Origin of the sequence: Salinarchaeum laminariae, assembly GCF_023204835.1 — an archaeon.
In the GTDB taxonomy this organism is placed as follows: domain Archaea; phylum Halobacteriota; class Halobacteria; order Halobacteriales; family Salinarchaeaceae; genus Salinarchaeum; species Salinarchaeum laminariae.
In genome coordinates this window covers 1,256,461-1,312,048 of the sequence record NZ_CP096270.1, presented here as the reverse complement: position 1 = coordinate 1,312,048, position 55,588 = coordinate 1,256,461, and the positions used below count along the sequence as shown (strand labels likewise).

At 66.6% G+C, this 55,588-nt stretch carries 55 protein-coding genes, 1 tRNA gene and 1 pseudogene (2 of these 57 running past the window's edge); 24 read left to right on the top strand and 33 right to left on the bottom strand.

Annotated features, from left to right (window positions below; genetic code table 11):
* Window positions 1-3, top strand: the 3' portion of a protein-coding gene (locus tag MXF70_RS05955) for a diacylglycerol/polyprenol kinase family protein (RefSeq protein ID WP_248518085.1). 633 nt of this gene lie to the left of the window's left edge; 3 of the gene's 636 nt are visible here — the last part of the coding sequence; its start codon lies off the left edge, out of view; it ends in the stop codon at window positions 1-3.
* 114 nt (window positions 4-117) lie between these two features.
* Window positions 118-1,323 carry an inorganic phosphate transporter gene (locus MXF70_RS05950; protein WP_248518084.1) on the top strand — a complete coding sequence of 402 codons (1,206 nt, stop codon included), beginning with the start codon at window positions 118-120 and terminating at the stop codon, window positions 1,321-1,323.
* 26 nt (window positions 1,324-1,349) lie between these two features.
* On the opposite strand, the gene MXF70_RS05945 is transcribed toward MXF70_RS05950, so the two are convergent.
* Entirely contained in the window at window positions 1,350-1,772 is a 423-nt protein-coding gene (locus MXF70_RS05945; protein WP_248518083.1) for a universal stress protein, read from the bottom strand.
* A gap of 176 nt (window positions 1,773-1,948) precedes the next feature.
* Between MXF70_RS05945 and MXF70_RS05940 the strand changes: the two genes are divergently transcribed.
* The 3 genes from MXF70_RS05940 to MXF70_RS05930 all read left to right on the top strand — a co-directional run bounded on the left by MXF70_RS05940 (window position 1,949) and on the right by MXF70_RS05930 (window position 5,643).
* Window positions 1,949-2,137, top strand: coding sequence for a hypothetical protein (locus MXF70_RS05940; RefSeq protein ID WP_248518082.1), 189 nt, complete (start codon window positions 1,949-1,951; stop codon window positions 2,135-2,137).
* A 122-nt stretch (window positions 2,138-2,259) separates the two neighbouring features.
* Window positions 2,260-4,956: an ERCC4 domain-containing protein gene (locus MXF70_RS05935; protein WP_248518081.1), complete on the top strand. Its 2,697-nt coding sequence runs from the start codon at window positions 2,260-2,262 to the stop codon at window positions 4,954-4,956.
* 111 nt (window positions 4,957-5,067) lie between these two features.
* Window positions 5,068-5,643 carry a hypothetical protein gene (locus MXF70_RS05930; RefSeq protein ID WP_248518080.1) on the top strand — a complete coding sequence of 192 codons (576 nt, stop codon included), beginning with the start codon at window positions 5,068-5,070 and terminating at the stop codon, window positions 5,641-5,643.
* A 42-nt stretch (window positions 5,644-5,685) separates the two neighbouring features.
* Here MXF70_RS05930 and MXF70_RS05925 read toward each other — a convergent pair whose 3' ends face one another.
* On the bottom strand, window positions 5,686-6,426 hold the full coding sequence (locus tag MXF70_RS05925; RefSeq protein ID WP_248518079.1) for an Sjogren's syndrome/scleroderma autoantigen 1 family protein: 741 nt from the start codon (window positions 6,424-6,426) through the stop codon (window positions 5,686-5,688).
* A gap of 176 nt (window positions 6,427-6,602) precedes the next feature.
* Between MXF70_RS05925 and mdh the strand changes: the two genes are divergently transcribed.
* The 3 genes from mdh (at window position 6,603) to MXF70_RS05910 (ending at window position 8,438) form a co-directional block, all read left to right on the top strand.
* Window positions 6,603-7,517, top strand: a complete 915-nt coding sequence (gene mdh / locus MXF70_RS05920) for a malate dehydrogenase (RefSeq protein ID WP_248518078.1) — start codon at window positions 6,603-6,605, stop codon at window positions 7,515-7,517.
* A 331-nt stretch (window positions 7,518-7,848) separates the two neighbouring features.
* On the top strand, window positions 7,849-8,073 hold the full coding sequence (locus MXF70_RS05915; RefSeq protein WP_248518077.1) for an AbrB/MazE/SpoVT family DNA-binding domain-containing protein: 225 nt from the start codon (window positions 7,849-7,851) through the stop codon (window positions 8,071-8,073).
* Window positions 8,073-8,438, top strand: a complete 366-nt coding sequence (locus MXF70_RS05910; RefSeq protein WP_248518076.1) for a type II toxin-antitoxin system VapC family toxin — start codon at window positions 8,073-8,075, stop codon at window positions 8,436-8,438. The genes MXF70_RS05915 and MXF70_RS05910 overlap by 1 nt, the downstream gene beginning before the upstream one ends.
* 14 nt (window positions 8,439-8,452) lie before the next feature.
* Here the strand turns inward: MXF70_RS05910 and MXF70_RS05905 are convergent, their stop codons facing one another.
* The 3 genes from MXF70_RS05905 to MXF70_RS05895 form a co-directional block, all read right to left on the bottom strand.
* Window positions 8,453-9,127, bottom strand: coding sequence for a hypothetical protein (locus MXF70_RS05905; protein WP_248518075.1), 675 nt, complete (start codon window positions 9,125-9,127; stop codon window positions 8,453-8,455).
* A gap of 303 nt (window positions 9,128-9,430) precedes the next feature.
* Window positions 9,431-10,546 carry a DHH family phosphoesterase gene (locus MXF70_RS05900; RefSeq protein WP_248518074.1) on the bottom strand — a complete coding sequence of 372 codons (1,116 nt, stop codon included), beginning with the start codon at window positions 10,544-10,546 and terminating at the stop codon, window positions 9,431-9,433.
* Window positions 10,547-10,602: 56 nt separating this feature from the next.
* Window positions 10,603-14,310, bottom strand: a complete 3,708-nt coding sequence (locus MXF70_RS05895; protein ID WP_248518073.1) for a PAS domain S-box protein — start codon at window positions 14,308-14,310, stop codon at window positions 10,603-10,605.
* Window positions 14,311-14,629: 319 nt separating this feature from the next.
* Here MXF70_RS05895 and MXF70_RS05890 point away from each other — a divergent pair, with 319 nt between their 5' ends.
* Both MXF70_RS05890 and MXF70_RS05885 read left to right on the top strand, forming a co-directional pair.
* Window positions 14,630-14,944, top strand: coding sequence for a HalOD1 output domain-containing protein (locus tag MXF70_RS05890; protein ID WP_248518072.1), 315 nt, complete (start codon window positions 14,630-14,632; stop codon window positions 14,942-14,944).
* Window positions 14,941-15,096, top strand: a complete 156-nt coding sequence (locus MXF70_RS05885; protein WP_248518071.1) for a hypothetical protein — start codon at window positions 14,941-14,943, stop codon at window positions 15,094-15,096. The genes MXF70_RS05890 and MXF70_RS05885 overlap by 4 nt, the downstream gene beginning before the upstream one ends.
* 133 nt (window positions 15,097-15,229) lie before the next feature.
* On the opposite strand, the gene MXF70_RS05880 is transcribed toward MXF70_RS05885, so the two are convergent.
* The 4 genes from MXF70_RS05880 to MXF70_RS05865 form a co-directional block, all read right to left on the bottom strand.
* The gene (locus MXF70_RS05880) at window positions 15,230-15,997 is read right to left on the bottom strand and encodes a PspA/IM30 family protein (protein ID WP_248518070.1); all 768 of its coding nucleotides are present in this window, start codon (window positions 15,995-15,997) and stop codon (window positions 15,230-15,232) included.
* Between the two features lie 190 nt (window positions 15,998-16,187).
* Window positions 16,188-16,856 carry a DUF7114 family protein gene (locus MXF70_RS05875; protein WP_248518069.1) on the bottom strand — a complete coding sequence of 223 codons (669 nt, stop codon included), beginning with the start codon at window positions 16,854-16,856 and terminating at the stop codon, window positions 16,188-16,190.
* Between the two features lie 282 nt (window positions 16,857-17,138).
* Complete coding sequence (locus MXF70_RS05870) at window positions 17,139-18,347, bottom strand: pyridoxal-phosphate-dependent aminotransferase family protein (RefSeq protein WP_248518068.1); 1,209 nt, start codon at window positions 18,345-18,347, stop codon at window positions 17,139-17,141.
* Window positions 18,348-18,426: 79 nt separating this feature from the next.
* Window positions 18,427-18,843 (bottom strand): SRPBCC family protein, encoded by a 417-nt coding sequence (locus tag MXF70_RS05865; RefSeq protein WP_248518067.1) that lies wholly within the window; start codon window positions 18,841-18,843, stop codon window positions 18,427-18,429.
* A gap of 178 nt (window positions 18,844-19,021) precedes the next feature.
* On the opposite strand from MXF70_RS05865, the gene MXF70_RS05860 reads away from it, so the two are divergent.
* A complete protein-coding gene (locus MXF70_RS05860; RefSeq protein WP_259370405.1) occupies window positions 19,022-19,750 on the top strand; it encodes an enoyl-CoA hydratase/isomerase family protein in 729 nt (242 codons plus the stop codon).
* 143 nt (window positions 19,751-19,893) lie between these two features.
* Here the strand turns inward: MXF70_RS05860 and MXF70_RS05855 are convergent, their stop codons facing one another.
* The 6 genes from MXF70_RS05855 to MXF70_RS05830 all read right to left on the bottom strand — a co-directional run bounded on the left by MXF70_RS05855 (window position 19,894) and on the right by MXF70_RS05830 (window position 27,067).
* Complete coding sequence (locus MXF70_RS05855; RefSeq protein ID WP_248518066.1) at window positions 19,894-21,183, bottom strand: AbrB/MazE/SpoVT family DNA-binding domain-containing protein; 1,290 nt, start codon at window positions 21,181-21,183, stop codon at window positions 19,894-19,896.
* Window positions 21,184-21,225: 42 nt separating this feature from the next.
* Complete coding sequence (gene phoU / locus MXF70_RS05850) at window positions 21,226-21,990, bottom strand: phosphate signaling complex protein PhoU (RefSeq protein ID WP_248518065.1); 765 nt, start codon at window positions 21,988-21,990, stop codon at window positions 21,226-21,228.
* A 7-nt stretch (window positions 21,991-21,997) separates the two neighbouring features.
* Complete coding sequence (gene pstB, locus MXF70_RS05845; protein WP_259370404.1) at window positions 21,998-22,942, bottom strand: phosphate ABC transporter ATP-binding protein PstB; 945 nt, start codon at window positions 22,940-22,942, stop codon at window positions 21,998-22,000.
* Window positions 22,943-22,963: 21 nt separating this feature from the next.
* Entirely contained in the window at window positions 22,964-24,655 is a 1,692-nt protein-coding gene (gene pstA, locus MXF70_RS05840; protein WP_248518064.1) for a phosphate ABC transporter permease PstA, read from the bottom strand.
* Complete coding sequence (gene pstC, locus MXF70_RS05835) at window positions 24,652-25,725, bottom strand: phosphate ABC transporter permease subunit PstC (protein WP_248518063.1); 1,074 nt, start codon at window positions 25,723-25,725, stop codon at window positions 24,652-24,654. Before pstC ends, pstA begins: the two co-directional genes overlap by 4 nt.
* Window positions 25,726-25,912: 187 nt before the next feature.
* Window positions 25,913-27,067, bottom strand: coding sequence for a PstS family phosphate ABC transporter substrate-binding protein (locus tag MXF70_RS05830; RefSeq protein ID WP_248518062.1), 1,155 nt, complete (start codon window positions 27,065-27,067; stop codon window positions 25,913-25,915).
* Between the two features lie 230 nt (window positions 27,068-27,297).
* Here MXF70_RS05830 and MXF70_RS05825 point away from each other — a divergent pair, with 230 nt between their 5' ends.
* Window positions 27,298-28,203 carry a YkgJ family cysteine cluster protein gene (locus tag MXF70_RS05825; protein ID WP_248518061.1) on the top strand — a complete coding sequence of 302 codons (906 nt, stop codon included), beginning with the start codon at window positions 27,298-27,300 and terminating at the stop codon, window positions 28,201-28,203.
* A gap of 395 nt (window positions 28,204-28,598) precedes the next feature.
* Here the strand turns inward: MXF70_RS05825 and MXF70_RS05820 are convergent, their stop codons facing one another.
* Together MXF70_RS05820 and MXF70_RS05815 are read right to left on the bottom strand one after the other, a co-directional pair.
* Window positions 28,599-28,925: a DUF7126 family protein gene (locus tag MXF70_RS05820; protein WP_248518060.1), complete on the bottom strand. Its 327-nt coding sequence runs from the start codon at window positions 28,923-28,925 to the stop codon at window positions 28,599-28,601.
* A 64-nt stretch (window positions 28,926-28,989) separates the two neighbouring features.
* Window positions 28,990-29,349, bottom strand: a complete 360-nt coding sequence (locus MXF70_RS05815; RefSeq protein WP_248518059.1) for a hypothetical protein — start codon at window positions 29,347-29,349, stop codon at window positions 28,990-28,992.
* A 134-nt stretch (window positions 29,350-29,483) separates the two neighbouring features.
* On the opposite strand from MXF70_RS05815, the gene MXF70_RS05810 reads away from it, so the two are divergent.
* Window positions 29,484-29,822, top strand: a complete 339-nt coding sequence (locus MXF70_RS05810) for a MarR family transcriptional regulator (protein WP_248518058.1) — start codon at window positions 29,484-29,486, stop codon at window positions 29,820-29,822.
* A 51-nt stretch (window positions 29,823-29,873) separates the two neighbouring features.
* Here MXF70_RS05810 and gcvH read toward each other — a convergent pair whose 3' ends face one another.
* Together gcvH and gcvT are read right to left on the bottom strand one after the other, a co-directional pair.
* Window positions 29,874-30,257, bottom strand: coding sequence for a glycine cleavage system protein GcvH (gene gcvH, locus MXF70_RS05805; protein ID WP_248518057.1), 384 nt, complete (start codon window positions 30,255-30,257; stop codon window positions 29,874-29,876).
* 70 nt (window positions 30,258-30,327) lie between these two features.
* Window positions 30,328-31,416 (bottom strand): glycine cleavage system aminomethyltransferase GcvT, encoded by a 1,089-nt coding sequence (gcvT, locus tag MXF70_RS05800; RefSeq protein WP_248518056.1) that lies wholly within the window; start codon window positions 31,414-31,416, stop codon window positions 30,328-30,330.
* Between the two features lie 165 nt (window positions 31,417-31,581).
* Between gcvT and MXF70_RS05795 the strand changes: the two genes are divergently transcribed.
* From MXF70_RS05795 to MXF70_RS05785, 3 genes are all read left to right on the top strand, one after another.
* Window positions 31,582-32,112, top strand: a complete 531-nt coding sequence (locus MXF70_RS05795; protein WP_248518364.1) for an NYN domain-containing protein — start codon at window positions 31,582-31,584, stop codon at window positions 32,110-32,112.
* Window positions 32,113-32,181: 69 nt separating this feature from the next.
* Entirely contained in the window at window positions 32,182-33,039 is an 858-nt protein-coding gene (locus MXF70_RS05790; protein ID WP_248518055.1) for a TatD family hydrolase, read from the top strand.
* A 93-nt stretch (window positions 33,040-33,132) separates the two neighbouring features.
* Window positions 33,133-33,504: a 30S ribosomal protein S8e gene (locus MXF70_RS05785; protein WP_248518054.1), complete on the top strand. Its 372-nt coding sequence runs from the start codon at window positions 33,133-33,135 to the stop codon at window positions 33,502-33,504.
* A gap of 288 nt (window positions 33,505-33,792) precedes the next feature.
* Here MXF70_RS05785 and lrp read toward each other — a convergent pair whose 3' ends face one another.
* The gene (lrp, locus tag MXF70_RS05780; protein WP_248518053.1) at window positions 33,793-34,248 is read right to left on the bottom strand and encodes an HTH-type transcriptional regulator Lrp; all 456 of its coding nucleotides are present in this window, start codon (window positions 34,246-34,248) and stop codon (window positions 33,793-33,795) included.
* Window positions 34,249-34,372: 124 nt separating this feature from the next.
* On the opposite strand from lrp, the gene glnA (MXF70_RS05775) reads away from it, so the two are divergent.
* Together glnA (MXF70_RS05775) and glnA (MXF70_RS05770) are read left to right on the top strand one after the other, a co-directional pair.
* The gene (gene glnA, locus MXF70_RS05775; RefSeq protein WP_248518052.1) at window positions 34,373-35,725 is read left to right on the top strand and encodes a type I glutamate--ammonia ligase; all 1,353 of its coding nucleotides are present in this window, start codon (window positions 34,373-34,375) and stop codon (window positions 35,723-35,725) included.
* 424 nt (window positions 35,726-36,149) lie between these two features.
* Window positions 36,150-37,502 (top strand): type I glutamate--ammonia ligase, encoded by a 1,353-nt coding sequence (gene glnA / locus MXF70_RS05770; protein ID WP_248518051.1) that lies wholly within the window; start codon window positions 36,150-36,152, stop codon window positions 37,500-37,502.
* Between the two features lie 326 nt (window positions 37,503-37,828).
* Here glnA (MXF70_RS05770) and MXF70_RS05765 read toward each other — a convergent pair whose 3' ends face one another.
* Window positions 37,829-39,169: a YihY/virulence factor BrkB family protein gene (locus tag MXF70_RS05765; RefSeq protein WP_248518050.1), complete on the bottom strand. Its 1,341-nt coding sequence runs from the start codon at window positions 39,167-39,169 to the stop codon at window positions 37,829-37,831.
* 132 nt (window positions 39,170-39,301) lie between these two features.
* A complete protein-coding gene (locus tag MXF70_RS05760; RefSeq protein WP_248518049.1) occupies window positions 39,302-40,426 on the bottom strand; it encodes a tRNA (guanine(26)-N(2))-dimethyltransferase in 1,125 nt (374 codons plus the stop codon).
* Between the two features lie 89 nt (window positions 40,427-40,515).
* Here MXF70_RS05760 and MXF70_RS05755 point away from each other — a divergent pair, with 89 nt between their 5' ends.
* The 3 genes from MXF70_RS05755 (at window position 40,516) to MXF70_RS05745 (ending at window position 42,230) form a co-directional block, all read left to right on the top strand.
* Entirely contained in the window at window positions 40,516-40,719 is a 204-nt protein-coding gene (locus tag MXF70_RS05755) for a hypothetical protein (protein WP_248518048.1), read from the top strand.
* A 65-nt stretch (window positions 40,720-40,784) separates the two neighbouring features.
* Entirely contained in the window at window positions 40,785-41,501 is a 717-nt protein-coding gene (locus MXF70_RS05750) for a type 1 glutamine amidotransferase (protein ID WP_248518047.1), read from the top strand.
* A 195-nt stretch (window positions 41,502-41,696) separates the two neighbouring features.
* Window positions 41,697-42,230 (top strand): SRPBCC family protein, encoded by a 534-nt coding sequence (locus MXF70_RS05745; protein ID WP_248518046.1) that lies wholly within the window; start codon window positions 41,697-41,699, stop codon window positions 42,228-42,230.
* 30 nt (window positions 42,231-42,260) lie between these two features.
* Here the strand turns inward: MXF70_RS05745 and MXF70_RS05740 are convergent, their stop codons facing one another.
* From MXF70_RS05740 to MXF70_RS05730, 4 genes and pseudogenes are all read right to left on the bottom strand, one after another.
* Window positions 42,261-42,803 (bottom strand): cupredoxin domain-containing protein, encoded by a 543-nt coding sequence (locus tag MXF70_RS05740; protein ID WP_248518045.1) that lies wholly within the window; start codon window positions 42,801-42,803, stop codon window positions 42,261-42,263.
* A 153-nt stretch (window positions 42,804-42,956) separates the two neighbouring features.
* Window positions 42,957-44,984, bottom strand: a complete 2,028-nt coding sequence (locus tag MXF70_RS05735) for a BGTF surface domain-containing protein (protein WP_248518044.1) — start codon at window positions 44,982-44,984, stop codon at window positions 42,957-42,959.
* A 207-nt stretch (window positions 44,985-45,191) separates the two neighbouring features.
* Window positions 45,192-45,293: pseudogene (locus MXF70_RS15415) on the bottom strand (surface glycoprotein); the annotation flags it as partial.
* A gap of 368 nt (window positions 45,294-45,661) precedes the next feature.
* Window positions 45,662-46,801, bottom strand: coding sequence for a hypothetical protein (locus tag MXF70_RS05730; protein ID WP_248518043.1), 1,140 nt, complete (start codon window positions 46,799-46,801; stop codon window positions 45,662-45,664).
* Between the two features lie 223 nt (window positions 46,802-47,024).
* Between MXF70_RS05730 and MXF70_RS05725 the strand changes: the two genes are divergently transcribed.
* Together MXF70_RS05725 and MXF70_RS05720 are read left to right on the top strand one after the other, a co-directional pair.
* Entirely contained in the window at window positions 47,025-47,375 is a 351-nt protein-coding gene (locus MXF70_RS05725) for a DUF192 domain-containing protein (RefSeq protein ID WP_248518042.1), read from the top strand.
* Window positions 47,376-48,071: 696 nt separating this feature from the next.
* Entirely contained in the window at window positions 48,072-49,595 is a 1,524-nt protein-coding gene (locus MXF70_RS05720; RefSeq protein WP_248518041.1) for a 2-isopropylmalate synthase, read from the top strand.
* A gap of 36 nt (window positions 49,596-49,631) precedes the next feature.
* Here MXF70_RS05720 and MXF70_RS05715 read toward each other — a convergent pair whose 3' ends face one another.
* The 7 genes from MXF70_RS05715 to MXF70_RS05685 form a co-directional block, all read right to left on the bottom strand.
* Window positions 49,632-49,823: a hypothetical protein gene (locus MXF70_RS05715; protein ID WP_248518040.1), complete on the bottom strand. Its 192-nt coding sequence runs from the start codon at window positions 49,821-49,823 to the stop codon at window positions 49,632-49,634.
* A gap of 94 nt (window positions 49,824-49,917) precedes the next feature.
* Window positions 49,918-50,175: a hypothetical protein gene (locus tag MXF70_RS05710; RefSeq protein WP_248518039.1), complete on the bottom strand. Its 258-nt coding sequence runs from the start codon at window positions 50,173-50,175 to the stop codon at window positions 49,918-49,920.
* A gap of 307 nt (window positions 50,176-50,482) precedes the next feature.
* Window positions 50,483-51,421: an ABC transporter ATP-binding protein gene (locus MXF70_RS05705; RefSeq protein ID WP_248518038.1), complete on the bottom strand. Its 939-nt coding sequence runs from the start codon at window positions 51,419-51,421 to the stop codon at window positions 50,483-50,485.
* A complete protein-coding gene (locus MXF70_RS05700; protein WP_248518037.1) occupies window positions 51,421-52,629 on the bottom strand; it encodes a FecCD family ABC transporter permease in 1,209 nt (402 codons plus the stop codon). The genes MXF70_RS05705 and MXF70_RS05700 overlap by 1 nt, the downstream gene beginning before the upstream one ends.
* Entirely contained in the window at window positions 52,622-53,653 is a 1,032-nt protein-coding gene (locus MXF70_RS05695) for an FAD-dependent oxidoreductase (RefSeq protein ID WP_248518036.1), read from the bottom strand. Before MXF70_RS05695 ends, MXF70_RS05700 begins: the two co-directional genes overlap by 8 nt.
* A gap of 2 nt (window positions 53,654-53,655) precedes the next feature.
* Window positions 53,656-54,774, bottom strand: coding sequence for an ABC transporter substrate-binding protein (locus MXF70_RS05690; protein ID WP_248518035.1), 1,119 nt, complete (start codon window positions 54,772-54,774; stop codon window positions 53,656-53,658).
* A gap of 347 nt (window positions 54,775-55,121) precedes the next feature.
* Window positions 55,122-55,206: transfer RNA gene (locus MXF70_RS05685), tRNA-Ser, on the bottom strand.
* A gap of 95 nt (window positions 55,207-55,301) precedes the next feature.
* Here MXF70_RS05685 and MXF70_RS05680 point away from each other — a divergent pair.
* Window positions 55,302-55,588, top strand: the 5' end (the start) of a protein-coding gene (locus tag MXF70_RS05680) for an AAA family ATPase (protein ID WP_248518034.1). 673 nt of this gene lie beyond the right edge of the window; only the first 287 of its 960 coding nucleotides appear in the window; the start codon lies at window positions 55,302-55,304; the stop codon falls past the right edge of the window.

Sequence of the window (55,588 nt, the reverse complement as noted above, 5' to 3'; positions counted from 1 at the left end):
TGAGCGCGGTCGGCTGGGCGTGCCGACCGGTCGCGGGCTGCGGTAACTTGATTGGTGCGTCCGTTCAACAGGGCAACCACGACGGCGATCCGCGGTTGGATCGCCCGCACGCATCGCATGGCAGTCACCTTCTGGGCCCTGGTCGGGCTCGCGACGGTCGCGGGCCTGTCGATGGCCTGGGCGCTCGGGGCCAACAGCAACTCGCCACCCTTCGCGCCAGCGATCGGCGCGAACGCGGTGTCGACGATGCGCGCAGCCTTTCTCATCGGCATCCTCGCCGCACTCGGGGCCCTGACCCAGGGCGGGAGCATCTCGAAGACAGTCGGCTCCGGGCTGATTCTCGGCGTGGACATCACACCGCTCGCCGCGACGGCCGGCCTGCTGACCGCCGCGGCGTTCATGGCTTTCGGCGTCTACTCGGGCTACCCGGTCCCCGCCGCGTTCGCGACCACCGGCGCGATGGTCGGCGTCGGCCTCTCGCTGGGCGGCGATCCGGCGACGGACACCTACCGCGAGATCGTCACGTTCTGGCTGCTCGTGCCGCCGATGTCCGGCGGTCTCGCGTACGGTACCGCGACGATGCTCCGGCGGGACGACGTGCCAGAGACCGTCGGCGTGCCGCTGCTCGCGGCGGTCGTCGGAGGGATCGTCAGCAGGATTCGTCTCGGGATCATTCCGGCCGGCGCGGGCGAGAGCCAGGGATCGCTTGCGGGGTTCGCCGCGCGTGCGGTCGGCGGCCCTTCGGTTGGCGGCGTCGATCCCGTCGGCGTCCTCGCCACGATCCTGCTTGCGCTGCTTGCCTTCCAGTTCGTGCGCAGGCGGACGCTCGACTCCGCCGAGCAGGGAATCCGAACATTCCTCCTGTTGCTCGGCAGCCTCGTCGCCTTCTCCAGTGGGGGCAGCCAGGTCGGGCTGGCGACCGGGCCACTCGAGTACCTCTACTCGACGGAGCTGGGGCTACCCGGCATCGCTCTGCTGGGACTCGGCGCGCTCGGTATCCTCGCGGGGGCGTGGATGGGTGCTCCACGGCTGCTCCAGGCGACCTCCCGCGAGTACGCGCAGCTCGGCGCCCGGCGGTCGATCGCGGCGCTCGTTCCCGGCTTCATCATCGCCCAGCTCGCCATCACGTTCGGGATCCCGATCTCGTTCAACAACATCATCATTTCCGGCGTGATCGGCGGCGGTCTCGCGGCGGGCAGCGCGGGCGTCTCCCGCCGGAAGATCGGCGTGACGATCGCCTTCTGGCTCATCACGCTCGCCGGCTCGCTCGCGATGGGGTTCGGCCTCTACAGAGCGTTGACGCTGGCACTCGGCGTGGAGTGATTTCCTGACAGACGAGGCGGTAGTGGCTACTCGCGAACGACCGTCACCGGAACGTCGGCGGCCGCCTCGATGTCGGTCGCGACCGTCCCGAGGAGCCGCTCCGCGATCTCGAATCGTGGGCCGCCGTGGCCGCCGAGGACGACCTGATCGACGTCGTGATCGGCGAGATAGTCGACGACGGCGTCGACCGGGGTATCGGAGACGACCGCCGGCTCGACGGTCGGCGCCGTCGCGTCGGCTTCGGCGGCGAGCCGTTCGGCGCGCTCCCGGGCAGCCTGCTCGCGGTCGTCGTCCGGATCGAGGATCGACCCCTCGCTCATTCCCGCGTCGACGGGCGTGATGACGTTGAGCACCGTAATCTTGCAGTCGTACTCGGCGAGAGCGTGCTCCAGGGCGGCCTCGGCCTTCGGCGAGCCGTCGAGGACGACGAGGACGTGCGAAGGTGGCACGTGTTGGCTTCGGCGTGGACCGTCTTGTAGCTGATCCTGACCGAATGCGAGGACCCTGTGCTGGTCCGTGCTGGGGGCCGTCGCTTCCGTCGGGCACAGGTGGGAGACGGCCCCTTGAATAATTCCATCGGAATTCGGCAGATAGTAACGGTTGCGGCCCACAACTCGGGGTATCGATGGGAACGTTCGAGGATCTTGCCGATGCTGATCTGAAGTTTCGCATCGTCATTGTACCGGCAGCTCTCGTGTTCATGCTGTTCCTGCTGGCGGGGTGGGATCTGTTCGGTGCGAACAGTGCGCTCGCATACCTGTTCGCCGCCGTTCCGGGGATTTGCACTTGCGCGCTGATGTACCGTCTCGTGTAGAAGCGATCGCTCCGGCGCGGACGCTGGAGCGGTTCGTGGAACGTGTCCGAAGGCTGTTGCCTCGAGACCACTTCCACCGAGGTACGGGAACCCTTTTGCGCGCCGACGGCGAATCGAACACGATGACAGACGGCGAGACGGTGGCGTCGATCGAGCACCCGATGCTCGTCGACGACGTGCTCGAGCGGCGACGCTACCAGCTCCAGCTCGCGGGCCGCGCGATGGACGGACACACGCTGGTCTGCCTACCGACGGGCCTGGGCAAGACCGCCGTCTCGCTGGTCGTAACGGCACGCCGACTTCACGAGGTCGGCGGGAAGGCCCTCCTGCTAGCACCGACGAAACCCCTCGTGGAGCAGCACGCGGAGTTCTACCGCGAAGCGCTGGAAATTCCCGACGAGGAGATCGTCGTCTTCACTGGCGAAGTCCGGCCGGACGACCGCGCCGCACTCTGGGAGGACGCCACCGTCGTGATCGCGACGCCCCAGGTCGTCGAGAACGACCTTATCGGCAACCGGATCGATCTCGCGGACGTCACCCACCTTACCTTCGACGAGTGCCACCGCGGCACCGGCGAGTACGCCTACGTGTACATCGCCGAGCGCTACCACGAGGACGCCGAACAGCCCCTCGTCACGGGGATGAGCGCCTCGCCGGGCGGCGACGAGGAGGAGATACTGACGGTCTGTGCGAATCTCGGGCTCCGGCAGGTCGAGGTGATGACCGAAGACGACGCCGACGTCGACGCGTTCACGCACGACACCGACGTCGAGTGGGACTCCGTCGAGCTGCCAGAGGAGCTCATCGAGATTCGGGACGCGCTCGCGGACGTGATCGAAGAACGGCTGGAGCAGCTCCGAGAACTCGGCGTGACGAAACTGCGGAGCGCCGACCTCTCACAGCGCGACCTCAACAAACTTCGCGGGAAGCTCACGGACCTGATGGATCAGGACAAGTCGGAGGGGTACCAGGGCATGTCGATCCACGCGGAGATCATGAAGCTTCGGCGCGCCCACGAGGTCGTCGAGACCCAGTCTATCGAGGCCGTCGAGCGTTACTTCGAACGCCAGCGCCAGCAGGCCAGATCCTCGGGCGCCTCGAAGGCCAGCCAGCGGTTCGTCTCCGATCCGACCGTCAAAGAAGCGATGAGACGCGTCGACAAGTTCGACGGGCGGCACCCGAAGTTTTCCGAAGCCCGACTGCGCATCGCGGAGACGCTCGGCATCGAGGACGGCGAGCGCGCGATCGTCTTCACGGAGTCCCGGGACACCGCGGAGGTGCTGACGGAGTTCCTGGGCGACCATTTCGACACGCGCCGGTTCGTCGGCCAGGGCGACAAGGAGGGCTCCGACGGGATGACCCAGAACGAGCAACAGGAGACGCTCGACGCCTTTCGAGACGGCGAGTTCGAGGTGCTCGTCTCCACGTCCGTCGCCGAGGAGGGGCTCGACGTGCCGGAAGTCGACCTCGTTCTGTTCTACGAGCCCGTGCCGACGGCGATCCGTTCGATCCAGCGCAAGGGACGGACCGGGCGGCAGGCGAAGGGGAAGGTCATCGTGTTGCTGGCGGAAGACACCCGCGACGAGGCCTTCTTCTGGATCGCCAAACGTCGCGAGGAGGAGATGGAAGCGGAGCTCACCGATCTCAAGGAGATGACCGACGAGCTCGACGCCCGCCTCGAGCAGTCCGGGCTCGACGCATTCGCGACCGGCGACGCGCCCGGTACGACGCCTGAAACGGGTGCTACTGCCGGGACGAATGATGCGGGCGAACCCCCCGAGACAACCCCTGTTTCGGGTGGACCGGCGTCTGACGCAGGGCAGACGGCCGACGATGCCGACGAATCGGCGACAGAGAGCGTCAGACGCGCGTCTGACGGCGGCAGTAGCGGCGGAGAACCGCACGATGGCGACGGGGAGACAGGCAACGGACAGGCCGCTCTCGGTTCGTTCGATGCGGCAGACAGCTCGGACCGTGGAGGTGTGCCAAATGGTGACAAATCACAAACCACAGGTGAAACAGAGGGGTTGGACGAAGACGGGGGTAGCGGCGCCGATACCGCCGATTCCGACGGGGGAGGAGCCAGCGGCGAGCAGGCAGGTGGCGAGGGGTCGTCGGACGACGCCGAATCGGAGGGCACCGTCGCGGCGCCGGATCCGGAAGCCGACTCCATCGAGGTCGTCATCGACCAGCGCGAGCTCGAATCCACGATCGCGCGGGACCTCTCGCGCAAGGACGAGATCGAGACGCGTCTCGAAACGCTCGCCGTCGGAGACTACGTCTGCTCGGACCGGGTCGCCGTCGAGCGCAAGACCGTCGGGGACTTCCTCGACACGCTGCTCGGGAGCGACCGCTCGCTGTTCGAGCAGGCCGGCGATCTCACCCGCCACTACGAGCGCTCGGTCGTGATACTGGAAGGGGAGGGCGTCTACGAGCGCCGCGACGTCCATCCCAACGCGATCCGTGGCGCGCTCACCTCGCTGGCGGTGGACTACGGCCTCTCGGTCATGCACAGCGACGATCCCGACGAGACCGTCGAACTGCTCGCGACGATCGCCGGCCGCGAGCAGGGCGATCGCGATCGGCAGGTGTCGGTCCACGGCGAGAAGCAGTCGAAGACGCTCGGCGAGCAACAGGAGTACGTCGTGGCCTCGATCGCCGAGATCGGTCCCGTGACGGCGCGATCGCTGCTCGCTCACTTCGGGAGCGTCCGAGCTGTGATGACCGCTGACGAGGATGAGCTGCTGGAGGTCGACGGCGTCGGCCAGGTGACCGTCGAGCGGATTCTCGAGGTCGTCGAGAGCGAGTACACTGGGTAGGACCGTTGCGAGCAGTTTCTGCGAGCGAGGTGTGCAAAAACCGGCCGGTAGGTACCGCCAGGATTTCGATTGGCCCCGACTTCTCATAGTGGCGGCGCGCGAAGGAGACCCATGGAGCGTGCGACGCGACGAGCCGTCCTCGCAAGTGGAGCGGCGGTGACTGCCGGGCTTGCCGGCTGTCTCTGCGACGGATCGAGCGACGGTGGCAGTGACGACGAGGCGACAGAGAATGGATCCGACGGCAGCGGTACCAGCGATGGAAACGAGAACAACCCCACCGGCGGCAGCGATTCAGATGGAACCGAAGACGCCGACCTCGATCTCCAGGAGGCCAACGTCACGGCAGTCGCGGTGGAGACCGAGGGCGAGGGATCCTACCGCTTCGACGTCACCCTCTATCACGACGACGATGGCGAGGACGGCTACGCGAACTGGTGGCAGGTCGAGACGCTCGACGGCGAGCAGCTGGGTCGTCGGGAGCTACTCCACGCACACGGAACGGAGGAGTTCACCCGCTCGGCGACGGTCGGAATCCCGGAAGCCGCCGGCTGCGTCGTGGTTCGTGGCCACGACCAGACCCACGGATATGGCGGGCAGGCGATGCTCGTGTCGGTCGCCAGCGGCGCAACGGAACCCAGACGGCAGGGTAGCGAGCCCGACGAATTTGTGGACGCTACGTGTCCCTGAGAGAACGAACGGCCAGAGAACGGAGACAGCGAGCCGCGGCGATCAGTTCTCGGAGCTTATCGTCGCAAGCGCCTCGGCGGCCTCGCCGGCGGCTTCGAGGTGCTCCGTCGCGGTCCGTGGGTCGGCGTCGGTTGCCGCGCGGGCGTGCTGCGTGATCGCGTTCAGGAGCGATTGCTGGGCGTCGGCGAGGCTCGCGTTCTCGCCCGTCGAGGGCGTCGGCTGCGTGGCGGGCTGTTCGGAGGCGGGAGCAGCTGTCTTACTCTGTGCGTTCGGGGAGCCCGCCGTCGACTGTGTCGGTGCAGACGGCTGCTCGGAGGACTGGACCGACTCCGCCGCGCGTTCGGCGATCGAGGTGCCACCGGTCTCGACGGGCTGGGAGTCGGGGTCCGGCGTTTCCTCGCCGGCGATGACGTCGGCCAGCTCCGCCTCGGGATCGGTCCTCGCGTCGGTGGTCTGCTGGGCATCCTGGGGCTGGTCCCGGCTGGCCGCGTCAGCGGAGTCCGCGGTGGCGGCTTCGTTCGCGGTAGCCGCGGCGTCCGCTTTGTCCCCTGCCGCGACGTTGCAGTTCGGACAGAACTCCTGGTCGTCCTGGCGGAAGATCGGCGAACCACAGCGGCCGCAGTGGGAGTTCGTCATCGTCGCTCCTTTCAGCAGCAGGTCGCTCATCTGCTGGGCGGCCTCGCGGTCAGCCTGCTCTTCCTCGTACTTTTCGCGGAGGCGCTCGCGTTCGGCTTCCTTGTCGAAGCCGGAGTCGTCGGCCCCGGCGTCGTCGGCGTCGCTCATGTGCCCGAACAGGAGTTCGAGCATGAAAAGCGCGCCGACCGTGGCTCCAGAGCGCTGGCGGGCCCGAGCGCGATCGGGAAGGGAAGAGAGGGAAGGAAGCGGAATGGCGAGAGGCGACGTGATGACGAGAATCGGCGACACCGTTAACACGGGACGTGGAGAAGCTGTACGTGGGTATGACAAAAGTGAGCGTCGTTGGCGCGGCGGGAACGGTCGGCGCTGCAGCCGGCTACTCCCTCGCGCTCCGAGACGTGGTGGACGAGCTCGTCTTCGTAGACATTCCGGACAAGGAGGACGAGGCGATCGGCCAGGCTGCCGACGCGAACCACGGCATCGCCTACGACTCCAATACGCGCGTCCGGCAGGGCGACTACGCCGCGACGGCGGGCTCTGACGTGGTCGTTATCACGGCCGGCATCCCGCGCCAGCCAGGCCAGACACGCATCGATCTCGCGGGCGACAACGCCCCGATCATGGACGACATCGAGTCCTCGCTCGCCGATCACAGCGACGACTTCGTCACGGTGACGACCTCCAACCCCGTCGATCTGCTCAACCGCCACCTCTACGAGACCGGCGACCGCTCGCGCGAGCAGGTGATCGGGTTCGGCGGCCGGCTCGACTCCGCACGGTTCCGGTACGTCCTCTCCGAGCGCTTCGACTCGCCGGTCCAGAACGTCGAGGCGACGATCCTCGGCGAACACGGCGACGCGCAGGTCCCGATGTTCTCGAAGCTCCGCGTCGACGGTCGGGATCCCGAGTTCGACGCGGATCAGAAGGAGGCCATCCTCGGCGAGCTACAGGAGTCCGCCATGGACGTCATCGAGCGCAAGGGCGCAACGCAGTGGGGTCCGGCAACGGGCGTCGCCCACACCGTCGAGGCCATCCTCAACGACACCGGCGAGGTCCTGCCGTGCTCGGTCGTCCTCGACGGCGAGTTCGGCTACGACGACACCGCCTTCGGCGTCCCCGTCAAGCTGGGTGCCAATGGCGTCGAAGAGATCGTCGAGTGGGAACTGGACGGCTACGAGCAGGAGCTGATGGACGACGCTGCCGAGAAGCTCTCCGAGCAGTACGACGAGATCGCCTGAGCGGTACTGGAACGATCGAGCTCGGGGGACGGCGTTCGGTCGTCGACGACTGCGAGGATCCTACTCTGCGCGGCGGCCCGACGCGTCACCCTCTTCGTACTCCGATGGAACCCGCTCGCCGACGAACGACGCCCACTCCGAGACGTGGGAGGGGTTTCGGGTCATCGTGTTGAGGGCTGGCACGGCATAGAGCATAATGGTTTTGCGAGGTGGTTGACAGGAGAGTGGGTGCGAGGGGTGGGGGCTCACCGTCTCCAAAATAGAGTGTTTTTCTCCAAAAATCACCATATTTTGGTGAATCCTTATCAGTGATGGCGAGCTACTGACGCCTATGGAAGTGGACGCAACTGACGGGCGGATCTACCTCCCGAAGGAGCTTCGCGAGAAGTACGGCGATCAGTTCCGGCTCGTCGAACGGGGGGAGCAGCTGGTTCTGCTTCCAGTTTCGGAGGATCCACTCGCAGCACTCCGAGAGGAGTTCGCCGACGTGGACAAATCCGTCGAGGAACTCCGACAGGACGCCAGATCGAGCGCAATCGACGACGCAGGCGAGTGATGTACGCGGAAGCTGACTTTCTGCTTGCGCTCATCAAAGACGACGACTGGCTCTCCGAACCGGCGGAACGGGTGTTCAGGAAGCACGAGGACGACCTCTGGACCTCATACCTCACGCTGATCGAACTGATGCTCGTTGCATACCGGGAGGAACGAAACGTTGAGCGAACAGTGACGGAGGCGAGTGCACTTCTGGACGTCCGTGGCGACGAGGAGCGTGTGCTCGCAGCCGCGAGCTATGTGAGCGATCGAGGACTGACCCCATTCGATGCACTGCACGCGGTCGCCGCTGACGGTGATCCGATCGTATCGAGCGATCGATCGTACGACGACGTTTGTGAGCGCGTGCCGCTCGAAGAACAGTGAACCGGTGCATGCGGTCACGCCGACAGCGTGATATCGAAACCCCAGGCGTCCGGGACCGGGTCGTAGTGCGCTTCCTCGGATCGGTATGTGCCCTGCGTGAGGCACGCGCTCCCTTCGGCCGCCAGGATCGTGTACTCCTCTCGAATCGTCTCGGCGGGATCAACGGTGGCAGTCAGACCGATGTCCTCGCCGCTATAGAGCGATTGAGCCCGCCAGCAGCCGTCCGTCGCCCGTTGCGGAATCAACCCCTCGCTTCCGACATGTTCGCGGTAGTCTGGTACGAAAATGAGCGTCGCCTCCTGTTGGACGTGCTCCGCGAACACGCCGCCCCATGGCGGACTGATTCCGAAACCGTACGTCGCCGACGAATCGCTGACGTTCGTCAACTCCACGGCGATCTTGGCCGGTGAATCATCTGTGAACGGCTGGACAGCCTGGACGCACATCGCCACGCCAGCGTCCTCGGGAACGTCGTCGTACTCGATCTGGAGGTCAGGATAGGGATCCGGCGACGCCATCGACGTGGTGCAGTTCGTCTGAACGCGATCGCGAAGACCAGAGTTGTCGTCAGGGTCGCTCTCGTTCGCTGGCTCGTCGTTCGAGGCGTGGCGGTTCGGAACGCTCAGACAACCGGCGACGGCGGTAGCGGCGAGCGCGGCGAACGCTCGTCGGGAGGGGGACCTGTGCATACGACAGCCAACTGACGTGGCTGGCATAAGTTTTCTACCGAATCGCGCTGTGAACAGGGTCCTTCCAGTATGGCAGTGTTCGTTTGGAAGCCCCCTCCCGCTCGCGGCTTCTGACTCGTTGCGCTCCTCGGCTCGCTGGCGCTCGCCTGCGGTGCTTACGTCGTCGGAAGCCACGAGCGGTCGGCCCCTTCCATTCCCACCCGAAAGTTATCTGTCGAATCGCGCGAAACCCCTGTGGTCTGTCAAGGCTCGCGGTAGCCGGCGGCGCGGCGGCCAGAAACGGTCGTCAGAAGAATCGGCGGTCTAGGAGTCGTCCGAATCCGCTGCTGCTTCGTCGTCTTCGGCCTCGGCCTCGTCAGCCACCTCCCGGAACGCATCGACGATCGCCTGCTTCGTCACGGCACCCTGGGTCGTCCAGTGGTGGGCGTAGTCCATCATGTCGTCGTAGACGTCGGGTTTGCAGCCCGCAGCTTTCGGGTGGCCGCCGCCGTTGACCTTGCCCGCGACCTCGTGGGCGCGCTGGAACTCCTCGGTGCCGCGAATCGACGCCGGGCCGGAGGGTTTGACGATGACGGACGCGTCGGCGCCCTCCTCACGCATGCCCTCCGCGACCTCGTTCTGTGAGCAGCGGCCGTAGGTGACGCCGACGGTCCAGGGGCCGATGTCCTTGAACTCGGCGCGGCGGAGCGCGCGCTCGATCAGATCCTGCTTCTCGACGCGGCGCTCCTCGAGCATCGTCATCGTCTCTTCGGGGAGATCGGGGCCGTGCTCGCGGACGACCTCGACGTAGGTCTCGGCCTCGTCGACCCAGTAGGAGTAGTCAGAAATGTCGTCGCTCCTGTCGTCCTCCTTGATCCAGAGGTCGTGATCACGGGTGACTTCGGCCAGTTCGCGGAGATGGTCGGGGAACTCGTAGTCCAGCGAGCGGAGCGCGACGTCGGCGGTACACTCCTCGTCGGAGTCGCCGACGACGAGATCGACGCCAGCGTCGCGAACGGACGCGGCGACGTCGTCGTCCCACTGGTGGTGGTCGAACCAGCGGACCTCGCTCGCGGTCGCGAGGAGGTCGCCGAGTTCCCCCTCGACGTACTCGAAGCGATCCGGGCAGAGGTCACAGACGAACGCGCGAATGTCGTCCTCGCCGTACTCCGCGACGTACGCCATCCCGTCCTCGAGGTCGTGCGGGCTGGCAGGGACCAGCGCTGCCTCGCCGTAGACCTCCCGGAGGAGCGCGACGCAGGCGAGCCCGTCGGCGTCAGGATCGGCGACGACGGCGACGGAGACGCCCTCGAGTGCGTTTGCAGCTTCCTGTGCCTCGATCTCCTCCTCGAAGGAGTCGGGGATGAAAAAGCCCTCGCCGGGGAGCAGTGACCGGCGCTCCGGCGGAAGATCGCGGTCGTCGATGAGATCGTCGTCCATACTGCGGAGAGCGTCGGCAACGGGAAGAAACCGCCGATCGGGGCGGGGAAAATTCGCTACGCGGGGGCGACCGCCGTCGGCTCCTCCTCGAAGAGCTGCGCGAGGAGCCGCGCCATTCCGTGCCGCAGGTGGCGGTTGACCGTCGGCTGCGAGACGTCCAGCAAGTCGGCGACGTCCTCGCCGGTGGACTCCCGTGGCCACTCGAAGAAGCCCGCGTAGAAGGCCGTCCGTAACACCTCCAGCTGGCGCTCGGTCAGCTCGTCGAAGAGGCCGGCGACGAGCTCCTGGCGCGTCTGGACGTCCCGGCTGACGTTTCGTCGGCCGAGCAGCTCGATGGAGGGGTAGCGCTCCCGGAGCGTGTCGACGAACTCTCGAACGTCGGTGGCCGTGGGCACGTCGACGACCACGTCGACGTCGGTGGCGGTGGCGGTCATCCCGCGCGGGACGCCGCCGCGGTTCACCAGCCGCGCGGCGAGAACCGTCCCGACGACGGTCGCCTCGAAGAGGGTCGATCCGCCCGATTCGCCGATTCTTCGATACGTCGTCACGGCGTGGAGCGAATCCAGCACGGTCTGAACTGCGGCGGGCTCGGCGTCCCTGGTCTCGAAGAACAGCCGGGACTCCTCGTCGGCGTGCGTCGCGAGGCCGACGTAGTCGACCGTCGCACCGGACTCCGCGGCGACGCGGCCGAGGAACTCCTCGTCGCCGTCGAGGCGCAGCCTGAGCTCGACGAACTCGTCGGCGTAGAGGGCGCGCCGGGCCTCGACGGCGCTGATCGCGTTCGCGATGCTCTCGCCGAGCTCCTCGAAGACGGTGCGCTCCAGCTCGCCGAAGGCCCCCGGCTCGGCGGCGTACACCGCGAGCACGCCGTAGCTGTACTCGTCGAGTTCGAGTGGCACGGCGAGTGCCGAAGAGAACTCCCAGACGAGCGCGTGCTTGCGCCACTGTTCGGCCGTGACCGACTCGACGACCGAGCCGACGACTGCGGACTCGCCCGTTGCGGCGACGCGAACGGCGGGGTCCGGCGCTGGCTCCTCCACGGAGAGCGAGATCGCGTCGAGATACTCGTTCCCCTCGCCCGCCCAGCTCTGGGGGACGAGCGACGTGTTCTGATCGTCGAATGCACCGATCCACGCGAACCTGACGTCGTCGCTCTCGACGAGGCGCTCACAGACTGCAGACTCGATCTCGTCGCGCGTGCTGGCGACGACGAGCGACCGATCGATGCGGCGAATGATCTCGGTGATCTGGATCTGCCTGCGCAGCCGGCGGTTTTGGGCCTCAAGTTGCGTCTGGTTCTCCCGGAGCGCAGCCTCGGTGTCGAGACGAGAAAGGGCCGCCTCCATCGCCGCCACGAGCGTCTCCGCAACGCGCCGATCGTCCGCGTCGACGGAGTCCTGTCCCGACGCGGCGAGCAACACGCCGTGTTCGCCGATCGGGACGATCAGACCGTTCTTTGCGTCGCCGACGATCATCGGCGATCCCTCGAAGTCGGATTCGTCGACCGACATGACCTCGCCACCGACGTAGGCCGTCCAGAGCACCGACCCACTCTCAGCAGCGTAGCCGGCGTCGGGATCCTGACAAACCGAACGGAACTCGGGTGAGAGCGCCGCGGGCTCGAGCCGACCGGCGTCCTCGTCGACGAGGTAGATCGCGACGCAGGGGAGACCGAGGACCCGCACCGCGGCGTCCAGAACGAGATCGGCGATCGCAGACGTGGCATCGGCTTCGAGGAGTCCACGCGCAACGTCGTGGAGTGCCTGAAGCCGGAGCTCCTGCTCCTTTCGGTCCGTGATGGCCTGGACGGAGCCACGCAGAGCGACGACGTCACCGTCCTCGATCACCGGCTCCGCGATTGCTCGCACCCAGCGATCGTTACCGCCGTTTGGAGAGAGCCGCACCTCCATGTCGTAGGCGGCGCCGTCCTCGATTGCATCGGTCATCAGGCGCTGGATCCGATCCCAGTCGTCGGGATGGTAGAGATCGAGAACGTTCTCGAAGTCGACCGTCTCGTCGGGCGGCACGCCATGAATTGCGTAGAACTCGTCGGTCGCCTCGAACGTGTACGGCTCGGTGCGGACGTCGAGCTCCCAGCCGCCCACGTGGGCGATCTGCTGGGCTTGCCCCAGCAGATACTTCGTTCGCTGGAGTTCCCGCTCGCGCTCGACGCGTTCGGAGACGTCCCGACCGACGCCCACGAGCACCTGCTCGCCCTCCGGGTCCTCGAGGAGCGAGCCGAGGAACTCGTAGGGGATCGCCTCGCCATCCTTGGTCAGAATTCGTGCCTCGGCGCGTGCCGAGCCCGTTTCGAACGTCTCCTGCACCGCGCCGACGATCTGCTCGACGTCCTCATCGACGACGAACTCGCTTGGATGCATCCGGCCGATTTCGTCGTCGTCGTAGCCAGTCTGCTCCGTGAGCGGGCGATTCCAGCGGCGGAGCCTGAAATCCGTACCCACGACGTAGATCAGGTCGTCCATCGAGTCGATGATCGCGTCGGTGTACTCTCGGTACCGCTGGAGCGCCTGCTCACGCTCGCGAAGCTCCCGCTCGCTGGCGATCCGCTCTGTCACGTCCCGCGAAGAGACGATCAGCGACGAGACCTCTCCGTCGTCGAACACCGGACGAATCGTGCCCGCACTGGTGTACTCCTCGACACCCGGACCGGTGTGCTCGGCCTCGTACTCCACGTACTCGCCATCGAGAGCCCGGTCGATGCCGTCGCGGATCTCGTCCTGCAAGGCCTCGTCACCGTTCCACCACGGCGTCTCCCAGAACGGCTCTCCGACGACCGCAGACTGTTCCGCGTCGATCTTCGAGAGCGCTTGCTCGTTCACGGTGACGACCCTGCCGTCGGGACCGACGATGGCCGCGAGCAGGTTCGGGTCGTTGAACACCGCCTCGAACCGCCGGTGGTTCTGACGGAGTTCGCGTTCGTGCTGGGTTCGCTCGGATCGGTCCCGCCCGATGCCAGCGACGACCGGCGTGCCGTCGGGCGCGTCGAGGCGCGTCGCGACCCACTCGTAGGGGATCGACTCGTCGTTTTTCGTCTGGAGGTCAGCCTCCACGTGAACGGTGCCGGTCTCGAACGCCTCGTCGATGGCCTCGGCGATCGTGTCGACGTCGTCGTCCTCGAAGAAGTCCAGTGGACGCATCGAAGCGACCTCCTCGGGATCGTAGCCAGTGACGGCCGGGAGCGTCTGGTTCCACTCTCTGAACTCGCCCGCCGGAGCCAACACGTAGAAGACGTCGTCGAGAGCATCGAGCACGTCGTCCGTGAAGCCGATCTCCCGTTCGAGTGCCGCCTCCCGCTCCTCGACGGCGTCGGTCATGTCGTCGAGCTCGCGCGCGAGCTGGCCGAGTTCGTCCTCACGGTCCAGGTCGAACGCGACGTCGTACTCGCCGTCGGCGACCCGCTTGACCCCCTCGATCAGTGCCTCGACGTCGCCGTCGCCAGCAGCTGCCACGAGACCCACGGTACCCGGGATCGTGAGCCACTGGAGGGACTCCGCGGCGAAGCGGCCGAGCGGTATCGAGTCGGTCGCTGTGGAAACGAACGAGACGACAGCCGGCAGTCCAGCGAGGATGGCGAAACCGAGGACCCCCATCGTGAAGACGACGAGATCGAGCGCGAGCGGGGCATCGATCGTCCGGATCGAACTGCCGGCTCGCAATCGCTGGCCCTGGTGTGAGCAGGGATCCTGACGCGAGCGGGAGGACTCACGACGGAGGCGGGTGGATGGTGGGAGGGCCGAAGCCATGTCACCCATCCACGGCCTACGGCCTCATTACGAGGGGGATCGCTTCACCGATCCTGCTGACGGTAAGACGCGATTTCCACGCCACGAGGCGACGGCTACTGTCGATTAACCCACTGAGTAGCTGCGTCTTGCCACAGAGATGATTTCCACCGGCAGCGCGTTCGTCGCGATCGGGCGAGGGACGCCCGGCAACCGGCGTTGCCAGTGTCCCCGGCGACCACCGGGTACTCAGCAGCGTATATCTATACCCCCCGTCGGCTCCGGCCCAAATACACATACCGGACAGCCCGATACCCGTCGTTTCCCTACGACATCGTGCATGGGGATCGCACCAAACGACGACCTCGAACTGCAAGCAAGCCCGGCCGACGGCGCCCAGACTGCCGTTCCCGTTAGCTCGCAAGAACCGCCAAGCCTCACCATCGTAACGGCGATCGCGAACGCCATCGGCGACGACCCGACGGCCATGAATCCGCTCTACGAGACGGTCGACACCGACGCCCTGGACCGCCTCCTCGAGTCCGACGCCACGCTCGAGATCGTCTTCGAGTACGAGGGCCACGCCGTCGAGGTGGGGAGCGACGGCGTCGTGACCGTCGACGGCGAGCAACACAGCCCTGGTGATCGGGTGTGACCGGGTCGACCGAGCGCGAGCACGCACCGGGAGAGATCAGAGAAGAGTACGACGAGTACGACGTCGGAGAGTCCAGCATCGGCGTGATTTCCGATCCGGTCAACGAGCACGCCTGGATCTGGTCGGATACGGTCGCGACGCCGACGCCCTAACCACTTCTCGCGGGACGGGACGGACGATCTGAGTGACCACCTCGGTTAGCGAACGCGATAGCCCCGGGCGTCGCGGGAGAAAGGGGAGAGAAGGTGGAGAGAAAGGGGAGAAAAAACGGACAAAGAGAGACAGCTACGCGTCGCTGCCAACGTCGCGATCGGCCGACTTGCCATTCGTGGCCGTCGCTCCATCGAGTGCGGGCGTCCCGTCGACGCCGGCCTTGATCTCGACGAGTTCCTCGTCGATCTCGCCGTCCTCACTCATCGCCGAAAGCTCCCGTTCGAGCGGGCTCTGCGCCGTGAGCTGATTCTCGAGAACGCCCTCCGCTTCCAGCTCGTCGAGCGCGGCCGACCGGGCCTCCAGCTCCTCGGTGCGGTCCTCGGCGCGCTCGATCGCGCGGGTGACGTCCGTGAGCTCGTCGCCGGCGCCGGTGACCGCCTCCGAGACGCGGGTGCTGGCCTCGGCGGCTTCGTGACGGGCCTTCAGCGTCTCCTTGCGGGTGCGGAACTGTTCGACGCGCTCCTGTAGTCGCTCCTTCGTCTCGACGAGGTCGTCCTGGGTCGACTCGAGGTCCGCGATTCGTTCCTCGAGCGCCTCGATCTGAGAGGTCTTCGTCCGCTTCTTCTCTAACGCCCGGCGTGCGAGGTCGTCGCGATCCTGCTCGACGGCGCGACGAGCCTGCTGGTCGTGTTTCTCGACGGTCTCCTCGAGCCGGCGGCGTTGGCGTTCGAGGCGCTTGGTCTGGGTCGTCAGGTCCGCGATGCCCCGCTTCACGTCCTGGAGCTCGTCCCGGAGCTGCTCGTAGGAGTAATCGAGCGTCTCCGCGGGATCCTCGACGCGGCCGATCGTCGCGTTGACCTTCGAGCGGACGACGTACGATGCGCGTGCTATGATGCCCATGGCTACCACATCGCACTCTGGACGCAAAAATCTGACCGACGCTCTGGGACTGAAACCGCTGAGTAGGCGAAGTTGCCGTTCGTACCGGATGGGGACGGCTACGGAACGGCAAAAGAAGTAGCGACCCGAACGAAATCGTGAGAAAACGAACTACAACGACTTTGTGGGAGCCTGTGCGGACCGCTCCTGCTCAGGGATCCATCGTCGAGGGGCGCGAGCGGTCCTCCGCTCCCGGCTCTGCGGTGGCAACGATCCGCTCGACGTTCCCGTCGACGTCCGCGATCCGATCGTCGTCAGGGAGCGGATCGGCGTCGATGTCGACGGCCAGTTCTCGCGCGTACTCGAGCAGCCCCGGCGGCACCGTCTGAACGGCGAGATCCGCGCCAGCCGCGATCGCTAGCACGACGAAATCCGCTTCGAGGGACGGTTCGCCCGCATCGGTGCTCCGCGATTCGTCGGCGTCGCGGGAGTGCGTGCGACCGAACCGCCGAATGATCTCGACGACGCGCCCGCGGACGCCCGTGTGTGCGAGCTGATTGAGCCCCTTCGCGACGAGTACCTCCGCGGCGACCACGTCCACGTCTGGATCGCCCTCCCCCGCAGGCGGCCAGGGCTCGGTCTCGACCAGCCGTCGCGTGAGCCGAAGCCCCTCGTAGGTGAGTTGGACCCCGGCGGCGCGCTCGGCGGCAGCCTCGACGGACACCGCACCGTCGATGGCCCGGGCGGTCCGGACCGTGAGTACGCCCGGCGTGAGCGGTCGCCCCTCCAGCGTCCGCTCGAGACGTGCCCGGAACGGATCCGGATCGATCGAGCGTAGCGACTCCCGAAGCGCCTCGCGGACGCGCGGGGCCTCCTCCATGGCCGTGGCCTTGGGGGACTGCGGGCAAAGACCTTTGGAAACGCCTCAGGGAGCGGGTGGAGCACGGCGATGTGGAGACGCTTCCGCAGGCAACCGTTTGGAAGCCCCCTCCAGTCTCGGAAGAGCAAGCTCTTCCGACCTTCGCAGGATCGAGGATCCTGCTCAGTCCCACCCGGTGGATTTTGTCGAATGGCAGGGAACCCTGTGGAGTGTGAAAGGTCGCGTTCGGCGGCGGTTGCGGCAGTCGTGCGAAGGCGTGGAGAATCCAGGTGCCAACGGGGTTCAGAGCGCGTCGAGCGTGGCAGCGCGGCCCGCGTCGGCGTCGACGTCTGCGCCCATCTCCGCCAGCGTCTGGCCGAGGGCGTCGACGACGTAAGCGACGTTCTTCGGACGGGCGGAGTAGCCCATGCAGCCGATGCGGAAGATGTCGCCCTCCAGATCACCCAGCCCGCTGGCGATTTCGAGGTCGTATCGTTCGAGGAGCGTCTCGATGACCTGGCAGTCGTCGACGCCGTCGGGAACGCGGACCGCGTTGAGGCTGGGCAGCCAGTACTCGTCGGCCGGGTTGAGGCCCAGCCCCATCGCCTCCATGCCCGCCTTGAGCGCGCCGGCCATCTCGCGGTGGCGCGCCCAGCGCGCCTCGATTCCCTCCTCGGCGACGAGCCGCAGGGCCTCCCGGAGCGCGTAGACGTTCGTGATCGGCGCGGTGTGGTGATAGGCGCGTTCCTCGCCCCAGTAATCGTCGAGCAGGGAGAGGTCGAGATACCACGATCGGGCAGGCTCGTCGCGGTCGCGGACCTTCGCCATCGCGCGGTCGTTGAGCGTGAGCGGGCTGGCGCCGGGCGGACAGGAGAGACACTTCTGGGGACCGGCGTAGGCCACGTCGATCCCCCACTCGTCGACGCGGAGTTCGACGCCGCCGATCGACGTGACGGTGTCGGCGACGACGAGCGCGTCGTGGTCGTGCGCGGCAGCGGTGAGTTCGGGCACGGCAGTCTGCCTGGCGCCCGTCGAGGTCTCGGCGTGGACGAACCCGAAGACGTCGGGGTCGTGGGTTGCGAGCGCGTCCTCGACGTCCGCGGGATCGAGTGGCTCGCCCCACGGCGCGTCGACCTCGACGACGTCGCCGCCGGCGCGGGCCACCATCGAGGCCATCCGGCCGCCGAAGTAGCCGTTCGTCGGGACGAGCATCGTGTCGCCGGGCTCGACCACGTTGCCGATCGCGGCCTCCATCGCCGCCGATCCGGTGCCGGAAACCGGGAACGTCCACTCGTTGTCGGTGCGGAAGGTGTACCGGAGGAGCTCCTGCACCTCGTCCATGATCTCGACGAAGGAGGGGTCGAGGTGGCCGACGAGCGGCGTGCTCATCGCCCGCAGCACGCGGGGGTGCACGTCGCTCGGGCCCGGGCCCATCAGCGTGCGATCCGGCGGCGTGAGTTCGCCGACCGCCGGTGGCGTGGCTGGATCCTCTGTAACTGTGTCGTCGGACATGCGCGGGGGCAGAACGCCCAGCGCCCTAAATCAGGGGGTCCCGACGAAGGAGAGCGCAGAACCGTCCGGGAGAGCCGCCTCAGGCAGTCTCTGCGTCGATCGACGCGAGGAGCTTCGACAGCTCCGCGTCGATATTTCGCTCGAAGTACCGCTCGACGCCCGGGAGCTTGCCGTCCACGGCGAACCGCGAGCGGACCCGCGTTCCGTCCTCGAGCGCCGTCAGTTCGTGTTCGCCCTCCACCGTGAAGGCCTTCGAGTCGCCCGCAAACCGGACGAACGCCGGCGGGTCGCGCTCCTCGTCGCGGGTCCGGACCGAGATCGTCCGACGGATCAGCGGGATCGGTAGCTCGACCTGCCAGACGTACTCCTGGCCCTCCACCCGGTAGGAGTCGACCACGCTGATCGCCCGAGCGCGACGTGCCGGATCAGCGAGGACCTCCCACGCCGCCTCGATGGGTGCATCGACCGTCACGACGCGCTCTACCTCCACGACCATTTCGTATGCCCGTTTGGGTGGCCGACCGTAAAGACTCACGACACGCGCCGGGCGATCAGAGCGCTTCGGGAGGATTCTGACCGAGGCAGATCGGGCTGAGCCAGGCCGAGTCGAGGTAGGATTCCGAACGGACCCCGCCCAGGACAACACCCAAGCCGGCACCGACGCGAGTGACCCCATGATCCGAACGGAAACGCGAACTACCGACGCCGGCGCCACCATCCGCACCGTCACGTTCGACCGGCCGGAGCGACGGAACGCCCTCACGCCCGACGGGCTCGACCAGCTTGCGGATGCGATCGCTGACGCCACCGAACCAGTCATACTGCTGCGCGGCGCCGGCGACGCGTTCTGTGCCGGCGCCGATCTCGACGTGGTCGAGGGGCTCCAGGATCGGGACGCTGCCGAGGCCTTCGCCCGACACGGCCAACGGGTCGCGCGGACGATCGAGACTGCCGACCCGGTCGTCGTGGCCGGAATCGACGGCGCCGCCCGCGGCGGCGGGCTCGAACTCGCGCTCGCCTGCGATCTCCGGGTCGCCACGCCGGCGGCCACGATGGCAGAGCCGGGCGTCGATCTCGGCCTGTTCGGCGCCTGGGGCGGGACCGTCCGTCTCCGGGAGATCTGCGGGCTCGGCGACGCGATGGACCTCGCGTGCTCCGGCAGAGTAATCGACGCCGCGGCGGCCCGCCGAATCGGCCTCGTTTCGCGGATCGTCGAGGACGCTGGCGATTCCGACCAGCGAGACGCACTCCTCGACGTCGCGGTCGAGCTGGCGAGCGTCGATTCCTCGGCGCTCCGGACCGTGAAGCGGCGGCTTCGCGACGACGCGGATCCAGCGACACAGGCCGAGCGGTCGGCAGAAGCGTTCGGGGAGCTGGTCGAGACGCGGAATCGGCGCCAGTAGAAGCGCTCGAAGAAGTGGCGGACCGAACCGGAACGGTCGGGGCGAAATGGAGCGGCGGTGAACTGGCGGGCCGAAGCGGACTGGTCGGGCCAAAACGGGCGGATCGGACCGATGGTGACGACCGACCTGGAGGATCGCGCCGATCAGCTGTCTCCGTCGGGGGCCGTTTCTGGTGGGACCGTCTCGACCGATCCCTCTGCGTGCTCGCCGTCGACCGCATCGATCGCCTCGCAGGGATCGGAGGCGGCCGACTCGTCCGTTTCCGGATGCCCGGCGGGCGTCGTCGCGTCGAGGAGGTCCTGGGAGCGATCCATAGATGTCGCCGCGTTCGCTGGCGACGCGGAGCGTTCGTCGCGGCGGATCGATCCCCGGAGACCGATCCGTGCGATCGCGACGCCGTGATCGGCGGTCCGTCGGCAGTGTTCGAGCGCCTGGACACGGGAGATCGGCCACTCGGTGGTGAGGCGATCCAGGTCGGCGTCGCCGAGGGCCTCGCGGAGTTCGACGCCGCGTTCGATCGCCGCGGGCGCCGCTGCCGGATCGGCGTCGCCCGCGACCGCCGCGGTCGCAGTCTCGACGACGTCGCAGGCGCGCTCGCCGAGATCGGCGAGTTCAGTGCAGTCGGCGAACGCCGGGCGACCCTCCAGCCAGGACAGCGTGGAGGGCTCCTCGGAGCCGTGGGCCGGCGACGTCGCGCTCGCGGCGAGGTCGCCGATCCGACGGGCGTCGGCTGCGATCCGCTGGAGCTCTCTGGCGATCGCGCGACAGTCGGCCAGCTCCTGGCGAGTGGCATCGACTCCCTCCGGCGTCGCGAGCATGGAGAGTCCGCGCTGGAACTGTCGTTCGACCAGCGCGAACAGGCGATCGGCCTCGGCGTGTCGATCCGCCGGCTCGGGCGTTCCACTCGACGCGTCTTCGGCGTCGTTCGTGTCAGGAGCCACCCCGGTCGCTGCCGGATCGGCGATCGGTGCGATCGCCTCGCGGTGCATCGCCATCGTAACGAACGCGAGCTGGCGGACGGACTGCTCGATCGAGACCTGCGCGCCGTCGAGGAGGACGCGGACGACCATCCGGTCCTCGCGCTCCTCGACGACGGCGCTACCGGGCAGTTCGTCGGTGACCTGGCCGACGGCTCGGCGCTGGGTCCGCGTGAGTGCGTCCACCGCCTCGATTTCGAGCGCGTCGAGCCCGGCTGCGTAGGCGGCACGGACCGCCGATTCGAGACGTGCTGGATCCTCGTGATCGACGCGAACGGTTCGCTCGGCAGCGGCGTCGTCATCGCCCGGTTCGACGACGAGCACGTCGTCTGGATGGGCAGCGACGGTGACGGCGGAGCCCGCAGCGAGTCCCTGAGACTCCGCCCAGGACTTCGGGAGCGAGACGCTGAACGTCGAGCCGCCGACCTTCTGGATCTTGCGCGTTTCTCGAGTCATGGGAGATGTGGGTGGAGGGTCATCGGTGGAGATGGTGCGCCATCAGACGATCAGCGTCGGGTCGTGTTCGGCCGCGTAGTAGGTCCGCCCGGCGACGTTGACGGCGTGGTCGCCGATGCGTTCGAGATCGCGGATCGTGAGCAGCACCCGGGAGACGTCGTCGAGCGCGTGTTCGACGTCCCACTCCGTCGCCGCGTCGTCGGTGGTGCCCGATCCCTCGAGATCGGAGCCAGTCGCGAGCAGCTGCCGGACGACGTCCTCGCCGGCGTGTTGACAGAGCACGTCGAGTTCGTCGTCGCGCTGGCCGATCTCGAGGCAGGCATCGGCGTCCTCGGTCTCGAACGCGCGGAGCGCGTCGCCGAGCATCGCCTGCGCGTCCCGACCGATCTCGATGACGCTGGCCGGCGCCGCGTCCAGACTGGCCGTTTCGAGGTCGCCGGACGCCGCCGCAGTCGCGGCGAGCAGCGGTCGGTCGGCGTCGCCGGCGGCCAGCGCGTACTGGCCGAGGTTCGTCGCGAGGTCGCCGACGCGCTCGAGATCGGTGCAGATCTTGAACGCGGCGGCGACGAACCGGAGATCGCTGGCGACGGGCTGCTGGAGCGCGAACAGATCCACGCAGCGGGCTTCGAGATCGAGGTATCGTTCGTTGACCGCCGCGTCGCCGTCGACGACGTCGCTCGCGAGGTCGGCGTCGGCTGTCTCCAGCGCGGTCAGCGCGTCGTCGAGCTGGGCCAGTACGTGATCGCCCATCCCGACGACGTCCTGACGGAGGTCGTCCAGCTGATTCTGGAATGACTCGCGGGGCACCGCGAGATCACCCGAACTTGCCGGAGATGTAGTCCTCGACGCGCTGGCTCTCCGGGTCCTCGAACACCTGGTCGGTCTCGCCGTACTCGACGAGTTCGCCACCGGTGAGAAAGACGGCGGTCTGGTCGGAGATGCGCGCGGCCTGTTGCATGTTGTGCGTCACGACGACGACCGTGTACTCCTCTGCGAGCTCCTCGATGAGGTCCTCGATTTTCGCGGTCGCGATCGGGTCGAGTGCGCTCGCGGGCTCGTCCATCAGGATGACGTCGGGATCGACGGCCAGACAGCGGGCGATGCAGAGGCGCTGTTGTTGCCCGCCGGAGAGGCCGAGCGCGTTGTCGTCGAGGCGATCCTGAACCTCCTCCCAGAGCGCGGCCTGTCGCAGGCAGCGCTCGACGAGCTCCTCGCGCTGCTCGGTGTCGTCGCGGCCGAGCAGCTTCGGGAGCAGCCCCGTCGAGATGTCGCCGTGTTTGCGCGGGCCGTAGGAGACGTTGTCACGGATCGACTTCGGGAACGGGTTCGGCGACTGAAACACCATCCCGATGCGCCGGCGCAGCTCGACGAGGTCGACGCCGTCCTGATAGAGCTCCTCGCCCTCCAGCTGGACCGAGCCGTCGACGCGGGCGCTCTTGATCCGGTCGTTCATGCGGTTGAGACACCGCAGATACGTCGATTTCCCACAGCCGGAGGGGCCGATGAGCGCGGTGACGCTCTCCTCGGGGATCTCCATCGAGACGCTCTGGAGCGCCTGCTCCTCGCCGTAGTAGACGTCGAGATCCTCGACGGAGAGTTTTGGCTCGCCGGCGAACTCGTAGTTGCGCCAGTGGTCCTCGATGCGCTCCTCGGACTCGCCGGTCGTCGTTCGGCCGGCGGATCCGCCGATCGCGCCGCCAGCGTCGTCGGTCGTTCGCTGCGATGCGTCCTCGGTCTGCGTCGTGTTTGCTTCACTCATGGATGGTAGCCTCGGATTCGATCACTCGTAGTTCAGTTTCCGCCGGAAGTAGAGCCGGCTCGCGACGCCGATGGCGAAAAAGCCCATCACGACCAGCAAGAGGACCAGCGCCGTCCCCCAGCCGAACTCGGATAGAGAGAACACCTCTGGCTTGGGCGAGCTGCCCGCCGTGATCGAGGTGTAGAGCTGGAAGGGGAGCGCCGTTCCGCGCTCGGTGAGTGCCGAGTTCGTGATGAACGGCGGCTGCAGGCTGAAGGAGAACGATTCCAGAATCCCCTTGCCGCCGCTGACCGGCGACTTGGTCGACGGATACGGCTGGCCGCCGAAGACCAGCAGGAGCGGTGCCGTCTCACCGGCGATCCGGCCGACGCCGAGAATCACGCCGGTGATGACGCCGGGCATCGCCGCCGGGAGCACGACGCTTCGAACCGTCTTCCACCGGGAGACGCCGAGTGCTGCGGAGGCGTCGCGGTACTCGTCGGGTACGGAGATGATCGCCTCCCGACTGGTGATCAACACGAGCGGGAGCAACATGAACCCGAGAACGAGCTGTGCGACGATCATCGATCGGCCTCCGTTGCTGAGTCGCGGCATGAGAAACGCCATACCGAAGAGACCGAAGACGATGCTCGGCGTGCTCCAGAGCCCGTTGGTGACGACCTCGACGAGCTGCGTGATCCGACCGCGTTCGACGTACTCCGTCAGGAAGATCGCGGCGCCGATCCCGAGGGGGACGGCGACCACCAGTGCTCCGATCACCAGCCAGATGGTGCCGAGAATCGCGGGCCAGACGCCGGGAACGTCGACGAACAGGCCGCCCGGCTGATTGAAGACGAACGGAAGGTTGGCGTCGAACCAGGGAACGGCCCAGTCGACGACAGGGAGGACGAGTCGACCGCCCCACCCATCGAACGACGCGCCGGTCGAGAGCGTCGCGAACCCTTTGTCGACGATGAAGTAGACGAGCATCCCGAGGACGCCCAGCGTCGCTGCGACCGACACGCCGATGAGATAGTACGCGCCGCGCTGGCGGCCTGTCGCGCCGAACCCCTCGCTGATCTTGGCGAGCGTCCAGCAGCCCAGCAGGGAGGTGACGAAGAAGGCGAACGGTAACACCTCGCTGCCCGGGAAGACGACGGTCGTCCAGCCGGGCTCATAGGTCCAGGGCACTGTGAGCGGACCGACGAGCGCGAACATGCCGAGCGGGACGAGCAGGGCGGACACTGGGAGCGTGGCGCCGAGATCCTCGCGGGGAAGCACCACCGCGAGGAACCCGACGACGCCCCCGAGCAGGGACAGTAGGATGCCCAGGGGAACCGGGATTCCGGAGAAGATCCAGACGGAACTCCCCGGCCAGTAGACCATACGAAGCCCCGCAACTACCGTGACGAGCACGGCCGTGACGACGGCCCAGAGGCTCCCGACGAATGCACCGGTGAACAGGCCCGCGGTGCGGTCGGATGTCGACTGGAGCGCGCCGACGTAGCTCGCGACGCCGAGCCCGCCGATCGCGAGGCCCTGGACGAGCACGGAGATTGCGAACAGCTCGACGATCGGCAGCCCGAGATACTCGTTGGTCTCGCCGACCTGCTGGAAGAGAACCAGCCAGCCCATCAGCACCGTCAGCAGGGACAGCGCCATCGTCGGGAGCGTCGTCGCGTTCCGGAGCCGCGCCACGCCGGCGACGACGCCGGTGTCGTCGATGGTGCTCACGATTCACCACCCAGCTTGCGGTACATCCGCCACTCGACGTACTGCGCACCGATACTCAACGACATCACCGAGACGAACAGGACGACGCCCGCCGCGAAGAGGGCGCTCTCGTGCATCCCCCCGGTGGCGTTGGGCGCCTCCTGTGCGATCACTGTCGTCAGCGTCTCGCCGTAGCGGGAGAAGACGTCGAAGAACGGGACGGGAATCCCTTTGCTGTGGGAGAGCATCACCGTCGCCGCCATCGTCTCGCCCATGGCCCGGCCGACGCCGAGCATGACGGCGGCCGAGACGCCGGAGAAGGCCGCGGGGATGGTGACGCTCTTGGTGGTCTGCCACTCCGTCGACCCCATCGCCAGCGAGCCGCTCTTCATCGACTCGGGTACCGCCGAGAGCGCGTCCTCCGCGACGCTGACGACCGTCGGCAGCGACATCAGCCCGATCATCAGACCGGCCGCGAAGTAGGAGGCGATCGTCGGCGTCTGGAACTGCGCGTAGAAGTACTGGTTGACGAGCACCAGTCCGACGAACCCGTACGTGATCGAGGGGATGCCGGCGAGCAGTTCGACGCCGGGCTTGACCACGACGCGAACCCGTTCGGGGGCCATCTCGCTGAGGAACACCGCACCGGCGATGCCGATCGGCGCCGCGACCATCGTCGCGATCACGGTCGTCAGCGCCGTCCCGACGAGCAGCGGCGTCAGCGAGTAGTTGCCCTCGGGGCTGGGCGGCTCCCAGAAGGGCCCCTCCAACATCCAGAGCAGCTCGACGCCCATGTGCTCGAAGGCGTCGCGAGCGTGCACGAGTAGATAGCCAACGATGAGGAGCATGACCGAGACGGTCAACGCCGCGGCCAGCAGCGTCAGGCCCCTCGCTGTCTCTCCCTGGTGGGTGCGCCAGCCGACGGCCGTGAGTCCGACCATGCCGAGCAGCGGAACGCCGAACAGCCCGCTGCCACGCCAGAACAGCCCGGCAGCCGCGACGAAGAGCGCGGCGCCGAGCACGTGGATCGCGATCGCACCGGGCGCCGTGCGCTGGCGGTAGTCGCGAATACGATACTGTAGGTCGGTCATGGATGGCTCAACGACTGTCGTCGACGGTGGTCGGGATCTGTGGTCATCGGGTGGTGATCTGTTGATCAGTGTCGGCCTTGGGAGCAGTTCCGGACCGTCAGTGAGAGTTCAAGTGGGGAGTTCGGGGCGATCCCGGTCGGTTCGACTGGTATCGCCGTCCTCGCGGTCAGCGTCCGCTGACGGTCGCTTACTCGTAGTTCGAGGCGGCGACCTTCTCGCGCTGGGCCTCGAGGCGGTCCTCCGGAAGCTGGAAGTAGTTGTTCCCGGCGACGAACCGCTCCTGGCCGAAGTCACTCAACAGGAAGTTGATGAAGCAGGCCTCCTTCCGGGAGGTGTCCTTCCAGGTGTAGGCGTGGAGGTCACGCGAAAGGGGGTACTCCTGGGCGCCGAGGTTCTTGCCGTACTCGTACATCGTGCCGTCGATCTCGAGCCCGATCGGGGGCGTGTCGCCCTCGGCGTCGACGAACGCGAGCGCGATGTACGCGATCGCGTTGTCGGCCTGGCCGACCGCCTGCTTGAGCTGCTGGTTCTGTCCGAACCGCTGATCCGGGCTGATAGAGGCCTCGGGGTCGCCGTAGACGTTCGCGCGGAACGCGGTGTCCGTACCGGAGCCATCGGCGCGGCCGAGCGCGAGAATGTCTCGGTCGGGGCCGCCGACCTCGCTCCAGTTGGTGATCTCCTGGCGGTAGATGCCTCGGAGCTCCTCGATCGTGATCGACTCGAGGCCTGCGTCGGCGATCTCCGAGGAGACGACGATCGGCTGGCCGTCGACGCCGACGACGTGGTCGACGAAGCTGTCGAGCTGATCCTCGTTGCCGCTGCCCGCGAGTTCGGCCTCGGCGGACGCCGAGGAGTCGCCGATGTCGACGCGCTCCTCCATGACGCCCTCGATGCCCGTCCCGGAGTGGGAGAGCGCTATGGACGCGCGGAACGGCGGGCTCGATCGCTCACCAGTCGGCTCGTAGCCGTACAGCTGTGCGAAGTAGTCCGCGAGCCGCATGTCGGTGCCGTACTCGTCTGCCCACTCGGTGGGCCAGTAGTCCCCGTCGCCCGCCTCGGGGTTCGAGTTCCAGTAGCTGCCGCCGGTGTTCGTGATGGGGTAGACCGTCGAGGAGCCGTCCGCGGTCAGCACGCTCGTGTCCATGCTCTCCGAGGAGCCCCCGTCGGTGTTGCCCTGGCCCTGTCCACCGTCACCGTCGCCGCCGTCGCCGCTACCGTCACCGTCGCCATTGCCATCGCCGCTCGAACAGCCAGCCAGCATCGCCGCGCCGGCAGCGCCGGTGCCCAGAAGGATCTTTCGTCGCGATACGAGGTCGGATTCGGACGCTGACTCGCGTGCCATCACCAGAGAACAGCCCGGTTAATAGTAAGACAGTTTATAATAGTTATCCAGGGCGCTACGCCCCCCACAATCCCCATATACCCCAGATTCGAGCGATCTGGAGAACTATATAGACGTACAGTGATACTATTTCCTGCTACGTACCTGCCCCTCGTTTGCGACGCAGTCGTCGTGATTTGCGACCGCCGACCGTGCCGAGCCTTTTGACCACCGAGCACGTACCTTACCCCATGCGCGTGGACTGCGAGGGCTGTGCCGGTTGCTGCATCGACTGGCACGCGCTCGCGCCCGACGTCGAGGAGGCCGAGCAGACCGGCGACCGGCAACCACTCGACGACGCGACGAACTTCGTGCCCCTCGAACGTGACGAGATCCGGGCGATGCTCGACGCCGGCCACGGCGACGCGCTCAGGCCCCGGCTCTGGACGCTGCCAGAGGAAGAGGAGGAGGCCGACGCGGCCGCGGCCGAATCGACGAACGAACCCACCGCCCCGATCGAGATCGACGGCTATCGGCTCGCTGGCGTAAACGGCCGGCCGGTGTTCTACGTCGGCCTCCGGAAACCACCCAAGCCCGTCGCACCGGCCGGTCGCGAGGACCCGGCGTGGCTTCCGACCTGCACGTTCCTCGATCCCGACACGCTCCAGTGCCGGATCCACGACACCGAACTGTATCCCAACGCCTGCGCGGCCTATCCGGGATTCAATCTCCTCCTCGATCAGCAGACCGAATGCGAGCGCGTCGAAGCGTCCGGCGGGGGCGAGCGGCTGCTCGACGACGAGCCACCGAGCGATCCACCCGGCGTGGGGCTCGGCCCGCAGGCTCTGGGTGCGAAACTGTTCGCACACCCGGATCCCGGGGCGCTCGCGGGAACGATCGAGCGGATCGCGGACGGGGAGGGGACCAGAGACGACCGGCGGTCGTTCGTCACCACTGCCGCAGCGTCGGCACCCGGGACGTTGGCCGTGAGCGAGGGCTGGCGCGAGCGGGCAGGTGTGGCGTTCGACGACCAGTCGTCCTGGGTGAGCGACGCGATCGAGGAGTGGGAGGAGCTGGCCGGTGGCGAGGCAGATCCCACGCTCGGCGATCGGGTCGAGGAGGACCGCGGCGCCCCAGAGACCCCCGGATGGGACTGACGGATGCGACTGGTAGGGAAATCGTTCACTGACAGCGGATTGCGCTGGACAACAGACAGCTTGGAAGCCCCCTCCCGCTCGCGTCCGCTCGCTCGCTGCGGTCCTCAGTCGCGTTGCTCCTTACGGTCCTTACTTCCCGAGCGAACGCGAGCAGTCGGCCCCTTCCAGTCCCGCCCGGAGGATTTCGAGACGAGCTACGGTCTGGTGGATCGCCCAGCGGAGCGACCGCATTCGGGCGATCCCCGGGTGCTGAGCGCGCTCGGGATCCCGCCACGCTTCGCTCCTCGGACCATTCCCAGGGCGGGGCTTCCGTAGGCGGTCGCGGACCAGCCAATTCCCACGCACCTCCGTGATTTCCCTAGTAGTCAGGTCGCAAACGCCGAATCACCTGGCCGTCACTCCTCGGCGAGGGCGTCGGCGACGTCCTCGGGTCCGAGCAGTTCGGGGTCGACAGCGAGATCGGTCTGTGCGCTCACGAACTCGGGCAGCGCGGCGCGGTCGTACACCACGGCCCGAACGTCGGGATTCAGGTCGGTCGCGATGGGGATCGTCGTCGCCTCCTCGACGTCGGTGACGACGAGCAGATCGGCATCGACGATGCCGGCCTCTTCGAGCTCGGGTCGGGTTCCGACGTCCTCGACGCGGGTGACCGTGACGCCAGCGTCCTCGAGTGCGTCACCGAGTCCGTCCGCGTCTGGTCCGACGAGTACAGCACTGGTCATGTCGAGAGCAGACAGCGCCCTCGGCAATGTGTCTTGTCACACGCGGCCGGGGAGAGGTCACCTGTCAGGCCCACTCCGAGAGCGTTCGGTCGAGAGCCGACTCGTCGTAGGCGTCGAACCCACCGGCCTGCTCGAACCGGGAGAGCGTTGCCTCGACCTGAAGCTGTGAGTACCCGCAGGTGTCCCGAAGGCGGAGCGCGGCGAGCGCCTGGGAATCGGGGTCGTTGTACAGAAAATACCCGTCCGGCCCGCGATCGAGATAGGGCTCGTATCGGAGATCGTCGATCAGTTCGCGACCACGTCCCTGCGCCGACGACGCCAGAGCAGACCGGAGGAGCGTCTCCGCATCGACAGGCGACCCCCAGCCGTGCCGTCGCGCGAGCGTCCAGAGGAGACGGCATCTGATCTCGCGACCCGAAGGCATGGGACGCGTTCGCTGCGGCTTCGTACAAGAACTCGGGGGCACACGACCGCATAGCCCAGTGTAATATCAATGTAACACCGATGCCCAACACGTTTAACACTGAGTGCGTGCTACGGATCGGTATAGCCGACGCCATGAGCCAGGGAACACAGCGAAGCACCATCGACGACCGGGGGCCTACCGGCTGGCTAGTCCTCGCGAGGCACGAGAGCGTCGCGACGATCGTTGACGCGCTCCTCGACCACCCACCACACGCACAGTTCACACAGACGGAGCTGGCCGACGCCGCGGAGGTCAGTCGACAGTCGGTGCATCGGCATCTGGACCTGTTGCTGGACCTCGGCGTGCTCGAACCCGTCGAGGGAACGTCGCCACGGCGCTATCGGTTCGATCCCGAGAGCGACGTGAGCGAGGCGATCGTACGACTCGACGGCGCCGTCAACGCCGCTGGGCCGGGCCCGGACGCCGACTGAGGGTGCGGCTAGTGTGAAAAACCCGCTCTCACCGTCCCGCTCCGAAAACTGCTATTCGACCTGTTCGCGGTAGGCGTCGGCGTCGAGCAGCTCCTCGAGCTCGCCCTCGTCGGACGGTTCCACGGCGAGCATCCAGCCCTCATCGTAGGGGTCGTCGTTGACGAGTTCCGGGCGGTCAAGCAGCGCCTCGTTGACCTCGACGACCTCGCCGGAGATCGGCGCGTAGAGGTCCGAGACGGCCTTGATCGACTCGACGACGCCGAAGGACTCGCCCGCGGAGATCGAGTCGCCGACGTCGGGAAACTCGACGAACACCACGTCGCCGAGCTCGTCCTGTGCGAAGTCGCTGATGCCGATACGGACGACGTCGCCGTCCTCGGCTGCCCATTCGTGCGAATCGAGATACCGTCGATCGTCGGGAGTGTCGAAGCTCATGATTGGAATCGTCGGATGGTAGCGTGTCGTTGCTGGTGGATAGTAAATCCGTGTGTCCGCGGGCGGGCCCTCACTCGAGGAAGGGCAGTTCGCGAACGGTGGCTGCCTTGGGATCGTCGCGAACGACGACGCGGAGCTCCGTGCCCGGCTCGACGTAGTCGACCGGAACGTAGCCGAGCCCGATCGCCTCGTCCAGCGTCGGGCTCATGGTGCCGCTGGTCACCTCGCCGATCGCCTCGCCGTCGGGCGTCTCGATCGTGTAGCCGTGGCGGGGGACGCCGCGCTCCTCGAGCTGGAACCCGACGATCCGCTCGGCGACGCCCTCCTCGGCCTGTTCGGCGAGCGCGTCGAGCCCGACGAACTCGCTGCCGAAATCGACGATGAAGTCGAGGTCCGCCTCGTAGGGCGTCCGCGGGTTGTCTTCAGCGTCGAAGTCCTCGCCGGAGAGGAGCAACCCGGCTTCGAGCCGGAGGGTGTCACGCGCGCCGAGCCCGCAGCGCTGGCAGTCCATCGCCGACCAGACCGTCGAGACGGTCGCCGCCGGGCAGATCAGTTCGACGCCGTCTTCGCCGGTGTAGCCGGTGCGGGCGACCCAGCACTCGACGCCGGCGACGTCGGCCCACCGCGCCTCGAAACGATCGAGGTCGGAGACGTCCTCGCCGATCTCGGCCATCGTATCGAGCGCCTCCGGCCCCTGGATCGCGAGCATCGCGTCCTCGCCGGTCCGATCGTCGACCTCAGCGGCGAGGCCCCACTGGTCGCGGTGGTGTTGCCAGCGCTCGACCATCTGCTCGTCGTGCCCCGCGTTGGGGACGAAGCGGTAGGTTGGCTGGGCCCGCCGGTCGGGGAGTCGGTAGACCACGGTGTCGTCGAGCATGACGCCGCGCTCGTCAGTGATTGCGGCGTACTGCGCGTCGCCGACCTCGAGCGACGCCACGTCGTTCGTCGTCAGCCTGTCCATCAGCTCGGTGGCGTCCGGCCCGGAGACGACGAGCTGGCTCATGTGGGAGACGTCGAAGCGTCCGACGGCGTCGCGGACGGCCTCGTGTTCGGCGCGGATGCCCGCGAACTCCACGGGCATCGACCAGCCGCCGAAATCGGTGAACTCGGCGTCGGCACCACGGTGCTCGTCGTGCAACGGCGGCGTCCGCTCGGTCATACTGAACGGTCCGTCGCTGTGGGGTAATGTCTTTTCATCGGCTGTGTGAAATCCTGGCATGGCGTCGGGTGCGGCGTCCCCGACTCCGCCGGCGACGGCAGCGACGGTCCCGACGATCGGCCGAGCATCGACACCACTATTCACTACCCACGCACAGATGCGGTCATGCGATGGCTCCGCGGCCTGTTCGGATTCGACGACGAGGCCAGCGGTGCCCCCGAATCCACTGCCGCGAGCGCGCCGAACCGCGAACCGCGGGTCGGCCTGTTCGTCGACGGTCCGAACGTCCTGCGAGAGGACTTCTCCGTCGACCTGGACGACGTCCGCGAGGCTGGGGCCGCCCACGGCCCGCTCGCCATCTCGCGGTGTTACCTCGACGAAAACGCGCCCGCGAGTCTCATCCAGGCCGCGGAAGCGCGTGGGTTCGAAGTCGTCGTGACCAGCGGCGACGTCGACGTGCGGCTCGCCGTCGACGCCACGGCAGCGATCGGCGGCGGTGTGGGCGGTGACAGTGACGTCGACACTGGCGGGATCGACGTGCTCGCGCTCGCCTCCAGGGACACCGATTTCAAACCCGTTCTGGAGCGAGCGCGAAAGGCAGGAATTCGGACGGTCGCGCTCCCGCCGGGCGAGTACGGAAACTCCGACGCGCTCGCCAACGCTGCGGACGAGGCTGTCGTGCTGGAGGAGCGGTAGACCGCCAGCAGCGGCGGAGTCCTGTGAGGAACCCCGGCGTTTTTCCTCCCGCACCGACCACGCTCCACCATGTCCGAGTACGACGGCCCGATCCTCGACGACCACCTGCACCTCCACGCCGAGCGTGGCCGCGGCGTCGAGGCCGTCGAGACGTTCGCCGACGCCGGTGGCACCCATCTGCTCGTCTGCAATCTGCCCTCCTGGCACTACGACGTCGAGGTCGAGACGGCCGCGGACTTCCGGGCGGGGTTCGAGGCCACGATCGACGTCGTCGAGCAGGCCAGCGAGGTTCTCCCCGGACGCGCGTGGCCCGTGCTGGGTGTCCATCCGGGGCTCGTGTCCCGGCTCGTCGACGATCGGGATTTCGACCCCGCCGACGCCCGCGATCTCATGCAATCGGGCATCGGCGTCGCGGCGGAGTACGTCGCCGAGGGCCCCGCTCTAGCGTTGAAGTCCGGTCGACCACACTACGACGTTCCCGATCCGGTCTGGAAGGCCTCGAACGCGGTCATGCGCCACACGTTCGAGACCGCGGCGGAGCTGGGCTGTGCCGTCCAGCTCCACGCCGAGTCCGGCGAGGACTTCACCCAGGTCGCGGAGTGGGCAGAGGACGCCGGCCTCCCGCGCGGGCAGGTGGTCAAACACTACGCTTCCGGGCGGCTGGAGGGACCGGTCCCCAGCGTGATCTGTGACAAGGACGAGCTTGAGCGTGCCGCGGTGCGTGCAGAAACGGGCGGGGAGCCGTTCCTGATGGAGACGGATTTCCTCGACGATCCCGAGCGACCCGGCGCAGTGATGGGCCCGCGGACCGTCCCGCGGCGCGTCGAGTGGCTGCTCGAATCGGGGTACGACGACGCGGTTCGAACGGCCCACGTCGAGACCCCTGCGACCGTCTACGGCGTCGACACGACTGCGACGCTGGAGTGATCGGCCACACCGCCAGGAGCGTCGAAGTGACCCGCGCACAGTCACGTCGCCCTTTCGAGAGGTTCAAGTGTGCGCTCACCCCAGACACTCGGTATGGTCGAACACGGACGCTCTGCCCGCAGCCGGACCGGTGGCCGCCGCCGGCCCAAGCGCAAGCGACGAAAGCACGAGATCGGTACGGAACCGACGGAGACCGAGGTCGGCACGCAGAAGCTCAAGGTCGTCGACGCCCGCGGGAACTCCGAGAAGGTTCGCGCGCTCAGCACCGACGTCGCGAGCGTCGCCGACGGCGAGGAGACCGTCGCCGCCGACATCGAGGACGTCGTCGAGAACGACGCCAACCCCAACTACGTCCGCCGAAACATCGTCACGAAGGGCGCCGTCATCGAGACCGACGCCGGCCAGGCCCGCGTCGTCTCCCGACCCGGCCAGGACGGCCAGGTCAACGCAGTGCTGCTGGAGTAACGTTTCCTTCTTCTCGTCCCGTCTCCGCCGTAGCGATTGCGCCAGGACTCCCGACGATCACGCACTGCTGTGGGCTCAGGAGAAAGGGCACCAGCTCGACGGAGATCCGCCGATTACGCCCCGATCCGACGCTCGTGGAGATGCGACGGGCAGACCGGTGCGTACGCGTTCGGCCGAACGCCGAAGATCGAATCGGAGAAGATAGCGCAGTCGTTACTGCCGCGGTTCGAGTCGGCGGAGCTCGGCCACTCGATGTGTCAGAGCCGATCCACGGGTGTTGCCGGGCGGCTACTCCGTCTCGAGCGTGAACTGCTCGTTCTCGGAAGCCGCATTCAGCACGACCGACGTGTTGGACTCCTTGATGTCGGGATCCGTGAGCAGCTTCTTGATCTGGGCGTTCATGTCGTCGGTGTCGTTGAACTTGCCGACGGCGATGATGTCGTAGTTCCCGGTGACTTCATAGACCGAGACCATCTGCTTCTCGCCGTCGAGCCGGTCCGTGATTTCCGGGAGCGCGTCGCCCTCGACCTTGAGCTGGAGGATAGCCGTGACGTCGAACCCCATCTTCGAGTAGTCGACGATCGGCGTGTAGCCACGGACGACGCCGCCGTCTTCGAGGTCGCCGAGGTGGTTCGAGACGGTCGTGACCGAGACGTCCAGCTCCTCTGCCAGGCTGCGGAGACTCGCACGCCCGTCCCCGAGGAGTTCATTCACCAACTTGGCATCGAGATTTTCGTACGTCATCAACCAGAACGACGAAAGCTACCTACAATAGCTTTACGAATATCCAGTTTAGTGGGCAACAGGAACAATTTAGCGGATCATCAGCACTTTAGTAGCGTAGTCCATCGATCCGGACGATCTATCGATGACACCCGGTACACTCACCGACGACGAAACGGCCGTGCTGGAGGAGATCGAGGAGGAGGATATCGACTTCCTCCGTCTGCAGTTCACCGACATCCTCGGTACGGTCAAGAACGTCTCAATTCCCGCCAGCCAGGCCGAGAAGGCCTTCGAGGAGGGCATCTACTTCGACGGCTCCTCCATCGAAGGGTTCGTCCGCATCCAGGAATCCGACATGCGCCTCGATCCGGACCCCTCGACGTTCGCGATCCTTCCCTGGCGCGAAGACGAGGACGGTGCTGCGGGCCGTCTCATCTGTGACGTCATCAACACCTCCACGGGCGAGCCATTCGCGGGCGATCCCCGTGCCGTGCTCAAGAGCGCGCTCGACGACGCCGCCGAGATGGGCTACTCGCTCAACGTGGGTCCCGAGCCCGAGTTCTTCGTCTTCGAGGAGGACGAGGACGGCCGCGCGACGACGATCACCCACGACGCAGGTGGTTACTTCGACCTCGCGCCCAAGGACCTCGCCAGCGACCTTCGCCGGGAGATGATCTACAATCTGGAGGAGATGGACTTCGACGTCGAGGCCTCCCACCACGAGGTCGCCGAGGGGCAACACGAGATCGCGTTCACCTACGACGACGGCCTGAGCACCGCCGACAACATCGCAACCTTCCGAGCGGTCGTTCGTGCGACCGCAGCCCAGAGCGATCTCCACGCGACGTTCATGCCCAAGCCCATCGCCCACATCAACGGCTCCGGCATGCACTCACACCTCTCCCTGTTCGAGGACGGCGAGAACGCCTTCCACGACGGCGACGACGAGTTCAACCTCTCGGAGACTGCCAAGCAGTTCATCGCCGGCATCTTAGAGCACGCTCCCGCGATCACGGCGATCTGCAACCCGACCGTGAACTCCTACAAGCGACTGGTGCCCGGCTACGAGGCCCCGGTCTACGTCGCCTGGTCCGACGTCAACCGCTCGGCGCTGATTCGGAAGCCCGCTGCCAGAACGCCGGCGGCGAGCCGCATCGAGCTGCGCTCGCCCGACCCGTCGTGTAACCCCTACCTCGCCCTCGCCGTCATGCTGCAGGCCGGTCTCGACGGCATCGAGCGAGAGCTCGACTGTCCCGATCCCGTTCGAGAGAACATCTACGAGTTCGACGAGGCCAAGCGCGAGGAGTACGGCATCGAAACGCTCCCCGCCAACCTCGGCGCAGCCGTCGACGCACTGGAGGCCGACGACGTGATCTCCGACGCGCTCGGTCCCCACGTCGCCGAGAAGTTCGTCCAGGCCAAGCGCACCGAGTACGGCGAGTACATCGCCGAAGTCTCCGACTGGGAGATCGACCGGTATCTCGAGACGTTCTAGAACCCACCTTTTTTCGCGGCGGGTTTCCTCGGTCGATCGAAGATCGACCTACGGGAACCCGCCGCCAAAAAATCTGGACCAAAAAAAATACCGAGCCTCGCACCGCTCGGCTCGGGTGCGAGGTTTGCTGCAGGAACCGCTCGCGCCGTCGGCGCTCGCGGACGCTTCTCGTCACTGAGCTGCCCGACTCTACGGCACCGACAGCGATTTCAGCCCGTCGTCGGGCGGCCAGTCGCCCAGCGTTCGCCTCCCCCGAATGGACGAACGGCCGCGATATGGCCGCCGATTCGAGAGCCGTCAAGGAACCGAGGGGCAGGAGCCAGCCGACCGTTACGTTCGTCCACTGTTCTCCCGTCGTTCGGAAGAATTGCACACTCAGTCAGTAGCTTAATACCCTGACTCTATTGATCACTCGTAGATCACCATGACAACCGGAAACCTCACGCCGGAAGAAGAAGCAGTTCTCGACGAGATCGAAGAGGAGGGCATCGACTTCCTCCGCCTCCAGTTCACCGACATCCTCGGTACGGTCAAGAACGTCTCAATTCCCGCCAGCCAGGCCGAGAAGGCCTTCGAGGAGGGCATCTACTTCGACGGCTCCTCCATCGAAGGGTTCGTTCGCATCCAGGAGTCCGACATGCGCCTCGATCCCGACCCCTCGACGTTCGCCGTGCTTCCCTGGAGGGAGACGGAGGACGGCGCTGCGGGCCGTCTCATCTGTGACGTCATCGATACGAGCAGCGGCGAGCCGTTCATCGGCGACCCGCGCTCGGCGCTGAAGAGCGTCCTCGCCGAGGCCAAGGACATGGGCTACTCGCTCAACGCCGGCCCCGAGCCCGAGTTCTTCGTCTTCGAAGAGGACGAGGACGGCCGCGCGACCACGAAGACCCACGACGCGGGTGGCTACTTCGACCTCGCGCCCAAGGACCTCGCGAGTGACCTCCGCCGGGAGATGATTTACAACCTCGAGTCCATGGATTTCGAGGTCGAGTCGAGTCACCACGAGGTCGCGGAGGGCCAGCACGAGATCTCCTTCAAGTACGCCGACGGACTCACCTGTGCCGACAACATCGCGACGTTCCGCGCCGTCGTCCGCGCGACCGCGGCCCAGAGCGATCTCCACGCGACGTTCATGCCAAAGCCCATCGCCCACATCAACGGCTCCGGCATGCACACGCACCTCTCGCTGTTCGAGGACGGCGAGAACGCCTTCCACGACGGCGACGACGAGTTCAACCTCTCCGACACCGCCTACAGCTTCCTCGCGGGTATCCTGGAGCACGCCCCCGCGATCACGGCAGTCTGCAACCCGACCGTGAACTCCTACAAGCGTCTCGTGCCCGGCTACGAAGCGCCGATCTACGTCGCCTGGTCCGACACGAACCGCTCGGCGCTCGTCCGCAAGCCCGCCGCGCGCGTCCCGGCGGCAAGCCGCATCGAACTGCGCTCGCCCGACCCGTCGTGTAACCCCTACCTCGCGCTGGCCGTCATGCTCCAGGCCGGTCTCGACGGCATCAAGCGCGACCTCGACGCGCCCGACCCCGTTCGCGAGAACATCTACGAGTTCGACGAGGCCAAGCGCGAAGAGTACGGCATCGAGACCCTGCCCGAGAATCTTGGTCAAGCCATCGACGCCCTCGAGGACGACGAGGTCGTCCAGAGCGCACTCGGCCCACACGTTGCCGAGAAGTTCGTCGAGGCAAAGTCCGCGGAGTACTCCGAGTACATCGCCGAGGTCTCGGAGTGGGAGAAGGAGCAGTACCTCGAGACGTTCTAGAACCCACCTTTTTTCGAGGAGGGGTTTCCTCGGTCGCGCGGGGCGCGACCTGCGGGAACCCTCTTCCAAAAAATCTGGACCAAAAAAGGCGTCAGCTCGGGGCGCCGAGAGACTCGCTACGCTCGTCTCTCGAGACCTCGTTCGCTTCGCTCACGAGGACTCCACCCCTCGCTGACGTGAACCGCCGCGCTTCGCTCGGCGGACGTTCGACGAGAGAGGAGCCAGCTACGAGGCAGCGGATTCTACTGTTCGTGCAGTTGAACGCATCACGAGCGCGCGGAATCCTGTCGAGCAAAACGAGCGACGAATCCGACGGAAAACGGGCGTCAGTCCCGGAACCGATCGCGCAGCCTGCCGGGGAGTCCGAGCAGGCTGACGCCGGCGCCGATCAACACCATGAGCGTGTAGAGCCCCAGCGTCGACAGCCAGATGACGAACATCGCGAAGATGGCCCAGCCACTGGAGAGGAAGTAGAAGGCGCCGATCGTCATCGCGGTGCCATAGAGGAGGACGACGTAGGGACCCCAGCCGCGGGCGTGACCGCGGCGGACCCGCTTGCGGACGTACCGCCGGAGGTCGCTCTCGACGGTATCCCGCTCGACGGTGCGATCCTCGACGTCGTCGCGGAACTCCCGGAGCTCCGAACGGAGATCGGCGACCTCCTCGCGGAGCCGTGCCTCCTCTGGCGAACGGTCGCCCGGATCGAACTCTGCAGCATCCTGGCCGACGACGCCGTCGGAGTGTTCCTGGTCGCCGGCGTCGTCACCGTTCTCGGCGTCTGTCGGTCCCTCCGCTGTGGACCCGTCGTCGTCTGTCCCTGAACCTGGAGCGCCTGCCATTGTCGTCGACAGTCGGGGGCCAGGACTGCTACCCTGTTGTAGCTGCCGATCCGGTCCAACCACGACGTTGACCACGGCGCCCGCGACGATGACGAAGGCGCCAGCGTACAGAAAGGTGATCAAGAGGAAGATGCCGCCGAGCACGCCGTAGAGCGCAGCGCTCGCGGCCAGTTCGACGTAGATCGAGAACCCGGCACCGAGGAGCGTCCACCCGACAGCGGCAGTCACGGCCCCCGGGAGTGCCTCGCGAGGAGCCACTGGGAAGTCCGGGAACACGAAGTACATCGGGAGGAAGATCACCGTGAGCGTCGCGATCCCGAGGACCATCGTGACGGGCGTCGCGAGCGGGCCGAGCGGGAGTTGCCCCACGCCGAACACCACGGCCGCCATCGCGGTCGCGCCAACCACGATCGCGACCACCACGACCAGCCCGTCTCGAACCGTGCCGAGGAAGGTCACCTCCTCGGCAGTACCGTACACGATCGAGAACGCAGTGTCGAGCGCGCGGAGGACCCGCATCGCACTCCACGAGACCGCAACCGCACCGAACGCCGTCGCACCGAAACGACCCTCGCCGCCCACGAGCGCCTCTGCGAGGAGGTTCTGAGTATCGGGCGTCAACACGGCGTCGGTGCGGGCGAGCATGCGCTCGACGAGCGCCTCGCCGCCGATCGCCGTCGAGAGAACGAGCGTCAGCGCGAGCAAGGGCACCAGCGAAACGAAGGCGTAGTACGCGACGGCAGCAGCCAGAAACGTCAACTGGGCGTTTCGCGCGGCCTGGACCACCGCGATTGCCCCCCGGCCGGACCGATGCAGGACGTCGGACACGTCCAAATGGACGCGCTGGTAGACCGTAAGAAAGGGGGGTTCACGTCGTCGGAGAACGACAGTAGCCGCCGCCTTCGAAACGATCGCGCCGGTGAATCTCCGGGAGAGCCGGCTACGCCCACCGATTCACGATCACTCGCCCGTCGCTTCGCGAATCGCCTCGACGGACGCGTCGGTCTTGAACGCCGTCCCCGAGTAGTGTGCCCGCGTCGCGTCGAAGCCGGCGTCGTGGAGTCGCTCGACGAACTCGTCCATGCCGATCGCGGTCCGACCCCAGGCTTTGCAGAGCCGGTGCTGGTCGTAGTGGGTCGGCTCGTCGAGTTCGGCCTCGATCGTCGCGAGCAGATCCCGCGCGCGATCCGCCGTCCCCATGTCGTCGGTGACGGACTCGCGAACCGCCTCCACGAACGCCGAGTCCCTGATCGGCCCGAGCCAGATTGGTCCCGCGACGAGCACCCGCTCGCTGCCACAGGCCGGGCACGTCTCGGGAAGCGCCTCGTGAGCGGAGAACGTTGCGTGGAGGTCGCGCTCGGCCACGCGGTGGAGACAGTCCTCGCAGTGGGCGACGTGGCCCAGCTCGTCGACGCAGTCGTCGGCGATCCCGGCGCCGCTTTCGAGTTCGAGGTAACACCGAACGTAGTGACGCGTCGCGTGCGCGAAGATCGGTCGTGCTGCGCGGTCGTGGCGGGCCGCGGTGCGGACGAGCGCGGATAGCAAGACGCGCAGCCCCATCTCGCGGTGGTACTCCGTGTTCTGTGGAACCGTGCTGTACCGACGGACGCCCGCCTGAAAGTGCGCGCCACAGAGCGGTGCGGTGTCCGTCGCGGTGACGCAGGCGAGATTTCGCGTGTTCGCGAGCGCGGCGTCCGCAAAGGGCATCGGCGACCCGTAGGGGTCGACGTCGACGACGTCCGTGAGCGACTCGTGGAGGTGCGCCCGCGCGTCGCGCTGGAGCACCGTTCCGTCGAGATCGTTCAGTTCGAGATTGCGGCGAGCGAGATCGATCGCGTCGGCGTCGAGATCGCAGGCCGTCACGTCCCAGCCGTCAGCGGCCGCTCGGACCCCGCGGATCCCACTCGCCGTCATCGCGTCGAGGTAGGACGCCGCCCGCGGCTCCCGCTCGCGGTATGCCCGGAGCGTCGCGATCGTCAGGTCGCGGTTGAGCTCCTGATTTGGGTTGTAGAAGACGTCGTCGCCGACTTCCTCCTCGGAGGTGCTCGGCACCTCGATCGTGACCGCGCCCTCGGTGACCTCCATGCTCGCGGAGAGTCGTCCCCTACCGAAAAGCGTTGCCGGACGGCACGACCGGACGGAAGCGTTTTCAGCGCGCACTTTCGAGTGTACCCGTGTCGTACTACCCACTCGTCGCGGGCGTCGTCGCGATAATCGTCCTGTTCACGTGGGGATCGATCACCTACGTGTACCGCGACGCGCCGCGACGCGGGATGGACGGGGACCAGTGGGCCGGCGTGCTCGCACTCACTGTCGGGCTCGGGATCCTCCTCTATCTCCAGCGACGGCCGGCACTCGACGAGCAGATCGCCGAGTGATCGCCGCGCGCGACCGCCGACCTGGAGCGTAACGCCCTTCTCTCGCGATACCCTGACTTTGTCGCATGACGAGAGCACGTATCGCCCTACTCGATGCCTCCCACGGCAGTGAGCACACTCGCCGAAACTTTCGCCGAGAGCTCGATGCCGATCTCGTGGAGTACGACGTCACTGAGGGCGACGTGCCGACGACGTTCGCGTTCGACGGCGTGGTCGTCACCGGCTCCCGGGCCTCGGTCTACTGGGACGAGCCCTGGATTCCGGCCGTCAAAAAGTGGGTCGGCGAAGCGGTCGACGCCGGGCACCCCATTCTCGGCGTCTGCTGGGGCCACCAGCTCGTCGCGGACGTACTCGGTGGGGAGGTCACGGCGATGGACGCCTACGAACTCGGCTACGCCACGATCGAGCGCACGACGGCGGACTCCAGACTCCTCGATGGCATCGACGACCGCTTCACCGCCTTCGCGACCCACTCCGACGAGGTCGTCGAGCTTCCGCCCGGCGCGGAGCTGCTCGCCAGGAACGATCGGTCGATCCACGCCTTCCGTAAGGGATCCGTCTACGGCGTGCAGTTCCACCCCGAGTACGATCAAGAGACAGCACGGAGGGTGACAGAGGGGAAGCGCGACGGCGAAGCCAGCGAGGAGCTGGTCGACCGGGCGCTCGACTCGATCGACGACGAGAACTACGCTGCAGCCTGTGAAACCAAGCAGCTGTTCGATAACTTTCTGCAGATCGTCGCTGAATCGCGCCTCAATGCTGGCGAACAGGCGCACTCGTGAGTGTCGTGGAGGTGTGATACGGCGCCAGAGAGAGTGTAGTCGCTGGCTTCATCGGATCGTCACTTTTCGAGAACGCTCGGGGGCTTTCGGGAGTGCCAGCCGGAAGGATCTATTCCATGCAGCCGAAGTGTACACCCCCATACACCACCCTCACACGTCCCACAGCCCTATACTCGACGCCCTCCTTGCACGGTCGTGCAGCACCTCGAGGTCGCCACCCACGTGTTCGTGGACCGGGCGACGGCCTTCGAATTTCTGACGGATTTCACGGCCTATGCGCAGTACTCCGAGCATCTCGAGGCGGTCGAACGACGGGGAGATGGTGGCCCGGGAACCGAGTACGACATCACGGTCGCGTGGTGGCGGCTCTCCCACACCGCGTGCTCGCGAGTGACGGCCATCGATGCACCGAGCAGGATCGACTGGGAGCTCGTCTCGGAACTCCAGGCCCAGGGCGCGTGGATCGTCGAAGAGGCTACCGCTACGGACGTCACCGTGGCCGTCCCTGACGACGATCCGCCGATAACGCGCGTCCGGTTCGTCGTCGACTACGATCCCGAGAGCGCCGAGGCGATCGGACTTCCAGCGCTCGTTCCGATCGACGCAATCGTCGATCGAGTGATTCCAGTCGTCCGGTCCGAAGCGACGGCGGTCGTCGAGCGTGTGGTCGCGGATCTGGAGGGAGAGCCGCGGGCTGTCGAGTTAGCAGTGAGCCGAGGAACGGACTGACCGAACGAATCCGAGTGGGCGAGCCGACCGTTACTCCTCGTCGTCCGAACCGCCGTACTTCGTGAAGAAGAAGATGGACGCGAGGATGGCACCGAAAACGCCGAGCAGACCAGTGGTCAGGCTCATCGCCGCGGAGGAGATCTTCGGCGGGCCGGTGTTGACCGGGCCGCTACTCGGGCCCCCTTCGACGACTTCGATCGAACCGGCCATTCCTGGTGCGTGCGGGTCACACTGGTACTCGTAGGTGCCCAGCGTCTCGAACGTGAACTCGTAGGTCGTGCCGGTCCCGACGACCTCGGGGTGACCCCCCCAGCTCGCGCCGTCGGGCACGCTTGTTGGCGAGACGTTGTGGCCGTCGGTCTCCCACGTGAAGGTGACGGTCGTTCCGGGCGCGATCGTCACGCTGGAGGGCGAGAACGTGAACATGTCGCCCTCGGGGCCCACGATGATCTCCTGAGTCTGTGCCGCCGCCGAACCGGTGGCCGCCGCCCCACCGACCGCGGCTGCCGTCGCGCCGGCGCCAGCGCGTAAGAGCGTCCGGCGATCGAGCGTCGCGGCGTCCTCGTTGGTCATACCGAGGGCTAACGACTGCCCGCTACTGAATATGTTGGTTTCGATGGACGGGGCCCCAGTATGGCGGTGAGGTAGTCGGTATGCAAAAGCAGCAGCTAGCCAGTCGCAGCGTCCGAAAAATGAAAGTCCCCGCAACAGCGGGTGGTTTCCGCGTTAGTTCTGACGGCGCAGCGCCAGCAGCGCAGCACCGATCAGGGCGAACAGTGCGACGATGAGGCCGAAGCCGGCCTGACCGCCGTCGCCGCCATCGTCGGAGTCACCGTCGTCACCGGACGAGTCGTCGCCGGACGAATCGTCACCGGACGAGTCGTCGCCGGACGAATCGTCACCGGACGAGTCGTCGGACGGCTCCTCCTCTTCGACAGTCAGCGTGCCAGAGGCGGTGTCGTCGTCCGTGGTGACCTCCCACGAGATGTCACCAGCGGAGCTGGTGTCGAAGTCCTCGTAGGTCATGGTCTCGGTGGAGTTGCCTGCACCAAGCTCTGCAGTGCCGTTGGCAACCTGTTCACCGTTGACCATCACAGTGTAGTTGGTCGTGCCTGCCGCGTCACCATCGTTGGAGATGGTGTACTCGAGGGTGGCACTGTCGCCAACCGTGACGGGACCGTTGGCGCTCGCGTCAACGCTGAAGGAAGCACCAGTGCTACCCGAGGCATCGCTGATGATGGATGCCTGCGTGGCCTGGGTGCTGCTACCAGGGACGCGGACGCGGGTGTCGAACTGGGTGCCTGCCTCGCGGTCGGAGAGGTCAGTGGCGACGGCGAACGTACCGTCGTCAGCGACCTCACCGCTCGCGGTGGCGAAGTCGAACGCGAAGTTCATCCGAACGTTGACAGCCGTACCGGGTGCAACGTTCGTCTCACCAGTGATCGTAGCGTCAGAGGTACCGGGGACAACGAGACGGTCGTTGTCGTTCATCTCGCCGGTGATCTCGACGTTACGCTCTTCGTAGGTGAAGTTGCTGCTGACAGTCTCGTTCTCGCCAGAGACGAACGGGTTGTCAGTGCTGACAGAGAACTCGGCGCTCCACTCCTCGCCGGTCTCGAGACCGTCAATCTCGGCTGCGTCGATCAGGACGTAGAACGTACCATTCTGGCCGTCGGGGACGATAGTCGCGTTACCGCCGCCGATGCCCGCGATGGTGTCGGAGTCGTCCGAATCGTACGGACCAGCCGTGGTCTCCTGAGTGAACGTCAGGTCGAGGCCGCCCGTGCTGCTGAGGCCCTCGGCCGTGGTGTTCATGTAGCCGTAGAGACCAGTGGCTTCGACCTGCGTAATGAGCAGGTCCTGCTGCGCGATCGTGGACGACTGGGTCGCAGCGTCCAGGATCTCGCTGGAGTCGTCAGTGTGGTCGAACGAGGACGGAGCGGTCCAGATCGTCAGACCGTCCGTCGAGCGCTCGCTCAGACTGACCGAAGTAATGTCGCTGAAGTCAGTTTCCGAGTCCTCGGGGTCGTCAGTGTAGGACTCGAACTCGTAGAGCGAAGCGGTGTTTGCGAGGTAGTCTGCGTCGATCGCAGCGCCCTCTGTGTTGTTGACGAAAGCAACGTTTCCGTTGTCAACGCTAAAGCCGTACGAGTCGTTGGACTCGCTGGCGTTGTACGTGTTCCACGAGAGCGTGAAGCCCTCGTCGTAGGCGTCTGCGTTCGGCTCGATGTGGACGGTGGCCGTGTAGTAGCCCTCGTCGTCCGTGACGTTGACGTAGACGTCGCTCGGCTCGCCGTCAGTCGTCATGTCTACTTCGACGACGTCACCGACGACGCCGGAGTAGCTGTTGGAACCGAAGGTGGCGCTGTCGGTTGCACCTTCGTTCACGGAGATGTTAGTCGATGCGGTGACACCAGTGTCGACGACCTCCATGTCGAAGGTGTAGTTACCGGCATCGATACCGGTGAAGTCAGCATCGACGTCACCCTCACCAGCGAGGACAACGGAGTCCTCTCCAGTGTGGGCGCTGTCGTTAACCCAGTGACCGCTGTTCCGGTTGGCGGAGGTGTTGAAGATGCTCTCCAGGTCGTCACCGTCGAGGCCATCCGCACTCACTGTAACGTTGTAGTTAGCGCGGTTGGAGTCGATGGTGAGATGTGTAGAGCCAGTGACGATCGAGTCAGTATCGAACTCGAACGTGTTGATGGTCTGCTGGCGCAGGGTGAACGTGCTGGCATTGGTACCGTCGCTCACGTTGATTTCACCTGCGGACCAGCCTTCAGTGTCGAACTCGACACTGCCGTTGTCAGCCTCAAGCTGAGTGAACTGACCGTCTGTGTGCTCGATTTCAACTGTTCCACTAACGTTAGAAATGTTCAGGACTTGGCCTGACCAACGGGATTCATCGCCGAGATCGTCGATGGCGACATCCGTTGAACCAGGTTCGTGCTCGGCAGCCGCGGAGCCAGTCAGCACTGCGGCCCCGGCGACCATCGAGAGAACCATAATCGCTGCCAGGAACACCGCGCGTCCCTTTTGGCGATATGAAGTATCGTTTGTCATGATTGTGTGTTATCGTGTTCGGCAGTACCAGCTTTGATCCACTGTGGAGGTACTCGCTGATGCTACCCTTTGGTAGGGGTACAGTGGAAGTGTATATGGGGTTCCGTTAAATACTTTGTGTGATTGTCGGCGTGATTTCGGGAAGATTTCATCGATCGATGCCCACTCCCTCCGGCAATTAGGAGCGTCGATGGGGGCCGTCAGCCGGTGAAGGTAAACGTTCGACGTGACGACAGTTCGGGACCGGAAGTGGTTCGTTTGACGCTAGTAAACGAAACTGAAGCAGCCGTAGAGGGATCAGTCTCCTCGCCCGCGACCGGTGGATCGCCGAAGGACCACTGAAAATACCGTCGCGAATCGTGCTACCGTCACTCCGGGCGGTGAAGCATGCCGCCGCGCTCCTCCAGCAGCCCCTTCTCGATCGCGCCGTCGAGCGCCGATGCACACTCGCCGTGATCGAGTTCGTAGGCGCTGGTCGCGAGCGCCTCGAAGTCCGCCCGATCCACGGGGAATTCGCGGTTCTGGAGCAGTCGGACGACGCGGTTGTACGTGCGCGGGGAGACGTCCGAGAGCGGATTTTCGGCGTCCGTCGTGGGTGAGGTCGGCGTCTTCGCAGTCGTTTCGCTCGGGTTCGCCGTCGTACTGCTCGCATCCGCACTCGCAGCCGCCGAGTCAGTGGACGACTCGGTCGTAGTGGCGGCGCCGTCGGCACCGACGCCAACGGCCGTGGCCTGTTCCTCAGAGCTGTCGTCCCCAACCTCTTCGTCGACGGCGTCGGCCGCAGTTTCGGCGGCGGGCGCTGAATCGGCTTCGTCGTCACCACCCCTCACGGTCGTCGGGGGCTTCGTGTGCTGTTCGGAGGCCTGGCCGGCTGTCGCCGAATCGTCGTCGGACTCACTCGCCGGCGGCGCCGCAATCGGGTCGGCGTCGTCCGCTTCCGTCCCCGAGCCCTCAGAGTCGTCGGGCGCCTCCACCGAATCGTCGGCCCTGGCGTCGACAGTCGAGTCAGCGCTCGCAGTGTCGGGCTCGGAGTGATCGTCGGCGTCGGACGCCCCGGCGAACGGGACGTCGTTCTCGGCCGGATCCTCGAGTGGCAGCTCCTCGTCGAGCACTGCGCGATCGTCGTCGGCGAAGATCGGCTCCCGATCGCCGGCGATGGGATCGATGGTGTCCTCCTCCGACGGTTCGGGCTCCTCGACGTCGTCGGCATCGGTTTCAGTCTCGGTAGCGTCGGGCTTGTCGTCAGCATCGGTGTCAGTGTCGCCAGCGGCGGATTCGGGTTCGGGGGCCGGGCCCGTCGCTGCGTCGGCTTCGAACACCGGCGCCGGACCGTCGTGGGTGCTCGACGCGTCGAGTTCCTCGAGCAGCGCGCTCAACTTTCCTTCACAGCGAGCACACAGCGTGACCGTCACCTGTTCGTCGGCCGGCGCCTCGGCCGGGAGGTCGTACTCGTCCAGCGAAGCGCCGACGGCCTCGCCACAGAAGTAACACGATGCGAGAGCGGGCATTGCTTCCCGGTCGGGTCCGCGCTCACGTAAACGTTCGGCCGCGAATCGGGAGAAAACTAGTCAGCTATCGAGGGGATCCAGTCGTCGGAAATCGCTGTGAATTGCAGTTGCAGGGCCACAGTCTGCGAGATTGGACTACGAGCGAATCGAGCGCGAATCACGACCCCACCACCTGAGCCGAACGGGCACAACCGTTTTCCACGCCCTCGCCATCTCGGAGAGCGTGCGCGTCGTTCACGAGCCGGTCGACGGTGACCCCCGGACCATCGCCACGGAGGTAGCGGTCGCGGACTCGATTCTCTCGAAAGGGATCGGGCTCATGGGCCGCTCGTCGATCCCGGAGGAGTACGCGCTCGTCTTCGAGTTCGGAGCACCGACGACGCGCAGCGTCCACATGGTGCTCGTCCGAACGCCAATCGACGTCGTCTGGACGGAGAACGACGAGGTCCAGCGCGTCGAGACGCTCGCGGCGTGGACCGGTCACGCGCGCGGGCGCGGTGATAGATTCATCGAGATGGCACCCGGTGCGGCCGACGCCGTGGAGCCCGGCGATCGGGTCGTCGTCGAGAAGTGAGGGTGGACCGATGTCGGCGGATGGGCGCGACTCGACGACTAGGAAATCATTCGCCAACCGCGGAGCGAGCTGGACAGCAGTCCCTCGGAAGCCCCCTCCCGCTCGCGCTCGCTCGCTGCGGTCCTCGCCTCCCTTCGGTCGGCTGCGGTCCTTACTTCCCGAGCGAACGCGAACGGTCGGCCCCTTCCAATCCCACCCTGTTGATTTTGGGAGCGCCTTTGCTCCGGTGGATCGCGCCGGGGGCGGTAGCCGGCGGGCGATCCCCAGTGCAACGCACACCTGAACAACCGCCGCGCTTCGTTCCCCGGGACGGGCTCTAGGTGGGACTTCGGAAGGGGCCGACCGCCCGTCGGTTTAGGCGACGTAAGCACTGGACTGACCGAGCGAAGCGAGGAAAGGAAGCGCGCAGCGAGCGTAAACCGGCGAGCGGGAGGGGGCTTCCGTGGATGTCTGGTGTACAATTCGCCCCGCCTAGAAATGATACACCTAGTAGTCAAATCACGAACGCAGACGCGAGCAGCACGCGGAGAATCGAACGTTCGAGGCCACAGACCCACACAAACCCCCATAGCTGCGCTTTCGTGACCTTTATCCGCGTGTGCTGCTTCCGCATGGCTATGACGCACGAGGATAGAGGAAGTCGCCGCGAGGCGGCTGGACGCGAAATTCGCCGGCACACCGGCAACTGATTCTCCCGTGGGCTTCTCCGAGAGACCGATCGACGACCAGACGGACGTATCGCTACTGGACACGACGCTGCGCGACGGCGAGCAGGCGCCGGGCGTCTCCCTGACTCCCGAGGAGAAAGCGGAGATCGCGCAGGCGCTCGATCGCGCGAAGGTCGACGTGATCGAGGCGGGGTCGGCCTGCACCGGCGAGGGCGAACGGCGGACGATTCGCCGCGTCGCCGAACTGGATCTCGACGCGACGATCACCAGCTTCTGTCGAGGGATCAAATCCGACGTCGAGCTCGCGATCGACTGCGGCGTCGACGGCATCAATCTCGTCGTACCCGCGAGCGACCGCCACGTCGAGACGAAGGTTGGCTCCACGAGAGAGGACGTAATCGCCTCGACCGCTGAGCTCGTCGAGTTCGCCGCCGACAACGATCTCTGGGTCGAAGTCATCGGCGAGGACGGCTCCCGCGCGGACCTGGCCTTCCTCGAGGAGCTCATGGCGACCGCGCTGGACGCCGGTGCCGACCGCGTCTGCTACGCCGACACCGTTGGCCACGCCGGCCCCGAGCGGGCCTACGAGGTGGTCTCGGTACTCTCCGATCTCGGCCCGACGAGCGCGCACACCCACGACGACCTCGGACTCGGAGTCACCAACGCCCTGGCTGCCATCGACGCCGGCGCGGATCTCGTCCACGCCACCGTCAACGGCGTCGGCGAACGCGCGGGCAACGCCGCATTGGAGGAGATCGCCATCGCGCTCGAGCACGTCTACGGCATCGAGACCGTCGAAACGGAGCAGCTCTACGCGCTGGGCCAGACCGTCGCCAACGCGACCGGGATCGACCTGCCGCCGAACAAGGCCGTCCTCGGCCAGAACGCGTTCACGCACGAGTCCGGCATCCACACAGACGGGACGCTCAAGGACGACGCGATGTACGAGCCGTACGCGCCCGAAACCGTCGGCCGCGAGCGCCGGATCGTCGCCGGTAAGCACACCGGCCGCGCCGGCGCCCGTGCTGCCCTCGAAGAGCACGGCGTCGAAGCCAGCGACGAGGAACTCGACGAGATCGTCCAGCGCGTGAAGGCTATCGGCGACCGCGGCAAGCGCGTCACCGACGCCGACCTTCTCACGATCGCCGAGGAGGTCACCGAGGGCGAGCGCGAGCGCCTCGTCGAACTCCTCGACATGACCGCCGCCAGCGGTGGCGGTACTCCGACCGCGAGCGTCCGGCTGCTGGTCGACGGCGAAGAACACCAGGCCGCCGCCACGGGCTCCGGCCCAGTCGACGCCGCGATTTCCGCGGTGCGAGCGGTGCTCGGCGAGAAGACCGCCAGCCTGGACTCCTACGAGGTCGACGCCATCACCGGCGGCCACGACGCCGTCGTGACCGTCGAGGTCGAGATGTCCCGCGGCGACCGCTCCGTCTCCGTGCGGTCCTCCGACGCCGACATCACGACGGCCAGCGTCGAGGCCATGGTCGAGGCGCTAGACCGGCTGCTCGCGACGGACGAGGACACCGACGCACTGCTGGCCGACGACTGAACTTCGGCACCGGTGGTGACCGCTCCACTGGAGTGATCAGGGGTGGTAGCGCTCGAGAAGTCCCCACGGGTCGAACAGATACAACACCGCGAGCCACAGCGCCAGCCCCACGGCGAACAGTCCGACGGCGGTCGAGAGCGTCGCGCCGCCGACGTCCGCCGCCACGAACGCGAGCACGGCGACTGCCAGCCAGATCATGCCGGCGGTGGTCTGCTGTCGGTCGTCCATGCAGAGCAGTCGGTGGCCGATCGGGAAATCCGTGCTGATACGTGGCGGTCCATCGCCATCGATCGCCCGTGGAACTGCGCTGCTCCGCTACAGGTCAGTCCTGCAGTTCGAGCCGCGTGCCATCTCTCGGGCAGAAGTCGTAGGACTCGTCGGTCGTCCGGAACCCACACTGCGGACACTCGGCGATTCTCTCGGTGGCGGGAGCGTCAGTGCCGCTCGATCCCCGGAACAGGAACGGCACGAACGGCACGAACAGGAAGAACGCGAACGTCCCGAAAACCCACCAGAGCAAGCCGCTGAGGAGGAGACTGCCGACGATCCCCACCGCAGCCGTCGCGAGTCTGGAGCCCATCGGTCGTGGATTCGGTGTGGAGAGTGAAAAGCGCGATTCTCGAGCCTGAACTGGTCCGCTACAGCAGTCCGCTTGGAAGCCCCCTCCCGCTCGACCGTCCGCGACTCGCTGTGCTCCTCGCTCACTTCGTTCGCTGCGGTGGCCGGAGGTTTCCTCCGGCACTTGACGAGCTTCGCTCGTCATCGCTTGCGTCGTCGGGGCCGGATCGAGCGGTCGGCCCCTTCCAATCCCACCCGGAGATTGTGACTGGGAGGCAGAAACCCTGGACGGTGAAAATTCGCGAAATGGAGAAGCTGACCGGCCGTAGCTACGTCTCTTCGTCTTCGAGCGCGCGCAGCGGCGTGATCCGCGGCCCGTGGTCGCCCTGGCCGACACGGGCTTCGACGCCGAAGACGTCGGCGAGGAGCTCCTCCGTGACGACGTCGCCGGGGCGGCCGCTCGCGTAGACCTCGCCGTCGTCGAGGGCGACCATGTAGTCGGCGAAGCGCGCCGCCTGGTCGATGTCGTGGAGGACGAGAACGACGGTGATACCCCACTCGTCGCGGAGCGTCCGGACGATGTCCATGACCTCCAGCTGGTGGTGGAGGTCGAGGAACGTCGTCGGCTCGTCGAGCAAGAGGACGTCAGTCTCCTGGGCGAGCACCATCGCGATCCAGGCGAGCTGGGCCTGCCCACCGCTGAGCTGGCCGAGGTCGCGCTCGCGTAGGTGGTCGACGCCGGCCAGCGAGATCGCGCGGTCGATCGCTTCCTGATCCTCGGTCGTCATCGCCTCGAAGAACCCGCGGTGTGGGTAGCGGCCGTGGCCCACCAGCTCTTCCACGGTCAGCGCTCCCGGCGAGACGTTCTCCTGTGAGAGCAGGCCCAGCTTCTTCGCGAGCTCCTTGTCGCCCAGCTCGGTGAGCTTCGTTCCGTCGACGTGCACGGTCCCCGCCTCCGGCGTGATCTGGTCGGCGAGCCCACCCAGCAGCGTACTCTTGCCGCTCCCGTTCGGGCCGACGAGCGCGGTGACCTCGCCGGGCGGCAGACAGATCGAGGCGTCCGCGACGACCGGCTCGTCGAGGCCAGGGTAGCCGATGACGAGGCCGTCCGCGTCGAAGGTGCTCGCGTCGGTCCGCGCCTCGTCCGTCCGGTCGACGTCGGATCGCTGGCGGTGGGCACCGGGCCGCTGGCGCCGATCGTCGTCGATCACACGGGACTGGAGCGTGCTCGGCGGCTCGGCCGGCGGCTGGAGTGCGTGCTGTGCCATCAGATCTCACCCAGGTTCTTTCTGCGCATCATGTAGAGGAAGTACGGCCCGCCGATCAGCCCGGTCACGATCCCGACGGGCATCTGCTTCTGGACGTCCATCACGACCGGGAAGAACAATCTGGCTCCGACGTCGGCCGCGACCATCAGCGCCGGCCCGACGAACAGGCAGCCGACGACGATCTTCTTGTAGTCCGACCCCACCACGGAGCGGACGACGTGGGGGACGATCAGGCCGACGAAGCTCACGATGCCCGCGACGGCGATGCTCGCCGATGCCGCGAGCACCGCGATGCCCGAGAGGCCAAACCGCATGCGCTCGACGTTCATCCCCAGCGAGCTCGCCGTCCGTTCCCCGAGCTGGAGGACGTTGAGCTGGCGTGCTCCGGCGAGGGCCAGCGCCACTACTACGATCGACCACGGTAGGACGATACGGGCCTCCTCCCACTCGACGCCGGTGAGCGAGCCCGTCGTCCACTGGATCGCCGTCTGGACGACGCCGATATCGTCGGCGAAGAAGAAGAGTGCCGTCTGCAGCGACTGGAAGACGGTGCCGACGATCACGCCAGCGAGGACCAGCCGAACCGGCGACGTGCCGTGTTGCCACGCGATCGCGTAGACGATCAGGAAAGCGAGCGCGCCGCCAGCCGCAGCGATGATCGGGAGGTACGCGGCGAGGCCAGCGTACATGACGAGCGTCAGCAAAATTGCGAGTCCCGCACCCGAGGAGACGCCGAGGATGTAGGGGCTCGCGAGCTCGTTCCGGGTCACCGCCTGGAAGATCGCACCGGAGAGTGCGAGGTTCATCCCGACGAGCACCGCCACGAACACGCGCGGCAGCCGGATGGTCCAGACGATCAGCGTCTCCGGCGGGAGCTCTGGAAGCTCGCCCTCGAAGCCGGTGATCGCCCGCATCAGATCTTCGCCGACGAGGAAGTTCAGCATCCAGCGAGGATCGAGCAGGACGTTCGGATCCAGCACTGCCCAGAAGACCTCACCGATCCGCATGTCGTAGGAGCCGTACCGGACCTGTACGAACCCGGCGAGGACGACCACGAGCGTACTCGCCAGACACAGCCCGACGAGCGATCGATCGATCCACGCGACGTGGGACCCGACACGGGACGTGAGGCGCCCGATCGGACCGCCGTCGTCGCCGGATCCGTCGCTTTGCTCGCCACCGGTCGTCGGCGTCGGCCGTTCAGCCATCGATGGATCCCTCCGGCGTCTTCCGAGGCTCCTCCTCGAGGTGTGCCCGGAGCCGCTCGTCGTCGATCGCTTCGAGCAGGCGGTCGTCGTCGACGGCCTCGAGCACCCGATCGGTGCCGATCGTTTCCACGAGCGTCTCGATGCCCGCCCGGGTCGACCGATCGATCGCTTCGGAGGACCGGCGCGTGGCGAGCACCTGATCGACGTACTCCTCGCGGAGCGCCCGCAGCTCCTCGTCGGCATTGACGTCGACGTCGTCGGGCAGACGCGATTCGAAGTACTCACGCCAGCGGTCGCGACCGCCCCGCTCGCCGGCGAACTCCGACGCCGGGCGCAGCCAGTCGTACACTTCGTCGAGACCCTCAGGGTACCCCTGCGCCTGCCGCCAGTCGGCCAGGAGTCGCCGCGCGACGTGGGCGCCCTGGCCGGCGGCGACGATCGCCTGGACGTCGCGTTCGCCAGCCGGCGAGGCCACGTAGCAGCCGTCGATCGGCGTCCGGCCGTCGACGTCGGCGTACTCCGGATCGAAGTGCTCGTGGATCTCGCCGTCGTGCTCGTGTTCGACGAACATCTCCTCGCCGCCGAGCGGGCGGAGATAGGCGCCGCCGGAGCGCGTCGCAGCGATCACCCGATCCGCACGGCGGGTCGATCCGTCCTGCAGCGTCAGCTCGAAGGGAACCACTGCGTCGGGATCGGTCAGCGTATCAGGGGCAAGATCGGGTAGAGCGTCCGCGTCCACGCGATCGACCGACTCGACGCGCGTCTCCTGGATCGTCGCTCCGGCCTCGCGTGCGTGGGCCTGCGCGAGGTCGAGGAAGGTCTCGACGTCGATGCCGTCCGGGAACCCGAGGTAGTTCTCGAGGAACGCACACCGGCGCAGCGAGGACGGCCCCGAGTCGAACACGACGGCGTCGAGACCGTACCGTGCGACGAACACCGCTGCTGCGCAGCCGGCTGGACCGCCGCCCACGACCGCGACGTCGATCCGGTCGTCCGCAGTCGATGCCGCTGGCGCCTCGGGCATCCTCAGACGTCCCCGTCGACGATTTCCGCGACGCGCTCGTGGTCGAACAGCGGTTCGTCGATGCCATAGAGATCGGAGCCGAGGCGCTCGGTCAGCACCATCGTCGTGATCGGACCCTGGTAGAGCCCGCCGGCGCGGTAGACGTCGCCGTTCTCGACCGCGGTCAGCTGCCGAGCGGTGTCGTGGTTCTCGAAGAAGGACACGACGGTGTTCTCGAACTCCTCGGCAGTCTTGGCCTCCTGACCGCGCAGGAGGATGACCTCCGGATCGACCTCGAAGAGCGTCTCGAAGTCGACCGCTCCGCGGTTGGAGTGAAAGTCCCGAACGTCCGCCTCGGCGAAGGCGTCGTCGACGCCGAGCTCTCGCAGGTGTTTAAAGCCCGTCCCCTCGCCGACGATGTACGGCGAGAAGGACACCGGTTCGTCGCCGGCGCCCCACATCACGGCGACGGACGGGCGGTCGGTCTCGGCGGGCACCGCGTCTGCGACGGTCGACTGGAACTCGTCGTGGAGGGTATCGAGAGCCTCGTAGCGGTCCATTTCCTGGAACAGCTCGGCCATCTTCTCGAAGGCATCGTAGAGGGAGAGATACTCGTAGCCCTCGTGCCAATCGTAACCCGTCGAGAAGATGCTGTTGCCGAAGAAGGGGGCGATTCGACTGACTTTTGTGATGTCAGAGGACTCCCAGCTGGGGAATCGGTTCGTCAGGAAGTTGGGGTCGATGACGTGGACGTCGGCCTCGAACTCGTAGAACAGCTCCTCGTTTACGCCGTTGTCCGACAGCGAGACCATGTCGCTTTTGTCGACCTCGAGCCCCGGGATCGGGTCGTAGTACTGGGTGTGGTATCGGCCCGTTAGCCAGACGGCCTCGGGTGGTTCCTGGCCCAGCGCGATTCCCATGTCGGCCCAGCTTCCGTTGTTCGCGACCCAGGTCTCTGGCACGGCGTCGAACTCGACCTCGCCGACCGGTGGCATCGTGACCGAGTACGCGCCGTCACCGTCGTCGGAGCCCGGGATCGCCCCGCTCAGACAGCCCGCGGCAGCAGCGCTCGCCACTGCGGCGCCCGTCCCAAGCAGTCGTCGTCGCGATAGCGCTTCGCCCCCGTGTCGATCGTCGTCCATATGTTTTTGGCCAGCCTAAATCAATAAAGACGTTTCGATTTTTTGGCTAGCCAAAACCAAGGGAGGGACACCACAGCCGAGGAGAGAGAGAGATACCCCGCGCCGACCGAGCAGACGGACGCGGCCGCCTGCTCACCGTCTGATACCAGTGGACGAAACGGCAAGGGATGTGAGCCACGCCCGAACGGGCTCGCTTCGCTGCGCCGCTCGGTCTACTTCAAATCCACGGGCTGGCGCTTCGCCGACCGGACCGCTGGCTGCGCTCGCGGTCGAGACGTCCGAGAAGCGCTCGTCGGATCGAAGATCCGACGTGTTCTGCTTCGCCCAGAGTGGTTCGCTCAGCAGTACGCCGAGGAGGAGATTTGAACTCCTGTGTCCGTGAGGACAGTTGCTCTCGAAGCAACCGCCTTGGCCAGGCTAGGCTACCTCGGCTCGTCCCATCGTACCCCACTGAGGGGTGTAATCGTTTCGATTCGGACACCCGACTGCGGAGAAAGAATCAACACCCAACGGCCCGGGATGGGAGTATGGACGTAGAGGAGGCGAGTGAGCGAGCGGATCAGGTCGCCGACGAGGTACTGGAGGCAGTCGTCGCCGACCGCGAGTTCATGGAAACCGTGCTGACCGGGGTGCTGGCACGCGGGCACGTTCTACTCGAGGACGTTCCCGGGACGGGGAAGACGCTCACTGCGAACTCGCTGGCGACCGCGCTGGGGCTCGAGTTCTCGCGGATCCAGTTCACGCCTGACCTGCTCCCATCGGACGTCACCGGAACCCACGTCTTCGACGAGTCCGACGGAAGCTTCCTCTTCAC

Excerpts from the sequence above, each read along its gene's own strand:
- MXF70_RS05950 (WP_248518084.1), top strand. The coding sequence starts at position 118 with ATGGCAGTCACCTTCTGGGCCCTGGTCGGGCTCGCGACGGTCGCGGGC.
- MXF70_RS05940 (WP_248518082.1), top strand. The coding sequence starts at position 1,949 with ATGGGAACGTTCGAGGATCTTGCCGATGCTGATCTGAAGTTTCGCATC.
- MXF70_RS05935 (WP_248518081.1), top strand. The coding sequence starts at position 2,260 with ATGACAGACGGCGAGACGGTGGCGTCGATCGAGCACCCGATGCTCGTC.
- MXF70_RS05930 (WP_248518080.1), top strand. The coding sequence starts at position 5,068 with ATGGAGCGTGCGACGCGACGAGCCGTCCTCGCAAGTGGAGCGGCGGTG.
- MXF70_RS05925 (WP_248518079.1), bottom strand. The coding sequence starts at position 6,426 with ATGAGCGACGCCGACGACGCCGGGGCCGACGACTCCGGCTTCGACAAG.
- mdh (WP_248518078.1), top strand. The coding sequence starts at position 6,603 with ATGACAAAAGTGAGCGTCGTTGGCGCGGCGGGAACGGTCGGCGCTGCA.
- MXF70_RS05915 (WP_248518077.1), top strand. The coding sequence starts at position 7,849 with ATGGAAGTGGACGCAACTGACGGGCGGATCTACCTCCCGAAGGAGCTT.
- MXF70_RS05910 (WP_248518076.1), top strand. The coding sequence starts at position 8,073 with ATGTACGCGGAAGCTGACTTTCTGCTTGCGCTCATCAAAGACGACGAC.
- MXF70_RS05905 (WP_248518075.1), bottom strand. The coding sequence starts at position 9,127 with ATGCACAGGTCCCCCTCCCGACGAGCGTTCGCCGCGCTCGCCGCTACC.
- MXF70_RS05900 (WP_248518074.1), bottom strand. The coding sequence starts at position 10,546 with ATGGACGACGATCTCATCGACGACCGCGATCTTCCGCCGGAGCGCCGG.
- MXF70_RS05895 (WP_248518073.1), bottom strand. The coding sequence starts at position 14,310 with ATGGCTTCGGCCCTCCCACCATCCACCCGCCTCCGTCGTGAGTCCTCC.
- MXF70_RS05890 (WP_248518072.1), top strand. The coding sequence starts at position 14,630 with ATGGGGATCGCACCAAACGACGACCTCGAACTGCAAGCAAGCCCGGCC.
- MXF70_RS05880 (WP_248518070.1), bottom strand. The coding sequence starts at position 15,997 with ATGGGCATCATAGCACGCGCATCGTACGTCGTCCGCTCGAAGGTCAAC.
- MXF70_RS05875 (WP_248518069.1), bottom strand. The coding sequence starts at position 16,856 with ATGGAGGAGGCCCCGCGCGTCCGCGAGGCGCTTCGGGAGTCGCTACGC.
- MXF70_RS05870 (WP_248518068.1), bottom strand. The coding sequence starts at position 18,347 with ATGTCCGACGACACAGTTACAGAGGATCCAGCCACGCCACCGGCGGTC.
- MXF70_RS05865 (WP_248518067.1), bottom strand. The coding sequence starts at position 18,843 with ATGGTCGTGGAGGTAGAGCGCGTCGTGACGGTCGATGCACCCATCGAG.
- MXF70_RS05860 (WP_259370405.1), top strand. The coding sequence starts at position 19,022 with ATGATCCGAACGGAAACGCGAACTACCGACGCCGGCGCCACCATCCGC.
- MXF70_RS05855 (WP_248518066.1), bottom strand. The coding sequence starts at position 21,183 with ATGACTCGAGAAACGCGCAAGATCCAGAAGGTCGGCGGCTCGACGTTC.
- pstB (WP_259370404.1), bottom strand. The coding sequence starts at position 22,942 with ATGAGTGAAGCAAACACGACGCAGACCGAGGACGCATCGCAGCGAACG.
- pstC (WP_248518063.1), bottom strand. The coding sequence starts at position 25,725 with ATGACCGACCTACAGTATCGTATTCGCGACTACCGCCAGCGCACGGCG.
- MXF70_RS05830 (WP_248518062.1), bottom strand. The coding sequence starts at position 27,067 with ATGGCACGCGAGTCAGCGTCCGAATCCGACCTCGTATCGCGACGAAAG.
- MXF70_RS05825 (WP_248518061.1), top strand. The coding sequence starts at position 27,298 with ATGCGCGTGGACTGCGAGGGCTGTGCCGGTTGCTGCATCGACTGGCAC.
- MXF70_RS05820 (WP_248518060.1), bottom strand. The coding sequence starts at position 28,925 with ATGACCAGTGCTGTACTCGTCGGACCAGACGCGGACGGACTCGGTGAC.
- MXF70_RS05815 (WP_248518059.1), bottom strand. The coding sequence starts at position 29,349 with ATGCCTTCGGGTCGCGAGATCAGATGCCGTCTCCTCTGGACGCTCGCG.
- MXF70_RS05810 (WP_248518058.1), top strand. The coding sequence starts at position 29,484 with ATGAGCCAGGGAACACAGCGAAGCACCATCGACGACCGGGGGCCTACC.
- gcvH (WP_248518057.1), bottom strand. The coding sequence starts at position 30,257 with ATGAGCTTCGACACTCCCGACGATCGACGGTATCTCGATTCGCACGAA.
- gcvT (WP_248518056.1), bottom strand. The coding sequence starts at position 31,416 with ATGACCGAGCGGACGCCGCCGTTGCACGACGAGCACCGTGGTGCCGAC.
- MXF70_RS05795 (WP_248518364.1), top strand. The coding sequence starts at position 31,582 with ATGCGATGGCTCCGCGGCCTGTTCGGATTCGACGACGAGGCCAGCGGT.
- MXF70_RS05790 (WP_248518055.1), top strand. The coding sequence starts at position 32,182 with ATGTCCGAGTACGACGGCCCGATCCTCGACGACCACCTGCACCTCCAC.
- MXF70_RS05785 (WP_248518054.1), top strand. The coding sequence starts at position 33,133 with ATGGTCGAACACGGACGCTCTGCCCGCAGCCGGACCGGTGGCCGCCGC.
- lrp (WP_248518053.1), bottom strand. The coding sequence starts at position 34,248 with ATGACGTACGAAAATCTCGATGCCAAGTTGGTGAATGAACTCCTCGGG.
- glnA (WP_248518052.1), top strand. The coding sequence starts at position 34,373 with ATGACACCCGGTACACTCACCGACGACGAAACGGCCGTGCTGGAGGAG.
- glnA (WP_248518051.1), top strand. The coding sequence starts at position 36,150 with ATGACAACCGGAAACCTCACGCCGGAAGAAGAAGCAGTTCTCGACGAG.
- MXF70_RS05760 (WP_248518049.1), bottom strand. The coding sequence starts at position 40,426 with ATGGAGGTCACCGAGGGCGCGGTCACGATCGAGGTGCCGAGCACCTCC.
- MXF70_RS05750 (WP_248518047.1), top strand. The coding sequence starts at position 40,785 with ATGACGAGAGCACGTATCGCCCTACTCGATGCCTCCCACGGCAGTGAG.
- MXF70_RS05740 (WP_248518045.1), bottom strand. The coding sequence starts at position 42,803 with ATGACCAACGAGGACGCCGCGACGCTCGATCGCCGGACGCTCTTACGC.
- MXF70_RS05730 (WP_248518043.1), bottom strand. The coding sequence starts at position 46,801 with ATGCCCGCTCTCGCATCGTGTTACTTCTGTGGCGAGGCCGTCGGCGCT.
- MXF70_RS05715 (WP_248518040.1), bottom strand. The coding sequence starts at position 49,823 with ATGGACGACCGACAGCAGACCACCGCCGGCATGATCTGGCTGGCAGTC.
- MXF70_RS05710 (WP_248518039.1), bottom strand. The coding sequence starts at position 50,175 with ATGGGCTCCAGACTCGCGACGGCTGCGGTGGGGATCGTCGGCAGTCTC.
- MXF70_RS05705 (WP_248518038.1), bottom strand. The coding sequence starts at position 51,421 with ATGGCACAGCACGCACTCCAGCCGCCGGCCGAGCCGCCGAGCACGCTC.
- MXF70_RS05700 (WP_248518037.1), bottom strand. The coding sequence starts at position 52,629 with ATGGCTGAACGGCCGACGCCGACGACCGGTGGCGAGCAAAGCGACGGA.
- MXF70_RS05695 (WP_248518036.1), bottom strand. The coding sequence starts at position 53,653 with ATGCCCGAGGCGCCAGCGGCATCGACTGCGGACGACCGGATCGACGTC.
- MXF70_RS05690 (WP_248518035.1), bottom strand. The coding sequence starts at position 54,774 with ATGGACGACGATCGACACGGGGGCGAAGCGCTATCGCGACGACGACTG.